The sequence below is a fragment of the Kocuria sp. UBA5001 genome, assembly GCF_002398425.1.
Taxonomy (GTDB): domain Bacteria; phylum Actinomycetota; class Actinomycetes; order Actinomycetales; family Micrococcaceae; genus Kocuria; species Kocuria salsicia.
Map to the genome: position 1 here is coordinate 305 of NZ_DGYR01000010.1, position 57671 is coordinate 57975.

Below are 57671 nucleotides of genomic sequence, written 5' to 3' on the forward strand. Positions count from 1 at the left end.
CCCCCCCCCCCCCCCCCCGAAAGGACCCTCGTGGTCTCACGTCGCCCTTACCCGCGTGGTTTTCTGATCACACGCGTAACAGACATGCCCAAGGTCCCGGAGGCATGGTCCACTCTGACACTTCCCTATGCTGCGTGGCACTTTTCGTACGACGAGCACTACGCACCAGATATTGCTTATGACCAGGGCAGCCCCAGATGGGTTCTCGTCCATGGGCTATGCCTCTACGCGGGAGACAAGGTGCTGAAGGGCACTGTCGCGGAGCACCTTCTGAAGCAGTGGAACAGCAGTAACGAGCAGTTTCTGTCCGCGCTCGACGAGCTGGGCGGAAGACACATCATCCTCCGGGGAGCAGAGGATGCGGTGGAGGTCTATCACGATGCGGCGGGCATGCGCTCCGTGTACAGCTCCAGAGAATTCAACACCGTTAGTTCTCATGCCCACCTCATCAACGTTCTCCACCCGCACCGGGAACGCAAGGAGAGCGAGGGGGCCCGGGCCCTCACCCACAGCTGGGATCACACAAAGTATGTCGGTATCGAGCCGTTGTTACCGAACCATCGCTTGAGGCTGCCTGACTGGACCGTAGATCGCTATTTCCCGCGCACCACGAACGCCTACGCAGGGTGGGGCCTCGAGGCGAAGCTGGATAGATTCCAGCGGCTCTGGTCGAACCAACTGGCCCGGCTCAGCGAACTCGACAGCAGCCTGGTGATGTCCATCACTGGTGGGGCCGACAGCAGGACCTCGCTTGCACTGTCAGCGGACTACTTGGAGGAAATAGAGTTCTTCACCTATACGGCCAGGAAGATTCCCGGCTCGAAGTGGAGCGAGTCCATGGCACTGGACCGCGAGCTCGTGGAGCAGCTCAAGAGGTTCGTGTCATTCAAACACCGCTACTTCGAGTCGGAGAATCGAGACACGGACACAATTCGCGAACTCGAACCGCTCTTGAAGGCAAACTCCACGCAGCAGCATTCACGCTGGCTGGTCGCCTTCTACGCAGCGGCATTCCCCGGGGAGGGACATATCCACCTCCGAGGAAACGGGTACGAGATCGGCCGGGCCTACTGGGGGCTCACGGAGGACAACGACACCCTCGCCAGCCTCAAGAACCTGTACATGCAGATCACCAAGGGTGACCAGGGTTACGTCTCACCGGAGGACAGGCGCGCGTACTACGACCAGGGGGTTCGCAAGTGGGGCTACGACGGCGAACGCCACGGCTACCATGTTCGTGATCTCGCGTACTGGGAGATCCGGTGCGGTCGTTGGCTCTCCGAGATTCTTAACGAGACCGATCTCGCCTTCCAGACCCTTGTCCCAATAAACGTCAGAGCTTTGCTGGACATCTCACTGTCCATGACGCTTCAGGAACGCCAGGAGTCATTCATCTTCTGGGAACTCATCAACCGTTCCATGCCCGTGCTGAACTTCCCTGGCAAGAACGACGTTCGAAACCTGTATGAGCAAATGAGGGACGAGAGGCTTTCCCACGAAGGCAGGCACACCGCGGCTGACACGGCCAAGCTGAGCGCCACGCTCGAGGTCAGGGGGCCAGTTGGACCGGTTCTGGAATTGGATGCCGTCGGAAACGAGCTCTCCCTGCCTTCCTACCGGTTCACGCCACACACCACCGCATCACGGGCTTTCCTCGCCCCGACCTCCATGCTGCCGCAGACCCTGACCTTCGTCGTCGATGCCCCCTACTGCAATCTTCGGGCGGTCGGTCAATTCCAGTTCGAAGTTCACCTCGACGGGCGGCCCGTTGCGTCCTGGGACGGTGCCGCCTTCAAACGTCCCGTTCACGTGACTGTGGACGACCTGACAAGAGAAACTGCGGTGTCAATCGTCATCCGATCACTCTCGAACCAGCAGGGCAAATCGTCGTGGGAGTCGGCATCTCAAGCGTTCATTCGAGCAATCTCCTTCACCACTTCACCACCGTCTGCGCGGGAGCGTCGGCCCGCCGTGTGGACGGATGCGCCCAAGTGATTTCGATGTCTGCAGACCCTCAGCCGGGCCCCCCCGATAGGGACTGTATAGGCAGGTTCAGTCAACAGCGCAGCCAGCAGCAGCGAACGATGCACGACAAGACAAGGCGAGCAGCCCAGATGAAGTTGCGGCGCCATCAACGGGCACAGAAGGTACCTGGATTGAAAATAGTGTTCAGTGAAATCGAGTTTGCCAACGGTGTGCTTAGCATTCCATTCCACGAAGAGACCCGCACGGACAGTTTGACGTTCACCCTCCCCCAGGACTGGGTGCTCGATACAGATCTGGTGGCCCTGGCGCTCACAACGCTGCTCGGGACGAAGTACTCGACCGTGGTTTTCTCGGACGCCATCTCCCCGGAGACCCGCGGGGCGGTCGAATCCGTGACGCAGGCTGAGTGGGTCACAGGTGCTGCGCGCAGCCCCGTAAGCGATTCTCCCCCGCAACGCAACGACTTGGCCCTCAACTTCAGCGGCGGGTTCGATTCGCTGGCGGCACAGGCCCTGCTACCCAGGGACGCCCACCTAATCTCGTTGGACTTCGGCGGGCCATTCGCTCGCGAACGCGAGTTCTTCAAGGACTTTCCGACGCACACCATCTCCACCAACTTCCGCGAGTTGGGATTCAGCCTCAACACGTGGTCGTTCATGGGTGTCGGATCCATCCTGCTTCGTGACTACCTCAATCTTCAAACCTACTCCTTCGGTGCCATTTTGGAGGCCTCTCCCTGGCACTTCAATGCCGGGATGACGTCGGGGAACCTGAGGCAGGCGTGGTTCAACCAGGCGGGGCTCACCATCTTCAACCCGGTGATCGGCCTGACCGAGGTCGGAACAGCCATGATCATCCTGAGCCACAGGCCGGAACTCGCACTACGGAGTCTCGCATCCGTCGCGGGAGCAGGAAGCCTCAAGCACACCAGGAAGCTTCTGCTTCTCCATGCCGCCGCTCGCCACGCTCCAGGCCCCATCAGTCTGGACCCGGTGAACGTGGAACAACCTCCGCTCGGTGTCTTCGGAACGAATCTGGCCAATGATTTCCTGAGCTTCTACCTGTACAGGGTCCTAGGACCCGAGTACACCACGCTCCTGGTCGGAGACATTCCGGCTGACGTTTTGAACAGGATCCGGCCACTGTCGTTGGATTTCTACGAAAAAATCAACACCAATTTCTATTCGGGGGTCTCCCCTTCGCTCGCCGCGCACGCCCTCCACGAGGCCGCGGTCTCGCAGTGCGTGCCCTACACCTACACGGATTGGCAGGAGTTCCTGGAGGTCAAAAACATCCTGGCGCAGTTCCACGAATTTCCGGCGTGAGTCCGGGCCCCCCACCATCGATCGCTACTTGTGAACTGGAGCACCCATGAACATTCCGACAAAGGACGCGGACCTCGTTGACGTGACAGTCATCATCCCCTTCCGCAACAGGGGGGTCTCCCGGCTCAGGCGCGCCATCGAGTCGCTTGCTGCGGCGGCGCCGGGCCTGTCTGTGCAGGTCATCGTCTCGGACCTTGGAAGTGATGACCCAGGGACAGCGCGGTCAGTCTGCGAGCGGTCGGGGGCTGAATGGTTGCGTCTGGAGTCGGACCACTGGAACAGGTCCGTGTGCATCAATCGGGCGTTGGCCGTTAGTCGTGGCGAATACGTGCAGGTGCACGACGTGGACATGATCTGGACCCCCGGGAGCCTGGCGGCGCACCTGGATCAAATTAAAGCTCACCCGAAATCCTTCATCAACTCACAAGTGTGGGATCTACCGGAGGACCTGACGGAATACGCACTCACCACTGCAGAACCTGACTGGGCTTTGTTCCGCGAGAAATCCGTATCCCATTCTCGGTGGGGGCACGGTCTCGTTCTGGCCCCTCGATCCGCTCTCCTGCGCATCGGTGGACTGGATGAGCGAATGCACACCTATGGGGGCGAGGACCTCGATCTCACCAAAAGGCTCAAGCGAACAGGTTTGCGTCAAGAATGGGTGGGACACCGTGGGGACGAGCTCTTCCATATCTGGCACGACCGTATCCCCAGTATGGCTGCTAAAGATTCGCGGGTTGCTGCCGCCATTAAGAAGAACCGCGATCTCTACTACAGCGATGACTCTGTGATTCGTAATGTTCCCACCTCCGGACAAACGGATGAACCGTTGGTCTCGGTTGTCATCGCCACGAGGAATCGCAGTGCTTACCTCGCGGAATCCATTTACTCCGCGCTCTATCAGACGGTTCGTAGCCTCGAAGTGCTGGTTATCGATGATGGATCCACCGATGACACCGAAGCCGTCGTGCGGCAGATCGAGGATCCCCGCGTCCGGTACGTCCATCAGGATGCCACCGGGGTCGCCGCCGCACGCAACCGCGGGACCAAGGAGGCGCGGGGTTTTTACATCGCGGTGCTGGACGATGACGACCTCATGCGACCGGACCGACTGGAGATCCAGCTCGGTTGTCTCGATGGCGCGGCCCAGGGTTGCGTGGGAAACCTGCTGCACTTCTACGATTCCGATGGGCAGATGTACTACTTCTCTGACGCCCGGCCGACGACGGCCGGCGCCTTGCCGACAGGGGGGTTCGCTGGGCATCCGGGCTGGCTCGTCGAGAAGTCGCTCCTCGAGCAGATCCCCTACGACGAGAGCCTCTCCTCGGCGATCGACACTAATGTGGCTCTTCGCGCATTGCGCAGTGGGTTCCGTTTCCGTCATTGCAACCAGTTCGTGACCCTGCGGCGGATTCATGAGAAGCAAGTGACCATGGTGGACGGCCAGCAGCAGAAGCTGGGTGCGCGGCTGACTCACGTGTGGTTCCAAGGCGGGGTGGATCCACAAACCATGAAGCACGCCCAGAACAATTACTCCAAGACCACAGAACGCCCCGTCGACGCGGTAAAAACCACCCCCACCATGCGCCCCTGGCTACCCGATCACTTGGTGACGCGCACAGTTCAACTGCGACCCAGTGACATGCTGAAGACTATTGATCTGCCGCTCCCACATCGTGCCGGATCAGCCGTTTCCATCATCTCCGGCACGGGTGAACAGGTCGGCTCACCGCTGCAGGTCTCGGGTGTGACGTGGCCGCAACTGGCGGCCTTGCGCCGTAAGAACGTGCCTCATCACGTCATCGAAAGTGACGAGGAGTCCTCAGGGATCAAGAGAGGGCTCACCGTGCTACCTCCGACCGGCGAGGACGAGGTCGAGACCGGCGGCGAGCCGCTCGTCGCTCTCAGCGACGCAGTTGAAAACCTCATCCAGGCAGAACGAGACAAGCTGCAACCGGACGAGTTCCTCGTTTGTTGGGAACCCGCGGATCCGCAGGACGTTGTCGACGAACCCGAGCTCTCGAGTTCCCACCGTCCTGCCGTGAGTTTCTCCTTGTCGAACAGCGCAGGCACACGCCGAATCATCCTTCAGCGGTCTGCCGATTTCGCCGACCTCGTGGAAACAGTGGGACGAGCGAGCGGCCTGATAAAGGCGTATTCACCCACGGCCAAGTTGCACCTGCCCTACATTCATCGCAAGGCAATCGAGATGGGACTGACGGCGTGAAAATCAACCGAGACCAGGACGAGCTGCAGCGACAGACTCTGTCCTATGAGCTGGGAGAATATGACGCGCAGCCTTCTGCCCCGGTCCTCATCGTGGATCGGGTGCTCAGCCAGGCCATCGAACCGAGGCTGGGGTTGGCCGAGGCACTCGCATACTGGTCGTCAGCCAGCGGACCCGTGGACACCCAGGATCACCTTGCCCCGGCTACACTCGAGGTCCTTCGAGAACTTCCGGGTTCCGGATCACGCGTGATCACCAACGTGCACTGGAAGTACGCGGATGTGCGACGCGGTTCGCTCGAGATCCGTGTTGACGACTGCCTGCCCGGTTATGACCCCGGGAGCCATATGGGAGGCACTTCTGCCCAGTTCGCACTGCATCTGCCCGACACCGGTCGTGCGGCTGGGTCGATGACCTTGCTCCGTGACGGGTGGATTCCGACAAACGCCGCAATGGTGGGGTCTTCCCCCTCGCCCGGTCTCGATCGGATGCATCGGCGGCTGGCCGTGCTGCTCATGGTGAGCGGTGATTTGGACGCGTCAGGATTCACGATTCCCTTGTCATGGGTCCACGACCTCGACACGTGGAGTTCTTATCAGTTGCTGTTCAAGACAGTAGGCCTGGACCTGGGCTATTCCAAGACCTCGAAGGATCCCCATCATGTCTGAAATGCTGTCCGACGCGCGTTGTATTGCCACGCAAAACGGTTACCGAATCACCGTCACCCCGCCCAAGCCGTTCACCAAAGTGTCCCTGCAGTTCCTCGACGGGTCTGACGGGGCCGCCGAGGTAGTTCTGGAATCCCCGGCCCCGGACAAGGGCCGGTGTAATTGGCTGGAGAGAGACGCTGAGGGACGACCGATCGAGCAGATTCAACCGCCGGACGAGATCGGAATGCGCAAGCTCAAGATCTATGCGGCACTGGATCCAGTGACCGAGTGCTCCTTTTTGGTCCGCCATTCCGAGTCCGACGAGGGATTGAAATACCTCAGCTACGTTAGTATCACGGTCACGGAATCCGATGGGTTCCAGCGCCGGTTGGGATTTCTAAGGATCAGGTGACGGCGTCCAGTCGTTGCGGCGGTTAACGTGCTGCTGCAACGACCGGGCATTGAGGCAGGGCGGCGGTTCTCCTCTCCGCATTAGACCGCTGGCGATCTGCTAATCCAAAGTGACGGTGACACCGTCTGCTGCGAAACGGAGCTCTAAACCGTACGTCCCGCAGAGTGATCTCAACAGCTCGAAGGCTTCTTCCCTGTCGTCAAGGGATACGGCCTTGTTGAACTTCGGCAGGAACCACACGGTCACGTAGCGCCGCATGCGCCGACGAACGTATTCATCGAACAAGTCATGCTCGCGTAACCATCGACTCCGCGCTTCCTCCAAGGGGATGTACTTTCGGAAGAATGTGGGAGTGACGGTATTCACCATTGATCCAGCAACTTCGCCGTAATACGTGTGAATCGGTTTGTCCACCAGGGCGACGGTCCGAGCCCCGTGAAGCATTTGCTGGAAGAACAGCGAATCCTGCCCGAGTGCCCCTACCGGTTGCTCGAGGTGGAGAGACTTTAGCCATTGGGTGTCGGCTACTAGTGCCTGGATACTCATAGGCTGGAAATCGATACGGGTCAGAGCGTCGTGCGGCACCTCCCCCACACCGTGCTCGTTCGTCCGGATCGCGGATCGCAGAGTTCCCACGTTCCTGGTGAGGGTGCGGGTCTTGGCATAACGGAGCATGTCACCTATGGCGAAATCCACCCCGGTTTCCTGACAGATACGCAAGAGGGCCGCATACCCATCTCCGACTCCCTCATTGTCGGGATCCAAATAGGTGACCCAGGGGGTCGAGGCCATCTCGAGGCCCTTGTTGCGAGGCCGAGATGCGCTACCGGAGCCACCCGGCGGGAAGAGGTAAGTGCGTACGTTATCCCACAAGCCGGCCATTTCCCGGACGATGGCGCGAGTTTCGGGCGAGGTCGACCCGTCGTCGACCAGGATGATTTCCATATCCGGGAACGCCGTGGAACGGCGTAGCGATTCCAGACATTTCCGAACCAGGTACGGCCCGTTGTTGTACACGGGCACGATGACTGACAGGAGTTTGGGACGCCCCAATCCGGCCGGTGCGTAGCTACACCCCCCAGGCTGAATCGCCGACGGGTCCATGACGAAGGTCCCGTCGAACTGCGCCTCGTCCGCTCCGATCCATGACGCCACGACGTCAACTTCCTTGCATTCGTGGTCTGACACGATCTCGAAAACCCTGGATTCAGGCGCATCGACGCTCATGCACACGGTTGACACGGAAGCCATTCGGAAGGCGTTGATCAGGTCCTGAGCCAAGTAGTAGTGGCCCGTCGTTTGACGCCCCACGCGGATGTCGATGACTGCATCACCCGGTGCCGGCTCGTACATCCCGACACGGCGGAGGTCGACGTCAGGCGTCACGACCTGGCTTGCGAACAGCTCACTGTCCGAATCGTCCTCATTGGCCCGCCAGAGCACCACGGTCTTCCGTGGGGTGTCTTCCAGCCCAGTCTGTCGCAGGATCTCGGACATCAAGCGGTCCGCCGTCTGCCGGGCGAAGGCGCGGCGCACACCTTCCATCTGGAGTCGCCTGAGATGCGGCCGATCATGGCCCAGCAATGCGACTTCCAGCTCGGCGTCGTCCGATCCGTCCGGTAGCAAGACGTGCGGGTAGTCGTTGTTCATGGCCACTGAATACGTGGACATGCACACTCCCCCGGAGGCGAGTGCCTCCAGCGTCTCGAGGGGATGGGCGTGCCCCGCGCCCGGCTGCAGGTGCGCCAGGACGTGGAGGTCGAAGAGTCGCAGGACCCTGGACCTCAGTTCATCATCCGGTTGGTAAGTCAGGAAGTTGAGGTACTCCGAGGGGAAAAGCCCGCGTGACTTTTCTGGAACTCCGTTCATCACGGCAGAGCTGGCCAGGGTCAGTTTCGTGTCGTGCCGTCGTAGACCTGAGAGAATACTCCGCCACGCCCGTAGTCGGTCCGGCTGGGCGGTACTGGGCAGTCGTCCGGAGAACAGGGCTCCACCGGCCCGGTGCCGTTCCCTCCCCACCGGCGAGAACCGCAGGGGATTGAAATGGGAATCAACAACCATGACGCGCCCTGACGTCGTCATGTGTTTGTCGTACCGGTTGGGGCCCTCCGGGTCCGTGGTCAAGAGCCAATCGACGGTCCCCGCAATTTTGCGGGTTGCGTCCACACGCCACGGATCGGACAATGTCATGCCCACGGTGGGGATACCGAACTCTCGCGCGGCGGGAATGATACGCCGCGCCAGAACATCGAGTTCGTCCGCGGTCAAGGGTGGTTCGCGCCCCACAACAGGCAAAGCGACCAAGAGGACGTCGAGTTCTTTCACGTGCTCGGAATTACTGTCCATCCCCAGCCGGCGGATGTCCGCCGTGCCCTCCACCAGGTCCGTGATTTCCCGGCCACCGACGACGCCCACTCGGCGCTGCGTTACCCGCAGCATGCGACTCCCGAACGATGCGGGAAGTTCTCGCGCAACAGATTCCAAATCGGTCATGCGGGAGGAGTCGGCCACCTCCGAAACCTGCTTGACGAAGTCGGGCGCGGCGGGATCCAGGTACGGAACAACTCGGCCCCGAGCGGATTCTCGCTGGAAGCCCTCCGTGGCATAGTGCTCGACGGCGCGGCGGCTGCGTTCGGCGATCCATTCGGCGGTGGCTCGACCGTGTTCCGTGCGTGTGGCTTCCTGTGCCATGTTGAGGTGCTTCATGAGCTGGTCCCGCTCCCTGCCGCTTTGGAGCGGAGAATTTGGATGGTTTCGATGTATTCTCTGATCAGTGCATCGCGCTCGCGGATCGCTTCCAGGTACCGCGCGTTGTCCGATCGGGCCTGACGCAGTTCTTCGGCCGCGGTTCTCGCAAGGTCCACTTCGTGTTGGATCACATGGATCAGGTCGTTGATGTTGTCCATCTGATTGCCCGGTCCTTTCAGTGCGAACAAGCTCGGACGTTCGGTACTAGACATTGATGTGGGCAATGGGATCTCCGAATCCCTCGACCCGTCCTGTGGCCAGGAACGCCTCGTCATGCACGTTCCAGGTGTGCTTCTGCCGGCCTCGTAATTGGCAGAAGTTGAAGCGATCGGCCGAGTAGATCACGCCACCTGCGGCCCGAACGTCTTTCAGGAAGGTAGAATCCTCCCCGCGAGTGCGATCGCCGAACGGGTGATCGAGGAACACTTGCCGGTCTGCCGTGATCGTGGGTCCGATGATGCCGTCCACGAATCGATGCTCCTGGTCCGGCTGGCGACGCAGGATGATGTCGCGGTCCGCAAGGTGCATGTAATGCGCGGCCTTTCCCACAACGTCCGCGCGGCTGTGGAACTTGGCACGTAGCAGGTCCTTCAGGTATTGGGGACCGTAGTAGTCATCGTCGTCCATCTTGGACAACACCGATCCATCGGCGATCGCGGCCCCCTCGTTGAGCATGTATCCGAGGGAGCGGTCTGCGGCCACGGTGTGCTGCACCACCTCAACACCCGCGACGTCACGCATCAGCGCCATGTCGTCGGTGGAAGGGTCGAACCCGTGCGTCAGGAGGATCAACTGGATTTCGACGCCCTTTTGTTGTCCCACCATCTGCGCGATGTGCTTGAGTTGCTGGGGACGCACCGTGGGCACCAGGACACTCACCCGGGGCGTGGTGAGAGGGCGGTGCTTGTCCGGGACGAGCTGCTCGAGAATGGCCTCCGCGCGGTGCGCATACGTGTGGCGGTCCCAGATCTTGCGCTGGGCGCGGTGAACCATGCGGTCTCGCAACTCGGGTGACTGCACGAGTGAGCGCAGGTGATTCTCCGCTTGTTTGCGCGAACTGGCCACGAGGATCTCGTCTTCCGCGAAATACTCGCGGACCGCCGCGGACGGTGTGGTGACCACGGAGGTGCCACACGCGGTGATCTCGAAGAGTCGCCGGGCGCACATGGTTGGTGAGTTGGTGACCGTGTTGACGTTGAGGAATACCTCGTATGCCCTGTACGCGCGGAGCATCCGGTCGTAGGACAGCGATCCTACGACGTGCTCCCCCAGCTCTCCGGGGAATTGGTACTTCTCGATCTCGCCCAGGTACCGGGAGAAGATCTCCAGTCGGTCACCGGTCTTCTTCTCCGCGTCTATGGCCCCTCCGAGCAGAAGCTTCATTTGATCTCGCCGCTGCGGGAACTTGTGGGCGAAGTACATTCCGCCGAAGGCCACACCCCGCACGTCGCGCTCCACGCCGTTCCTGGCCGGGCTGTGGATCTCGGTCTGCGCCGCGAAAGGCATCACGGCCACCGCATCATGGCCGAGATCCTCGCGGTATTTGGGGATCTTGTTGGAATCGGTGGTGAGAACCAGATCGAAGAGCCCCGCAGAACCCACGAAGTCGGCGTAATGGGGCGGGTCCTCCTTGTTCCAGAACACCGTGGGTATCCCGGATGCCCGACACCACACGACCAGGTCGCGAAGTTCAGGACTGTAGGAGCGTTGTTTACCGATCAGCCGTGCCCATTGGTCGCCGTTGCCGTGCCATGCGGATTCGACGAAGAGCACATCGATTTTCTGACCCTTCATCTGCGAGACCCAGTCATCCCGCCGCAGCCGAATGATGTTCCACTCGTGGGAAAAGGCATCTGCGGTGAAATCATCGAGTATCACCGCGGCGGTGATGTCCGGACGTCGGGGGCTGACATCTCGAGGTTCGTAGGGCTCGAAGTCGACACGATGGGCTAGTTCGGGAGCCTTCGGTTTGGGGGGTTCCACCGCGGGAGTCACCTTGGTACGACGCATCTGCCACGAGAGGAGTTCGCGGGGGCCTCCCTGTCGGAAATGCCAGAGTGCGGTCCGCACCTCGGTAAGAGATTCCTGGCGACGCTGCCATTCCACCAGACCGGGTAGGCCCTTCGTGCGGAGGTGCCAGAGGCCTGCGCGTGCGGACTGAAACGGGGATGGGGGGTTCATGCGACGGATCCTTAGAACGCTACGGGGGGCTAGTGATCGCTGGTGTGAAGATTGATGTCGGTCAGAAAAACCTGTGCCGGGGAGCCTCTCCTCCACTGGCAGAGGCGGACAGCCACAATGGTCACGTCCGGTGGCGGAGTGAACTCCTGGATATATCGGGTATGACCCTCGCGAAGAGGCAGATAGACGAATTGATGCACCAAGGGATCCGCGGACCATACCGCGGGTCCGATGGGCTGGGTGTAGGTGGTGCCGTCTCGTTCCGCCTCCACGGAGACCAGGAAGGACCGCAGCAAATGGGTGCCGCTCGCTCGCAAACCGGCATTCAAGGTGACGGGTCGTCCCGGCTGGGGATCGCGTAGCGCGAAACGCGCACCGTGGCCGCGTATGTCGATCTCGGTCGCGGCCTGTGGGCCGATGCCCCGCAGATTCGCGATGGCCTCGCTGAGCCCGCGCGCCGTTGGTTGGATGACTACCTCCCCCAGGCCCCGGGCCGACCGCGTCTCCCGCCCCCCACGAAGATCCGCGACGAGCTGATCCAGGAATAGCGACAACTCATGTCGTGGAGCGGGGGTGTGCTGGGGCCCCCACGTGGTACCCAGCACGGCCGTCAGAGGTCTGGGCGTGGCCAGTTCCCCCAGCCACGGGACGACGTGACTGTGAAGGTGCAGATCGTCGTTGACGTTGAGCAACAGGTACGTGTGCCGTGGCGTGTTTCGGCTCGGGGCGTCCCACAGTGTCGCGCGTGATTCCACATCACCGGGCGAAGGCAGGGGTGCGCCCGGATCCCGCCAACCACCCAGCTCAAGCCACTTGCGGTACAGACTCGGCTCGTAGCGCTCGAGGCTGAGCTGCGGATTCGCGGCGACCACCACAGTGTCAGTCAGTAGCTCGCCCTGGGTGAGAGCCGCGAAACCGCCGGCCGAGCTCCCGAAGAGGATGACCGGCCCCCTGCACAATTGATCGAGGATCTTCGTCAGGAGCCGTGTCACTTCACGGGCCAGATCTACCTCGGGGGTACCGAGATACCAACCGATGCGCAGCTCCTCCGATGCGCGCAACAAGGCATCGTGGACGTGTACCCGATTGACGGGCCCACTTCGTGCCTCGATTTCATCCAGGAGGCCCGTTCCCTGGAAGTACGGCCGCGGGGCACCCGCCAAGGCCGCCCCGTTGAAGGTGACGAAGGTGACGTCGGCGCCTCGGTCGGCAACCAGCACGTCGGTGACGAGACCGTGTCCATGTTCCACGGAGTGCAAGCCGTCCGGAATGGATTGCGCCCGTACGAATGCATCCATGTCGCCGTACGAGTAGTGCTGGCGCTGTGCTGTTCTGCGTGACCTTGCGCGTGTCATATCGGGGGCTACGACGTTACGCTGCCGCTCAGCGCCACAGACCTTTCGTGTCCACCACGGCCTTGCCCTTGAGCGCGGTGGCCGGCAGGGTCTTGAACTCGTCGTGGTCCACGAGCAGCAGGACCACGTCCGCGCGCTCGATGGCGTCCTGGTAGTCCGCGAACTCCACATTCGCCAGGCCTTGCAGACCCTTCGGCAGCTCGGAGACATTCGGCTCCACGGCCAGGACCGTCGCGTGGCTCACGTGCTCGGCCAGGTCCTTGGTGATGTTCATGGCCGGGGATTCACGCAGGTCGTCGATGTTGGCCTTGAACGCGAGGCCCAGGGCTGCGATCACCGGGGACTCCACGTGGGAGCAGGCTTCCTCCACCTTGGAGATGACCCACTTCGGCTTCCCGTCGTTGACCTCGCGGGCGGTGCGGATCAGGCGTGAGTTCTCCCGGTCCGCGGCCACGATGAACCACGGGTCCACCGCGATGCAGTGCCCGCCCACGCCGGGGCCCGGCTGCAAGATGTTCACGCGCGGGTGGTGGTTGGCCAGCTCGATGAGCTCCCACACGTCGATCCCCAGGTTGTCCGCGATCAGGGAGAGCTCGTTGGCGAACGCGATGTTCACGTCACGGAAGCTGTTCTCCGTGAGCTTGGACATCTCCGCCGTGACATCGTCTGTCTCGAGCAGCGCGCCCTCGCAGAAGGACGCGTAGACCTCGCGGGCACGGCGGGCGGCCTCGGGGGTGCGGCCGCCGATGATGCGGTCGTTGGTGATCAGCTCCTCGAGTGCCTTGCCGGGCAGGATGCGCTCGGGGCAGTAGGCGAAGTGCACGATCGGCTTGCCGTCCGCACCGTCCTGGGAGAGGTCCGGGCGCAGCTCCATGATCTTGGCCGCAAGCTTCTCGGTGGTGCGCGGCGGGGAGGTCGATTCCAGGATCACGGTCTCGTCACCGCGCAGCTGCGGGGCGATCGACTCCGCGGCGGACATGATGTAGGTCAGGTCCCCCTCGTAATTCTCCTTGAAGGGAGTGGGCACGGCGATCACGAACGCGTCACCGTGCTGCATCTCGGTGGTGGCCGTGAGTCGACCGCTGTCCACGGCCTGCTTCAGCTGCTCCTCCAGACCGGGCTCCACGATGGTGACCTCACCGCGCTGGATCCGCTCGACCGCCGAGGCGTTGACGTCCACACCGTGGACCCGCACCCCGTGGTTCGCCATCACCACGGCGGTGGGCAGGCCGATGTAGCCCAGCCCCACGAAGACGACTTCCAGCGGTTCACTCATTGACACACCTCATCTGGTCGGCGCGCAGCCCCGTGCGGGCGCACGCGTGGTTCTCGTTCGAGACAACGGGAATTCGAAAAATCATATCGTCACGTGCTTTTTATTGTCCCCGAAAAGTACGACGTCGCCTGTAGCCAGCGCTGCGGCGTCGGACACCTGCCACGTGTGACTGTGCGCGCCGCGGAACTGCACGAAGTTGAAGCGGTCCGCGGAGTAGATCGTGTAGCCGGCCTCGCGCACCGCCGCGAGGAAGGAGGTGTCCTCCCCCGTGCTGCGCCGTTGGAACGGGATCTGGCGGAAGACCTCGCGTCGACCGGTGATGGTGGGGCCCATGACGAAGTCCGTGTACCGGTGCTCGCGGCGCGGAAAGCGCAGCAGCGTGGCGTCCTGGGACTGCACGTGCATGTAGTGCGCCTGCTTGCCCACCACGTCCGCATTCGCGAAGGACAGGGCGTCCAGCAGGTCGGCGAGGTAGCGCGGGGCGTAGAAGTCGTCGTCGTCCATCTTGGAGAGCACGTCCCCGGTGGCGTGTTCCACGGCCAGGTTGAGGCACTCCCCCAGGGTCAGCGAGGCGTCCGCGGCCACGGTGGTGACCCGCAGGCCTGAGTCGTGAACGGCGTCGGCCACGGCCGTCGTCGAGGGCGCGAAACCGTGGGCCACGAGGACGACGTCCAGCGTCACATCCCGCTGCGCAGCGATCCCCGCCAGGGCGGTGGCCACGCGGTCGGGCCGGTTGGTGCACAGCAGCGCGGTCACGGTGGGGCGCACTCGGGCGACCGCGAGCTGCGGGGCCGCGCCCTCGAGCACCGTCTCCACGCGGTGCGTGTAGGTGTGCTTGGCCCAGATCTCGCGCTGGGCGCGGTGCACCATCCGGTCCGCGAGCTCCGGGCTGCGCACGAGGGCGCGGATCACGTGAGCGGCGTGCTCACGGTCTGCAACCACGGAGAGCTGGTCCTGCGTGAAGTACCGTCGCACGGCTTCGGACGGGGTGGACACCACCGCGGTGCCGCACGCGGTGATCTCGAAAATCCGCCGAGCGCACATGGACGGCGAGTCCACCACGGAGTTCACATTGAGGAAGACCTTGTACGCGCGGTAGGCGGTGAGCATCTGGTCGTAGCCCAGGGTACCGACGACGTGGCGGTCCAGGGGCGCGGGAAACTGGTAGCGCCCGTCGTGTCCGAGATAGCGGGAGAAGATCTCCAGTCCGGTCTCGAGCGTTGGCGAGACGTCGTGGGCGCCACCGAGCAGCAGGTCCATCTGCTCGCGCCGCTCGGGGAACTTGTGGGCGAAGTACATGCCGCCGAAGGCGACGTCCCGGACGTGGAAGCCCGTGCGGGGCCGCGCGGGGTTGTGGACAGCCGGCTGGGCTGCGAAGGGCAGCACGCCCACGCGCTCGTGGCCGAGGTCCCTGTGGTAGTCGGGGACCTTGTTGACGTCGGTGGTGAACACAACGTCGAACAGGCGCGCGCACTCCAGGAAGTCCTCGTAGTGCGGCGGGTCCTCCTTGTTCCAGAACACGGTGGGGATCCCCTGCGCACGGCAGTGGCCCACAAGCTCGCGCACGGGTTCCTTCACGCCGGAGGACCCCGTGAACTGGTACTGCCACTCGTCGTGGTTGCCGTGCCACGCGGACTCCACGAACAGCAGGTCCACGGGCTGGGCGGCCAGTTCGGCGCGCCAGTTCCCGCGGGTCAGCTCCACCTGGTTCCACTCGTACTGGAACGCGCGCAGCGAGAAGTCGTCAAGGACCACGGCGGCGGTGACGTCCGCGCGCACGGGCGAACGCTCAGGCCATGCCTGCGGGGCAAAGGAGACCTCCCGCGGCGCCTCCTGGGCCCCGTGCCGGTCACCCTGTCCGGCTCCCGTGCCGGTGACGACGGCGCTCGCGGAGGGCCCCTGGGGCAGGTTCGCCCGCCGCCGGTGGGTCCGCCACTGCGCGAACCCACCGTGGCGCAGGTGCCACAGCTGCGTGCGCAGGTCGCTGCCGCTGCCCCGGGAGCTCATGCGTGCACCTCACGCAACTCGGTGCGTACCACCTGGGACATCAGACGCTGCTTCTCCCGTTCTGCTGCGTGGTTGTTCCCGGCCGCGAGCTGCTTCATGAACGCCTCGTACTCTCGTGTGACGTTGTCCGGGTCCCCGTCCATCAGCAGGTCCCCCTGGTCCAGCCACACCACCCGTGTGCACATCTCGCGCACCTCGGCCATCGTGTGGGACACGAACAGCACGCAGCCGGCCTGCTCCCGGATCTGGGCCATGCGGGCCTGCCCGCGCTCGCGGAACTGGGCGTCCCCGGTGGACAGCGCCTCGTCCAGGATCAGGATGTGCGGGTCCGTCGCCGTGGCCACCGCGAAGCGCAGCCGGGCGGCCATGCCGGAAGAGTACGCCTTCATGGGCCAGTGGATGGCGTTGCCCAGGGCAGCGATCTCCACCAGCTCCGGGAGGATTTCCTGCACGTGACGCGGATCCATCCCCTGGGCCAGGCAGCCCAGGCGAATGTTCTTCTCCCCGGACAGCGCGGGAACCAGCGAGACGTTGACGCCGAGCTTCACGGGGGTGTCCACCGCGTAGACGCGGCCGGAGGTGGGGTTCATCTGACCGGCCACGATGTTCATCAGGGTGGACTTCCCGGACCCGTTGCGTCCGATGAAGCCGACGAACTCGCCCTGGTGCACGGCGAGCGTGAGGTCGTTGACGGCCCGGTTGCGCACCACAGGCGGGCGCCCCAGGGCCTTGCGAGCCCAGCGCACGGGTGCTGGGACGGCCACCTCGTCTCCCCCGCCCGTGGAGGTCACGTTGTAGACCATGCTCACGTGGTCGATCACCACGGCGGGTCCCGTTGCCGCACCCCGCTCCTCCTCGTCGAGGAAGGAGAGGTCTCCGTCCGCGCCGAAGAGCGAGCCCAGTGCCCCGTCGTCCCTGAAGTCCTCCACCGGGCCGTCCTCACCGTTCGTCCGCATAGCTCTCCTCGTTGCGCCAGAACGCCAGGAAGCCGACGACGAACACGAGCAGGGAGGCGCAGCTCAGCACGCCCCACGAGGACCACGCGGGCAGCTGCGCACGAAGCACGAGATCCCGGCTCATCGCGAGCACCTGGTAGAGCGGGTTGAAGTGGAACAGGGCCAGGATCCGCTCGTCGCTCACGAACCGGGACGGGTCGTAGAAGATCCCGGAGGAGTACATCCACAGCCGCATCAGGAACGAGAGCATGTTCGCGAGGTCCGGGATCTTGTGCACCGCCGGGGCCAGCAGCATGCCGAAGCCCCAGTTGAAGACGGTCTGCAGCGCGAACACGGGGATCAGCAGCAGCCACGTCCAGGAGATGGGCTCCAGCGGCGGCACGATCAGCAGGAACACGAGGATCGACCCGAGGGCGTACGCCTGGGTGAGGGCGTCACGCATCACGATGGACAGTGTCAGGGCCGCACGGGGGAACATGAACCCGCGCACGAGGGCCTTCCCAGACGCCATGGAGCGCGAGACGGCCACGACCGAACGGGAACTGTACATGAACATGGTCAGCCCGAGCACGATGAACGCCACGAAGTTCTCGATGCCCCGGCCCGTGTGCAGCAGCAGCCCGAAGATCACGTAGAACGTGAGCCCCAGCAGCACCGGGTTCAGCACGATCCACGCCTTGCCCAGAAAAGTGTGGTCCTGGCTCACCGCGAGCCGCACGCGGGCGTCGTAGGCAATGAAGTGCCGCGAGCCCCACAGCTCGCGGACGTACTCGCGCAGGGGCGGCCGGGCGCCCACCGCGGTCATCGCAGCAGGGTCGAAGTGCTCCACGCGGGTGGCCGGAGCGGCCCCGGTGGACCCGTCCCCCGCACCGGGACCCCCGGCCGTGCCCGGGCCAGGGACCTGGTCGGCAGTGGTGCTCATGCGTCGATCTCCTGCGGTTCGTGGGCCGTCGTGGGGATGTTTTCAGTCAATTCACAGTACCGCGTGGAGGCCTGCTGGGCGATTGCGGCCCACGTGCGGTGCTCGCGGACCCACGCACGTGCGGTCAGGGCGAGGTCTGTGGCCTCCCCGGGATCCCGGGCGAGTCGCTCGATGGTCTCTGCGAGCGCACGCGGGTCCTCGGGGGGTGTGAGCAGTCCGGTCTCGCCGTCGCGGACGGTCTCGCGCAGGGCGGGCAGGTCGCTGGCGATCACGGGGGTTGCCGCGGCCATGGCCTCGACGGGTTTCAGGGGGGTCACGGCCCGGGTGACGGAGCGGTCCTTGCGGGGGATGACGAAGGTGTCGAGGGCGGCCGTCCATGTGGCGGCGTGCTCGCGGGGTACTCGGCCGGTGAAGGTGACGATGTCCTCGATGCCGAGGTCCTGGGCGAGGTGCTCGAGGGCGGGTCGGGCCACGCCGTCTCCCACGACGAGCACTCGGAGCTGGGGGATGCGGGATCGGAGCAGGGCTGCGGCGCCGAGGAGGTCGTCGATGCCCTCGTAGTCGACCACAGAGGTCACGGTGCCCACGAGGAAGCGGTCGGCGGGCAGCCCGAGCGTGACGCGGGCGGTGTCGCGGCTCGGGGCGTCCAGGAGGGCGCCGCCCACGGCGTTGGGAGCGAGGTCCACGCGCAGGGGCGCCCCGGAAACGCCGTGCGCGGCGGTTCCGCGCCCGCGGGGGGTGTCGACGGCGTCGTCCGTGGCGTAATCGGCGGCGAGGTCGATGAGGCGTCCGGCCATGGCGGTGCCGAGTGTCACCGTGCGGTCGGCGGACGTGGCTGCCCAGGCCTCCCGGCGCTGGAAGCGCTCGTAGTACGGGGAGGACACGGCCTGTTCGCCGCGGGTGGCGGCCCAGGTGTCCGCGAGCAGGCCGCGGACCTCGTAGACCCACGGGATGCCGAGCGTCCGCGCCACGGCGGCCACAGCGAGCGCGTTGACGTAGTGGCTGGTGGTGTGCAGCACGGCGGGGCGCAGCTCGAGGGCGAGTGCGAACAGGGCGTCCGCGTGCTGCTGGACGCGTCCCGTGGCGGTGCTGGCGAGTCCAGCGGGGAGGATGCGGTGGTACGGGATGCCGTCCACCACGTCGGTGTGGCGGGCGAGGATCTTGCCCACCTGCACGGGGTAGCCGGGGCGGGTCACCGCGTGCACGTGCCATCCCTCCTCCTGCAGAGCGGTGAGGTACGAGTGGGAGCGCTGCGCGTAGCCGCTCGCGGTGTGGGGCAGCGAGTTGGTCACCGCGTAGAGCACGGTCCGCTCGCGCGGGGTGTAGCCGGTGACGGGGTCGAGGCGCGGTAGGAAGTCGCCGAGCAGGTCGCGTTCCGCGGCGAGCCGGCAGTGCAGGGAGCGCTCGCCGCGGGTAGCGGTCCCCCGTGAGCGGGCCGCGTCCAGCAGTGCGACGGCGTGGTCCACCTCGCCGCGGTGCCAGGCCAGTCGGGCGCGGGTTGCCGCAGTCCCCGGGGTTCCCTCCGGCACGGAGTCGAGCAGCCGTGCAGCGAGGTCTGTGTCCCCCAGGGCGAGGGCCACCTCCGCACCGCGCCGGGTCCCCCGCGCGCCCGACGACTCCTCGGCGAGGACGGTGCGTGCGGCGTCGTCGTGGCCCAGCAGGTGCAGCGCGGTGGCCCGCGGCGTGGCCCCCGGGGCGTGGCGCAGGCACCGTGCCGCGGGGGTGACCCACCGGCGGGGCAGACGGCGGGATACCTGCAACCAGAACACCACCGGGTCGTCGGTGACGTGACGGGCCACGGTGCCCGTCGTGAGCCACGCGTTGGCCGCGAGCTCCAGGCACCTCCCGGTGCGCTCGAGGCTCACGCGCCGACCCCTCCCGCCGTGCGCTCCGAGGCAGGGTGGAACCCGGCCACGGGCTGCCCCGTTCCACGGGGACCGGCTGACGGGGATGCGCCTGCCCGTCCCGTCCACGCTGAGGCGGGGGACGGAGCTCGCAGCGAGCAGCGGAGCGAGCGCGCCAGCCGTGCGGCGCGCGGAAGCAACCCCGCACCGCACGCACGTGTGTGCTCGCGCACCGTGTCCCGCAGGTGCTGGTCGTAGTGCACGGCGAGGTCTGCGTAGTCCGCGTTGTGACGCACCCACTCCCGCCCGGAGCCGTGGGTCAGCAGACGGGACCGGTCCGCCGCGAGCGCAAGCCACAGTGCCGCGATCTCCTTGGGGTCGGAGCCCACGATGTCTCCCTCCCCCGCCTCCGCGAGCACGTGGGCGGCCTCTCCACGCACCACGGCAGTGATGTGGCGCCCCACGGCGAGCACCTCGTAGGTCTTGGAGGGGATCGTGTCCTCGAAGGACTTCCAGTCGTCGCGCAGACAGATCACGATCGAGTCGGTGGCCTGGTAGCGGGCGAAGACCAGCTCGCGGTACTCCGGTGGCAGGAACCGCACGTTCACACCGAGCGCACGGGCGAGCTCCTTCAGTGCGGGCTTCTGGCTGCCCTGGCCCACGAGGGTGAGTTCCACCGCGTCCCCGGCGAGGTGGGCGGCACGTACCAGCCGGTCCAGGGACTGGGACTCCCCGTGGTTGCCCAGGTAGAGCACGCGCAGCACGTCCCGCTCGACCGGTGGTGGGGGAAGCTGCGGGGTGCGCTCCAGCAGGATCCCGTTGCGCACCGTGACCAAGTTGCGCACACCGCGCTCGCGCAAGGTCCGGGCGAAGCCCTGGGTGACCGTGACCACGAGGTCGGCCCTGTTCTGCACGGAGACCACCGCCCTGTTCACGAGCGAGCGCGATCCCCCGCGGACCACGGAGGCGTCCTCGGCCAGGTTCGGCCACGCATCGCGCATCTCCACCACGAGGGGGACGCCCTTGACCCGCGCCACCACCAGGGCGGAGGCGAGCAGCGGCAAGGACGGGGCCGTCACCACCACCACGTCCTGCCGCCCCGTGAGGCACCCCCGCACCGCCGAGGCCGCCGCGCTCACGAGCTGGTCCAGCAGCTTGCCCGTCCGGTGGTCACCCACGAACAGGAACGGAACACGGTGGATCTGCTCCCCCAGGAATCCGGTCTGACGCCGCCACGCACGGCCCCGCGTGGTCTCGGAGTAGTCCGGACCCGGACCGTAGTGGGCCACCGGGCACACCACGGACACGCTCCAGGCGCGCTCGCGCAGATGGCTCACCAGGGAGTACCACCGGCGCTGCGGCGGTGAGTGCTCGGGCCAGTACGAGCTGGCGAGCAGCAGCAGTCGAAGGGGCGGCTGGGAACTTGCGGCCTCGGTGCCTGTGGGGGGTGAGGTGGGGGTCATGTCTCTCTCGCGTCACGGTCACGAGCCGGCGGGGAGGGGAAGGAGCTGCCGGGCGGTGGGGGAAAGTGCCGGTGTGACGGCCTCGTGGGGAGGGCGGGGCCGTCGGCAGGGGTCTGCGTTGCGGGGACGGACAGCGCCGGGTCCCGCACCTGCAACGGCGCCCGGGCGGAACGTCCCGCCCGGGCGCCGGAGGTCACTGGCCCTGCTGGTCCAGCGACTGGACGTAGCTGTCCAGGGTGCCGTTCGAGATGGCCTTGCCGATCGCCTTCATGGCGTCCTCGTCGGCGACGATGATCGACTGGCCGTCCGCGGATGTTCCCACGCCCTTGTTGGGCACGGTGAACATGTGGATGTCGCTGCTACTCAGACCCACCAGTTGGGGCGCGCGCTGGGCGATCCACGTGGAGGTCAACCCGTCGCTCACGGTCAGGTACGGGGAGATCTGCTTGACCACCTCGTTGAGCTTCACGGGGTTGGAGACGGTGCCCGTGCTCAGCAGCTTGTTCATCATGGCCTGCAGGTAGGCCCGCTGGTTGCGCACGCGCTGGTAGTCGCCGTCGGAGAACGCGTAGCGCTCCCGCACGAACGCAAGCGCCTGCTCGCCGTTCATCTCCTGGGGGCCGGCCTCGAAGTGCTGCCCGCCCTGGGCGGTGAACGTCTCGGGCACGTTGACAGTCACCCCGCCGAGGGCGTCGGTGAGGCCCTCAAACCCGGCGAAGTCCACCATGGCTACCTCGTCGATGCGGGTGTCGAAGTTCTCCTCCAGTGTCTGGACCATCAGGGGCATCCCGCCCTGGTCCAGTGCCGCGTTGATCTTGGACTCGCCCACGCCGGGGATGTCCACCCACGTGTCGCGCATGATGGACATGACGTACATCTGCCCGCCGTCCTCCGGGATGTGCAGCAGCATGATCGAGTCCGCCCGGGAGCCGGTGACGTCCTTGTCCACGCCCTCGGGGCGCTTGTCCGAGCCGAGCAGCAGCACGGTGGTTCCGCTGTCCTCCGCGGAGCCCTTGGCGGGTCGGGAGGACTCGTCCGGGAACGCGTTGTCCAGGCTGGCCGCCCCGTTGTCGAAGTTGCGGCCCAGGTTCCACATGAACAGGCCCGCGGCCACGGCCAGGACCACCACCAGGGACAGCAGGACCAGGATGATGTTGCGCCCGGTGTGCTTCTTCCTCACCGGGCGGGGCTCGTGGGCGTCTGACTCGTACTGGGGCTGGGACACGTGGCTCTCCGGGGCTGGGGGGTCATCATCACGCGACGCTCACCCGATCCCTGGCTTCGGGATGCGGGCGGCATTCCGAGGCCAGGTGGAGCGGACGCAGTGGTGATTGCGTTTGCACATACTATTACGGCACCCGGTGAATCCACTCCTCGGTGCCGAACTTGTGCTCGATCAACTCCCTGGCCGCGGCGAGCTCGCTGTCTGAGACCTTACCAATCCTCGCCGCGTAGCGATCGGTGAAGGTGCGCGAGAGAGCGGCGATCACGTCCTCGCGCGCCATGCCCGTCTGACGGCGCAGCGGGTCCACACGCTTCTTCGCGGAGCGGATGCCCTTGTCGGAGAGCTTCTCCTTGCCCACGCGCAGCACGTCCGTCATCTTCTCGGCGTCGATGTCGTAGCTCATGGTCACGTGGTGGACCATCCCTCCGTTGGCGAAGCGCTTCTGGGCCGCCCCGCCGATCTTGCCCTGCGGGGTGGCGATGTCGTTCAGGGGCACGTAGAACGCCTCCACCCCCATGTCCTTGAAAGCCTGCATCACCCACGCGTCCAGGAACGGGTAGGAGTCAGCGAAGCTCAGCCCATCCACCAGGGTCTGCGGGAGGTAGAGGGAGTAGGTGATGCAGTTGCCGGCCTCCATGAACATGGCCCCGCCGCCGGAGACCCTGCGCACCACCTGCACTCCGTGGCGTTTCGCGGCCTCCGGGTCCACCTCGTTGGCCACCGACTGGAACGAGCCGATCACCACGGCCGGCTCGTCCCAGTCCCAGAATCGCAGCGTGGGGTTGCGCCGCCCCGCACCCACCTCGCGGGCGAGCACCTCGTCCAGTGCCAGGTTCTCCAGGGTGGGGCGCACCAGCGCGGGGATCACCTCCCACTCGTGGTCCGTCCAGCTCGTGGCCCGTGCCAGCGCACGCCGCACGGCAATCACCACCGCGCGGGCGTCGAAACCGAACAGCACCGCAGACGGCGGCAGCCCCGCTTCGATGCGCTGCACCATATCCTGGGGCGCGGTGTCCTCCGGCAGACCGGTCAGCGCGGCATTGATGTCCGCGAGGGCCTCGTCCGGTTCCAGGAAGAAGTCCCCGTTGATGGACACCCGTGCGAGGCGCCCGTCCTGGACCTCGAAGTCCGCGACCACCAGCTTCCCGCCGGGGACCTTGTACTCTCCGTGGGCGTGCGACGTGTTCATTCACTGTCCTCCGTTGCGTGTTGAGGTTCTTGAACCGCTGGGGTGCATCGTGCCAGACGGCGTACCGGTCGGCTCGGAGGGAACCCCGGTGCCGCTCGGTCCGGTCGATCGGTCGGATGGAGTAATGGTCAGAACGGAAGTCGTTCCCGCAGGGAGGGCGAGCGAAAACGTGCGTTCGCCGGCGTCGACTCCCGCCACGGCAGGTCTGCTAGCCGCGGGGGCGATGGGCAGACCGTAGCCGTCCACGGCGACCGAGCCCGATGCCACGGGGCGCACGGCTTCTTCGACGCTGAGCCCGATGGCGGGGTCCGCAGGATAGTCTGCGCCGTGCGACGTGCTTGCAGGGCTGGCGGTCGCGCCGGTGGACTGCCCCGCGTGGTCAAGGACGGTGTCCACGGGGTACTCGCTCGTCCACTCGGCGGCGCTCAGCTGGGCCTCCGTGACCCTCGCGACCCCGTCGGGCATGGTCACGGTGGTGGTCCGGGTGCCGGCTGTGCCGGGATCGCGGAAGTCGGAGAGGACGAGGGTCGTGGAACCGTCGTCGTGCTCCACCGCGTACCCGGTCAGGTCCGAAGTTCCCGTTGTGGCCGGATGCACCCTTCCGCTCGGAATGCTGGCGACGAGGGCCAGGGCCAGACCGTTGGCTCGAAGCGCGAAGCGTTCTCCTGGGTGGTCGATTGTTCCGTTGGCGCACAAGGGGGACATCGGCGCGCCTCCATGGCACGGAGCGAGCGATGAGTGGACGGCGATCCTCTCCGCTCCCCGGGACAGTGCCCGCACCGAGTACTCGGCTTGGAAGACCGCACTTGCCAGAGTCTCCGTGATCGCGTTGCTGCCCACGCACGCGGAGGCGGAGGTCTCCGTGATCCACAGCGGGGCGTCGTGGGACGCGGCGTCGACAGCGGCCCGCTGGACGAAAGAGTCCACGCGTTCCCGCGTGACGGAGCCCACCGCGTTGGCCACGGTGGGTCTCTGCTGCACGTTGTCCGTCCCGCACTCGGACAACGGGTACTGGTGCACCGCGAGGGCGAGCGGATTTGCGGCGCGCGATGCCGCCGCCGCGTCCCACCAGTCGGCTGAATACGCGCCTGGTGCCACGATTCGCAGACCTGGCACGCGCTCGTGGATGGCCGTCGAGTAGGCCGTGAGCTGGCGCGTGTACTGCAGGGTGTTCCACCCCGGTCCCTTGACGCTCAACCCAGGGGCGTCTTCATCGTGGAATCCGTTGGGTTCGTTGCCCACCATCACACCGATGAGCTGGTCCCCGAAGGCCTCGTGCGCGTGCTCGGCGAAGTCCGCGGCGCGGTCGGGGTCGTCGTGCGCGAGGTCCACGCTCACGATGACCGAAGCACCCGTAGCATCGGCAAATCCGGCGACCCGTTGCAGATCGGACGGCGTCACCCGGGTGATCCTCTCCCCCTCAGTGAGTTTCCAGTCCGTGGGGGCAGGTTCGTCGTCAGAGGTGAAGAACATTCTGCGGTCGGTGGAGTTGCCACCGGACCGAAGCGTAGGTCCGTTCAGCGCGCGAAAGATCGACACGAGGTCGTCGGAATCGCTGCCCAGGCGCTGGTCGGCCAGGTCGGTGGACTCGAAGGACAACCCCACGGCACCCTGCTGGTACTCACTGGCGTCGGACGGGGTTGTTGGCACCCGAACCGATGCGCTGGTGTCACCACGGGTGGGGGCGCTCGCCGGGTAGGCCTCGGGAGCATTTCTTGCCGCCACGACGTCCGCAGGGTCCACGTCGTGCAACGGGGCGTTGCGGGCCACCCCGCTCAAAGGCCCAGTCGGTGCTGGTTCCGGCTGCGCGGCGCATGCGCTCATCAGCAGGATTCCCACGCCCGAGAGCGCAAGGACGACGGAACGCGGCCTGCATCGAGATGAGTGACGCCTCCAGGAGGAACCCCTCAGTGGGAGCACACCACTTTCTGGGCTGACAGGGCAGGGGATTGTGGGCACCGGTCCACCCTACCGGCGGGTCCGAGTCCCCGGTCGACCGCTCGCCCGCGCGGGCGTATGCTGGTGCCTTGGTGCCCGCTTCCGAGCGCACCGCATCCGAGCAACGCCGTGCCTGGCAAAATCCAGGCACCTACAGAAGGTTGACACCATGAAGGCTGACATCCACCCGGACTACCACCCGGTCCTCTTCCGCGACCTCGCCTCCGGCAAGGTCGTGCTGACTCGTTCCACCGCCACCTCCTCCAAGACGGAGACGTGGGAGGACGGCAACGAGTACCCGATCATCGAGGTCGAGATCTCCTCCGAGTCCCACCCGTTCTACACGGGCAAGCAGCGGATCATGGACTCCGCCGGTCGCGTGGAGCGCTTCAACCAGCGCTTCGCGAACTTCGGGAAGTCCTCCAAGTAAGTCGGACTCGCTCCCTCCGGACGCCCGGCCCACCTCACGGTGGTGCCGGGCGTGCGTCATTCCAGGACACAGCGGGTCCCGGTTGCTTCGGGTCGGCGAACGCGCACGACCCCAACCGCCTGGGCGCGGGCGGCGTGGCCGCCCCCGGGTCGCGGACACGTCACGACACCTTCGGCGTGTCCGTCACCAAACTGTGATCTTTTGCATAGGATTGTGCACGGCTCAATCCCCCTCAGGCCCCGACGGTCCCCCCTTCCCTGCGTCGCGGCCAGCGAAAGGTCTCCCCACCGATGAAGACACCCTTCTCCCGCCGCTGCACCATGCCTGCAGCGCGCTACAGCTCCCGCCGTGCCGGTCTCGCTGACGGCTCCTCCCGTGGTGACCACGACGCCGCGGCGTCGTGGTCCTCCCTGACGGGCGTGCTGCGCCGGTCCGTGCTGCCGATCGCGGTGACCGCTGCCCTGGCGTTCTCCGCGCAGCCCGCCGTGGCGGCTCCCGAGAGCGGCCCGGACTCTCCCGCGAGCACCGTGCCGAACGACCCGCCCACCGAGTCCGACCGCGTGATCGTGAAGTTCCACGATCCCGCGGCCGCGGAGACCACCAAGGAAAAGGTGGTCGAAGAGGCCGCTGAGAACGCGCTGAGCGAGGCGAAGGCACCGGAGGTCAGCGAGAAGGTGAAGACCACCGCCGCACAGGCCGATGTGCTCGAGCTGGACCGCGAGCTGGACGAGACCGAGCAGAAGAAGCTCGTGGCCGAGATCCAGGCGGACCCGGCCGTGGAGTATGCGGAGGCGGACCGCCTCGCCTCCTCCTCCTGGATGCCCAACGACACCTACACGAACTACCAGTGGACCCTGTGGCCCCAGCAGGGCGGTGTGAACTTCACCCAGGCGTGGGACCTCTCCCGCGGCAACGGCCAGACCATCGCCGTGCTGGACACCGGGATCACCTCCCACGGGGACCTCAACTCCAAGGTGGTCCCCGGCCGGGACTTCATTAACGACACCGCCCTGTCCCGTGACGGGGACCTGCGCGACGCCAACCCCCAGGACCAGGGCGACTGGAGCGCCGCCGGCGAGTGCTCCCCCGCGGCCCGCAACTCCTCGTGGCACGGCACCCACGTGGCGGGTCTCGCCGCGGGTGTGACCAACAACGGCAACGGCATCGTCGGGGCCGCCCCGGGCGCGAAGATCCAGCCGGTGCGCGTGCTGGGCAAGTGCACCAACGGGTGGGTCTCGGACATCGCCGACGCCGTCGCGTGGTCCGCCGGCGCACCGGTGGCGGGACAGCCCGCCAACCGCACCCCCGCCACGGTCATCAACCTCTCGCTGAACTACCCGGGCGAGTGCGGGACCACCATGCAGAACGCCATCAACGCCGCCGTGAACCGGCGGGTGCCCGTGGTGGCTGCAGCGGGCAACTCCGCGGTCAACGCGGGCGGCACCGCCCCCGCCAACTGCGCGAACACCATCGTGGTGGGCGCCTCGGACAACAATGGCAACACGGCCAGCTACTCGAACACGGGCGCCGTCGTCGACGTGCTGGCACCGGGCGGCACCAGCCAGTACCCGATGCTCTCCACCGTCAACGCGGGCACACGCGGACCCGCCGGGGCCACGTACGGGAACATGTACGGCACGTCCATGGCCACCCCCCTGGTCTCCGGTACCGTGGCGCTGATGAAGCAGCGGGACCCGGCCATCACCCCCGCGCGCGTGGAGCAGATCCTCAAGTCCACCGCCAGCGGGCGCCTGGGGTCCCTGACCCTCAACCCGGCGGCCGCGGTGCGTGCCGTGGCTCCCACCGGCCAGGCTCAGGCCTCCTACACGGTCTCGGGCGGGATCGGCACCACGTGGCGCGCCACCGGGGGCGCGGCCAAGTGGGGCAACCCCGTGATGAACGAGGCCAACGCCGCGAACGGCGGGCGATACCAGGAGTTCGTGAAGAACGGGCGGAAGGTAACCATCTACTGGTCCAGCGGCACGGGCGCGAACGTCGTGGAGAACTCCACGGTGATCGGCAAGAAGTTCATCGCGGCCGGTCGTGAGCGCGGCTACGGTTTCCCGTCCTCCGGCGAGGCTCGTGTGAACGGCGGTTCCTACCAGATGTACCGCAAGGGCAGTTCGGTGACCAAGACCCTGTGGAGCGCCCGCTCCGGTGCCCACGCGGTGAAGGAGACCGGGGGGATCGGCGACGCCTGGAAGCGGGCCGGACTCGAGCGCGGCTGGGGCTGGCCCACCACGGACGAGTACACCTCCAACGGGGCGGTCCACCAGCGGTTCTCCCACGGCGTCACGGCCCACTGGACCGCCCAGCGCGGGGTGTGGACCACGCGCTGACGGCCCTCGCGCCACCTCGCCGCTGACACGCCGACGGGCGGTTTCCCACCAGGGGAGCCGCCCGTCGTCGTCTGTGAAACCGTGCCCGGTGGGCGCCCCTCGCACCGCGTGCCCGTCGCCGGGCCCTGGGGAGCTCTCACCGGGCTCGAGCGCGACGACGCCGCCCTGTACGGACCGCGGCTCAGCGGCCTCAGCGCGGCCGCGTCTCCCAGAACGCCACCGCACTCGCCGCCGCCACGTTGAGCGAGTCCACCCCCGTGGCTCATGGGGATGATCACGTGCCGGTCCGCGTGGTGCAGGGTGGCCGCCCCCAGCCCCTGGCCCTCGGTGCCAAGGATCAGTGCGAGCTTCTCCGGTGCCTCGGCCGCCAGGGCGTCCACGGTCACGGCGTCGTCGCTCAGGGCGAGTGCGGCGGTGAGGAACCCGGCGTCCTTGACGCGCTGCAGGTCCGCGGTCCAGTGCTCCAGGCGCACCCACGGAACCTGGAATACCGTGCCCATGGACACCCGCACCGCGCGCCGGTACAGGGGGTCCGCGCAGCGCGGGGTGACAAGCACGGCGTCGACGTCCAGGGCCGCGGCCGAGCGGAAGATGGCGCCCACGTTGGTCGGGTGTTCCAAAATACGCGCTCTGCCGACGGAGAAGGGCCGACTATTCGGAGGTACTCGTGTGACGCGCGAATTTTGACGACTTGTTCACCTGGCATACCACTATCGTCGCAGGCTGCTCGCTCCCGAACCAACCACGAAGCGCACTTCGGAGATCTTCCCTGCCTAGGCCCGGATGAGCATCGATGACCTGCGCCCCGTGTTCCACCCGCTGCGACCGTGCGGAACACTGCGATACGACAAGTCGCCCATGCCGCTGCACGCGCAGATGGACCGCCTCGCCGACTGCGGGTTCGACGCTCCCAACCGAGATCGCACGACATCCCTGTGCGTTTTGAGCGTTTAATGGCGTAGAATGAGGACATGACTGGAGCAATCACACATGACACGGCATCGCAGCTGCGCGATGCCGTGGATGAGGCTCTACGCGCCGCGCCGGAGATTACGGACAGCGCCCGCGCGGCGTTCGCTCGGCTGGTCGACGTACTCGAGTCCAGCGACGACGCGGTCGTGTTCCCGGCCGAGACAACGATCTCCACAAGCCAGGCGGCCGCGCTGCTCGGCGTCAGTCGAATGACCGTGGTGCGACTGGTCGATCGTGGCGAGATACGAGCGGAGACCAGCGTCGTGCACCGGCGGATCCCGGTGTCTGAACTGGCTCGCTACCAGGAGGAGACCCAGACGCGGAGGCGCTCCGCGATGGCCGAGCTCGCCGGCGACGTCACCGAGGGCACTCCCGCCGACCGGGTGATCGAGGTCCGGTGAGCGACGCTGCAGCGAGCATCCGAGTCGCCGTCCTCGACGCGTGCGCGCTGGTGCCGATCAGGCTCGCGACAACGCTGCTGTGGCTCGCCGAGGCAGGGATCTTCGAACTGCTCTGGTCGGACCAGATTCTCGACGAGGTGCAGCGCAACCTCCCAAAGCTCGGCATCAGCGAGGAGAAGGCCGCCCACCGGGTGCGCACGATGCGCGGTGCCTTTGGGGAAGCCGCACTCGTCGACGACTTTGACCATCTGATCGCGGACATGAGCTGTCACCCGAAGGACCGCCACGTGCTCGCGGCCGCAGTGCGTGCTGAAGCCGACACGCTCGTGACGTTCAACCTCAAGGACTTCCCGCCGGATTCGACGAGCGGCTGGCAGGTCGATGCACTCCACCCGGACACGTTCCTGACCGGCCTGCTCGCCGACAACCCCATCGAGGTCGTCGAGGCTCTGCACAAGGGCAGCACCGACCTGAGAAATCCGGCTCAGACTGCCTCAGATTTCCTCGTCTCGCTGACCGCGACGGTGCCGATCTTCGCCAACCTTGCCGCCGACCAAATCCGCTCCCGCGCTGAGAGCCCCGACGGGCCCGCCTCACCGATCACAGCGCTTGTCAGTGCCGACCAGGACGAGGCCCTGGCAGCGTTCGGCGAGGTCGGAGACCTGACCGACCCCGCGCAGGTCGCTCTCCAGTGGTGGACCGCACTCGATGCAGAACCCGAGGTGGCGCGCGGGCTCACGTTCGCACCCCGCGCGTGGGGCGACTACCAGTGGGCCGTGGACATGCTCGCCGACAAGTCACTCGCGTCAAGAGTGATCCGAGCCGTCGACGAACCAGACCTTATCGCGTTCATGCGCTTCATTCCTGAGGTCGCCACCGCCGCGCAGGCGTTCGCCGCCTACGCGACGACTGTCACTTTTCTCACCCTGGTCAGGCTCGACGACTGTACGTGGCGGGTGTGGGGTCTGGGCCCGGCGCTCCTGGCCGCAAGGGACATTGTTGACGACGCATAGGGCAGGGAAGTCGCTGCCGCCGAGCCTCTTCACGCGACGCTGATCGTTAACTGCCGGACGGCTCTTGATCTTCCGCAGTCCTGAAGTTGATCTCCTGCTCTGCCCGCGAGCCCCATTTTCGACATCAGTGGTGGCCACCGTGAGCTAGACCCTCTTCGTTACGACTTCAGCGCCATGCTTACTCTTAGGGGCGGTGACCCGGTGCACGGTGAAAGATCTGGTCATGCATGAGGCTGTGATGCTATCTGCAGCGACAAGGGGAAACGCGGCGGTCACCACATGTGCATGAGATCCAGGTTTGGCGGTCGGGGCCAGCGGAATCGAGAAGATCCAGGAGCAGGAAAGGCTCTGCTCGACCGCCCTTCGGCATCATCAAGTGTCTCGTCATATCGATCCCAGACGACGCATCCCGGGGACACGGTTTCGAACCTCGATCTCCAGCCAAGAGCCGGAACCAAGTTCCGTCTCGTTCGGAAGATGTTCACGAGACCCCGCTCGTCAATCAGCGCCGCCGACCGGGGATGAGCCGCGCCGAGTTCAGGATGAACGCGGTCTCGCTACCGACGTGGATGAACGCCGCCAGCACCGGGGAGAGCAGACCGACCGCCGCGAGGACCATGCCGACGAGGTCGACGGCGATGGTGCCGACGAAGTTGAACATCACGATCCGCCGGGCGCGGCGGGCCACATGCACGGTGCGCACGAGGTCGTGGATGTCGGAGCTTATCAGCACGATGTCCGAGCTCTCCCGGGCGATGTCGGTGCCCGACCCCATGGCGATGCCGACCTGAGCGCGGGCCAACGCGGGCGCGTCGTTCACGCCGTCGCCGACCATCGCGAGGCGGTGGCCCAAGGCGCGCTCGGCGTCGATCGCAGCGAGCTTCTCGTCGGGCAGCAGCCCGGCCCGCACGTCGTCGATGCCAAGCTCGGCTGCGATTGCGCGTGCAGTGGCCTCCTGGTCGCCGGTGATGATCATCGTCCGCAGCCCGCGCCGGTGCAGCTCGGCCACGGCCGCTCCCGCCCCCTCGCGGAGGGTGTCGGCCAGCAGGATCGTACCTGCGTACTCGCCGTCGACGCCGACGTGCACTGCTGTGGCGGTGCCCTGACCGTCGATGGTCTCCGGGGCGTCGGGGACGAGCGCCAGGTTTCCCGCGGCGACCGCCTTGCCGGCCACCTTCGCGGTGACTCCCCTGCCGGGCAGGTAGGAGAAGTCGTCGCACGGGCCGATCGAAAGTCCCTGCGCGCGGGCGTGGTCGACGACGCCCTGCCCGAGCGGGTGCTCGGAGTAGGACTCCGCCGCGGCAGCCAGCACCAGCAGGCCATCATCAGTGATCCCTTCGACGACCCTGACGTCGACGACGTCCGGAGCACCGGTGGTCAGAGTGCCCGTCTTGTCGAAGACGACCGTGTCGACCGTCGAGAGCGCCTCGAGGTGCGCGCCGGACTTGACGAACGCCCCGGACCGGGCGATCCGGGCGATCGCCGCCAACACGGCCAGGGGCGTGCCCGCGGCGATGCCGCAGGCACCGGCGACCACGACGACCGAGATCGTCGAGGTCAGGTCGCGGGTGACCAAGAAGGTGATCGCCGCGCCGAACAGGGCGAGGTAGACCAGCCAGGCGGCGAGTCGGTCGGCCAGGCGCTGCACCGGCGGCTCGCTCGACTGCGCCTCCTTGACCGCGGCGATGATCCGGCCGTAGGAGGAGTCGGTGCCGACCCGCTCGGCGCGTACCTCGACCGCGCCGACCTGGTTGACTGACCCGGCGAACACCTCGTTGCCGACCGCGATGTCGACCGGCAGCGGCTCGCCGGTGATGCGCGACTGGTCTGCTGTGGACTCGCCAACGACCACAGTGCCGTCGACCGGGATCCGACCGCCGGGGACGACCACGACGACGTCGCCCTCGACCACCTCGGTCAGAGGCACCTCGGTCAGAGGCACCTCGGTGACGCCGTTGTTCCGGTGGACCCGTACGGCCTCGGGCAGGAACGACATGAGGTCGGTCAGCGCGTCGCGCCCCCGGTCCATGGAGAGATCCTCGAGGATCTCGGCGGCGAGGACGAAAGCGGTGATCACCAGCGAGGTGGCCCACTCCCCGATCGCGGCCGCGGCGACGATCGCGATGAGCATGGATAGCTCCATGCTCATCCGGCGGTGCCGGATGTCTTCAAACGCCTCGGTCGCGATCGGCCAGTAGCCCACCACGAGTCCGACCAACGCCAGCACCGGGACAACCGGCCAGGGCCAGGTCAGCCCGAGGGCGACCCCGGCGGCGCACACGGCGACGAACAGCGTCCGGGTCAGGTCGCCGCGATCGATGCGCCGCCACAGGCTCGTGCCCGATGGCACCGTCACTGCCTCGGCATCGTCTCTGGTCTCGGCGGTCAACGTCCGGATCCATGGGAATCCGCGTCGGCGGTGATGATACCGTCGGTCGTCAGGTGGTGGGCGGGTGCCCCGATGACGACGTGATGGGCCTGGAAGACCGCGTGCGCGACGAGTTCGCGGGCGTGCTCGTCGATGAGGCTGTAAAAGGCTCGATTGCCCTCCTGCCGCGCCGCGACAATTTTGCCCCACCGCAGCTTGGCCAGGTGCTGGGAAATCACGGTCGAGTCAGACGCGATCGTTAGCAGCGAAGGCAGAGTGCAGAGTGGCGACGATGACGCGAGCCGCGTCATCACGGTCGAGTCGACCGGCTGTGACCTCCTCGGCTGCGGCGTTCATCGTGAGGTGGGTGACCGCGAGCAGCCAGCCGACCGGCAGGTCCGCACGGAAGACCCCTTCGCGCTGGCCGCGCTCTAGAAGGCTCCTCAACCGGGCTTCGGCCTTCTCATGCATCTCGCGGATGCGGGCCGGCTGCAGTTCGCGCTGAGCCACCACGAGCACGGCGCGGATGCGCTCCAAGAGCATCCAGCTCGAGGTGATCAGGGCTTCGAACGCCTCGCCTGGATCACCGTCGAGGGGCACGTCGGCCAGGACGGCCTCCGCCCCTTCCAGGCCGTCGACGAGGGTTGCATCGATGAGCTCGGCCCGGGTTTTGAAGTGCCCGTAGAGGGTCATCCGGCCGACGCCCGCCTCGGCGGCGATGTCTGCGACGGAGGCATCGGGATCCTTCCGGAGCGCGTCCGGCGTCGCCGCGAGGATCTTCGCCCGGTTGCGCTGGGCGTCGGCCCGCTGGTTGGCCGTCTTTCCTCGACGCACCGGCTGCTGTCCACCAGCGCCGGTCGCACCCTTACCGTTCGGCATGCTCCACCTCTAACTCGTACGGGAATATACGAGCTAGTATAGCGGTTGGATGTCGTACACCAATGATCGACTTCGGTTAAGGGCACCTCGCCCGTGACACCCCTGTCGAGAACGAAAGGACCAATGCAGCCATGAGAACGACGATGCAGAACAAGGAGGTGCGCCATGTCTGAGACGAATGCACCCGCACCCAGGACCGGGCCGAAGCAGTGGTGGGGGCTCGCGGTCCTCGTGATTCCGTCGACCCTGCTGTTCATGATGCTGACGATCCTGTTCCTGGCGGCCCCGAACATGGCTGCCGACCTGAACCCGACGAGCGCACAACTGCTGTGGATCCTCGACATCTACGGGTTCGTCATGGCCGGATTCTTGGTCGCTATGGGCGTTCTCGGCGATCGGATAGGCAAGCGGCTGCTCATGGTGATCGGCGCGGTTCTCTTCGGGATCGTGTCCATCGCTGCAGCGTTGACGACCAGTCCCGAGCTGATGATCGCCTGGCGCGCCGTCCTCGGCGTGGGAGGAGCCATGATGCTTCCGTCCACGCTGGGACTGATCTTCGTGCTCTTCGCCGACCCGAAGGCTCGGGGTGTCGCGATCGGTGTGTGGGCCGGCGGGATCTCCGCCGGCGTCGCCCTTGGACCGCTTCTGTCCGGGCTGCTGCTCGAAGCCTTCGGCTGGCAGGCGACGTTCCTCGTCGCGGTGCCCGTGATGGCACTGGTGGCCATCGGCGCGCCGCTTCTGCTGCCCGAGCACAAGGATCCGAGTGCGAAGATCGATCTGTTCAGCGCACTGCTCCTGGTCGCGTCGCTGCTGGCCATCATCTACGGTGTCAAACGCCTCGCGACCCAGGAGCCGGCCGGTCCGTCAATCGGCCTGTTGATCGCCGGAGCACTGGTCGGGATGTGGTTCGTGATTCGGCAGCTGCGTGCGCAGCAGCCATTACTGGACGTGCGCCTGTTCGCCAATCGCACCGTCAGCGGGGCACTTGCGGTGTTCCTGCTCTCGGCCGCGGCGCTGGGCGGGGTGTACTCGCTGTTCACCCAGTACCTGCAGCAGGTCCAGGGGCTTTCGCCCATGCAGGCTGGGCTGTCGATTCTGCCCGCCGCGGCGGTCCTCATCGTGGTCTCGACCCTCTCGCCCATGCTCGCCCGCAGATTCCGGCCAGGGAACGTGATCGCCGTCGGGTTGCTCACCCAGGTCGTCGGCTACGTCCTGTTCGCTCAGCTCGATGCCGGTACCGGTCTTGCGCTGGTGATCGCGAGCTTCGTCGTCACCTACCCCGGGGTCGCGCCGTCCCTGGCGCTGACCACGGACCTGGTGGTGAGTTCGGTCCCGCCGGAGAAGGCCGGCGGTGCGTCCGGGCTCGCGACGACCGTCAACGATCTGGGCATCTCCCTGGGTGTCGCGGTCATCGGCAGCGTCGGGATCGCAGCCTACCGCAGCCAGCTCAGCGACTCCTTGCCGAATGGACTGCCACCGGAGGCGGCGGCCGCGGCCGAGACTGGTATCGACGGTGCCATCGCTGCCGCCGGACAACTGCCCGGCGACCTCGGCGAGGCACTGACGACTGCGGCCGAGCAGGCGTTCACCGGCGGACTCAACGCCGCCGGGATCACCTCCGCGGCCATCGCCGCCGTCGCCACCGTCATCGCCGCCGTCAGGCTGCGCCACATCCGCCCCACCGGGCAGGCCCACGACGACGCCGAGAAGGAGCCCGCTCAGGAGCCCTGATGCACCCCTGCGCTTCGTGTCCGGTGGGGCGAACGTCTCTGCCGGACACGAAGCGCCTACAACCGCCACCCGTACACCGAGGATACGGCAGGTCCGTCCCGCGAAATGGAGTGCCTGAACCACGCCGAAAAAGTGTGATGACGATGATCAATACTTCTATCGACACCGTCGGACACTCACCGACGATCCGGCGCGTGCTGCACTTTCTGCTCCCATGCGCCGCGCCGGAGGCATCGGATCGTTTCTCCCGAGCAGCGCAGACGCCATGTCCGCACAACTGAGTCGCCGGCCACGCACCCGAAGAGGTGCGCGGCCCCGATGTCTCAGTTCACCTGGTAGGCGATCGTCGTCATCATCCCGGCTTCCCCGTGGTAGACGTTGTGGCAATGCGAGAGCCACCGCCCGGGATTGTCAGCATCGAACTCGACCCGCAACGTCGTGCCAGGCACAACGATCGAGGTGTCCTTGCGCGGCCCTCCCCCGGAATGCTGGTAGGTGTGTCCGTGCAGGTGCATCGGATGCCACATCTCAGTCGAGTTCTTGAACTCGAGAGCGACCCGCTCCCCTTCGACGATACCGAGGGCATCGCGCATCGGCTTGTCCATGTTCATGCGCTTGCCATTGATCGCCCAGTCATACTTCTCCATGCCACCGGTCAGCTCAAGCGAGAGGGTGCGGTCGACAGCGCGCTTCGGCAGGGCGACAGAGCTCGCGGCTTTGAGGCTGTCCGCGGTCGCCGGGCTCTTCTGCTGGGGCAGCTTCACATCCTTCGCGGGCGCGGATCCCGACCCGGTGCGCAGAACGGCAAGGGCCTGGTCCTGCTTCCCTAGGGCTTCGGCGATGACTGCGAATGTGCCGTCGCCGGCACTGACGACTGCATCGTACCGCTCCCCCATCCCGAGCACGATGCTTTCTGCTTTGAAGGGTTTGACGGGGAATCCGTCGGAGTGCGTGATCGTCAACTCGTGTTCAGTGACACCGAAGCGGAAAGCGGTGTCGCCACCGGCATTGATGATCCTCAGCCTGATCCGCTCACCAGGCTTGGCGGCAAAGGTCTGTGGGTCGTTGGCGGGCTTACCGTTGATCAGGTAGAGCGGGTAGTAGACGTCGCCTGCGTCGCCGCCGAGAAGAGGTGAGGTCGCGCCCATGAGGGTGTTGCCCATTCGCATCGGGCCCATGTCCATGTCCCCGTGTCCCCCGCTATCGTGGTCCATCATTCCCTGGCCGAGCTCCTTCATCACTTCGTCCGGTGTCGCGGTGATGCCGTCGAGCCAGTCGTCGAGGACGATGACCCATTCCTTGTCGTAGTCGCCCTTCTCGTTCGGGTCATCGATGATCAGCGGCGCGTACAGGCCACGGTCTTGCTGCGTGCCGACGTGGGGATGGAACCAGAACGTGCCTGATTCGGGCAGTGTGAACTCGTAATCAAACGACCCGCCAGGCTTCACGGCATCCTGGGTGAGGCTCGGCACGCCGTCCATGTCGTTGCGTAGTGCCAGCCCGTGCCAGTGGACGCTGGTCGGCTCAGAGAGATCGTTGGTGAAGGCGACTTTCAGGGTGTCGCCGACGTTGCCGCGCAGCGGTTTGGTCGCCGAGGCTCCCCTGTAGGCCCAGGTCTTCGCGGTCTTCCCGCCGAGGTCGAGGGTAACCGGCTCGGCGGTCATCGCCCGCTGCACGATCACTCCGGTGCTGCGGCGCTTCGCCTCGGCACCGCTGACCGCGGCGCTGCTGGGTCTCACGAACGAGGGGGTCTTGTTGCCAGCGGTACTGCATCCGGCGAGGCCGGCGGCGGTGAGGGTCAATGCGCTGACGGAGAGGAACTGGCGACGGTTCAGGGTGGAATGCATGGATGATGTCCTTGTGTGTCGGTGGTGAGCGGAGCCACGGCATCGCGCTTGCGCGCTCGACGATCACGGATGGTCGGAGACGCAGGGCAGCGTGGGCCCAGAAGCGGGGCCATCGTTGTGGGACACGGTGTCGTGGCAGGCGCGGCAGAGTCGTGGACCCGCCGAGGTGGCTGACTGAGGAGCGCACAGTCGGCGCTCCTCTGCTCACGTTCGGTGTATCGACAGCTCCAAATGCGTCAGCGCAAACCTGCGAGGCGTCTCGGACGGCGGCATCGGCAGGGGCGCAGAGACAGGCGCGAGGACATTCGCGGCGGACGGAACGGGAAGGGCCGGAATGCTCTCGGCCGTAGGTGCGGAGACACAGGTAGAGTCGCCGCCGTTCATGGCGTCTGCACACCCGCCGGAACCGTGCACCGCGCGCTGCGCCCCGGACGCGCTCGACATGGAGGCGGTAGTCGTCGTTCCGGCCGACTGCGAGGATGCATGAGCCGACGACGCCATGGAAGTCGTCGACGCTGCCGACCCGCCGATAAACGCGTGCATGCCGAGGAGACCCATGATCAGCAGTGCAGTGAGTACGACGAGCCGCAGCCAGTGCTGGCCGCGGCAGGGTTCAGGAGACGCGCTCTTCACAGCCACAGCATACCCCGGTGGCGTATCACCTCGAAACGTTGGGTCCATTCAAGAGCGAGCCCGACTCACCTTGCAGGAATACCCTATATGGGTATACGGTTCACAAAATGGTACCCGCCGGGGGTACCCGAATAGAGAGGGTTATCCGATGACTGCCAACGAGTACCAAGTGACGGGCATGACTTGCGGGCACTGCGAGGCGTCAGTCCGCGAGGAGGTCGGCGAGATCGCCGGTGTCACCGGCATCGAGGTCAGCGCCGAGACGGGAAGGCTCGTGGTCACCACCTCCGGCGAGATCGACGACGCACAGGTCCTGGCTGCCGTCGAAGAGGCCGGCTATTCGGCCGTGCGCGCCTGATGAAGGCCCCGGCCAGCCTCGCGGCCCACGGCACTGCATGGCCGCGGCAGAGCAGAGAGAAGGAAGTGACATGAGCGCACCAGCGCCACTGAGTGCGGACAGCGGCATCGAGCTGGAGGTCGGTGGGATGACCTGCGCCTCCTGCGCGAACAGGATCGAGCGCAAGCTCAACAAGCTCGACGGCGTCACCGCGAGCGTCAACTACGCCACCGAAAAGGCCAAGGTCACCGTGCCCGCCGGCTATGACCCGGCCCTTCTGGTCGCGGAGGTCGAAAAGACCGGCTACACCGCCGCCCTGCCCCGGCCCGAAGCTGCGACGACGGACTCCGAAGGCAACGATCAGGACCCAGCCGATGACCCCGAACTGACCTCGCTGAAGCAGAGGCTGATCGGGTCGATCGTGCTCACCGTCCCGGTAATCGCGATGGCCATGGTTCCGGTCCTGCAGTTCACCTACTGGCAGTGGGCTTCGCTGGCTCTGGCCGCGCCGGTGATCGTCTGGGCGGGGTGGCCGTTCCACAAGGCCGCATGGACCAACCTCAAGCACGGCACAGCCACGATGGACACCCTCGTCTCGATGGGCACGAGCGCGGCGTTCCTGTGGTCGCTCTATGCATTGTTCCTCGGCCACGCCGGCATGCCGGGGATGACGCATCCCTTCGAGTTCACCATCGCGCCGTCCGACGGCGCGGGCAACATCTACCTCGAGGCCGCCGCGGGTGTGACGATGTTCATCCTCGCCGGCCGCTACTTCGAGAAGCGCTCCAAGCGACAGGCCGGTGCCGCACTGCGCGCCCTGCTCGACCTCGGGGCGAAAGAGGTCTCCGTCCTGCGCGACGGCGTCGAGACTAAGATCCCGACCGGAGAGTTGGCCGTCGGTGACGAGTTCGTCGTCCGCCCCGGCGAGAAGATCGCCACCGACGGCACTGTCATGACCGGCACCTCGGCCGTGGACGCATCCATGCTCACCGGCGAGTCCGTTCCCGTCGAGGTCGTCGCCGGCGACGCGGTGGCTGGGGCCACGGTCAACGCTGGCGGGCGTCTTGTCGTGCGGGCGACCCGGGTCGGTTCGGATACGCAGCTGGCACAGATGGCCAAGCTGGTGGAGGATGCCCAGTCCGGCAAGGCCGCCGCCCAGCGCCTGGCCGACCGGATCTCCGGCATCTTCGTACCGATCGTCATCGCCATCGCCCTCGTCACGCTCGGCGCATGGCTGATCTTCGGACCCGGCATCTCCGCCGCCTTCACCGCAGCCGTGGCAGTCCTCGTCATCGCCTGCCCCTGCGCCCTCGGCCTGGCCACCCCGACAGCACTGCTGGTCGGGACCGGCCGCGGCGCACAGATGGGCGTCCTCATCAAGGGCCCCGAAGTCCTCGAATCCACGCGCAAGGTCGACACCGTCGTCCTCGACAAGACCGGCACCGTCACCACCGGCAAGATGACCCTGGTCGACGCAATCACCGAGCCGGACACTGACCGCACCGAGCTGCTTCGCCTCGCCGGCGCTTTGGAAGACGCCTCCGAGCACCCGATCGCCCAGGCCATCGCCAAGGGCGCGGCCGTGGAGGTCGGGCAGCTGCCGACACCGGAGGACTTCGCCAACATCGAGGGCAAAGGCGTCCAGGGCGTCGTCGACGGCCGCGGCGCGCTCGTCGGCCGAGAGTCCCTGCTGGCCGAATGGTCACAGCACCTCTCCTCCGATGTCGCAGCCGCCAAGGCCGCGGCCGAGGACGAAGGTAAGACCGTCGTCGCCGTCGGCTGGGACGGACAGGCCCGCGGGATCCTCGTCGTCGCCGACACTGTCAAGCCCACCAGCGCCGAGGCGATCCAAGGCCTGAAGGACCTGGGTCTCACTCCGGTCCTGCTCACCGGCGACAACGAGGCCGTGGCCCGTCGGATCGCCGCCGAGGTCGGCATCGAGAAGGTCATCGCCGAGGTCCTGCCCAAGGACAAGGTCGACGTCGTCACCGGACTCCAGGGCGAGGGCAAGGTCGTCGCGATGGTCGGCGACGGCGTCAACGACGCCCCAGCACTGTCCCAGGCCGACCTGGGCCTGGCGATGGGCACCGGCACCGACGTCGCCATCGAGGCCTCCGACATCACCCTCGTGCGCGGGGACCTGCGGGCCGCGGTGGACGCGATCCGGCTCTCCCGCAAAACACTGGGCACAATCAAGTCCAACCTGTTCTGGGCCTTCGCCTACAACGTCGCGGCCATCCCTGTCGCAGCGCTGGGCATGCTCAATCCCATGCTCGCAGGCGCGGCGATGGCGTTCTCATCCGTCTTCGTCGTTGGCAACAGCCTCCGCCTGCGCGGGTTCCGCAGTGTCGCCAAACAGTGACGCCGCAGAACCCATCTCAGCCACACGAACACACGAACACACGAAAGGCATTGACCGAGAATGAGCAACGAACACCAGACACCCACCAGCTGCTGCAGCACCTCCCCTGCACCCGCAGCATCCGCCGACGAGGCAGCTGTCAGCACCGACTCCAGCTGCTGCGGCACGGCCAGCCAGGGAAGCCCCGAGGTCGAGGCCGGCCATCGCGAGAACCTAATCGTCGAAGGCGGCGACGACATGACCACCTGCCCCGTCATGGTCGGCAACCCTGTCAGTAAAAAAGCAGCAGAAGAAAAGGGCCTCTTCCGCGACTACGACGGGCAGCGCTACTGGCTCTGCTGCCCCGGCTGCGGACCGACCTTCGACTCCGACCCCGCCAAGTACGCCGCCAACATGGCTTGATCCACAGGCGCACCGGGACTGCAGCATCACCACTGCCGCCCTGGGTCTCGAGATCGAAGCTAATCGGTTCCACGCCCGTCGATCGACCTCTTGACTTATACCCCTTAGGGGTATGTTCTCGATGGGGTCAGACTAATGAATTGGAGATTTTATGCGTAAACGCCTCATGACCACCGTCGCCGCAGGAGTCCTCGGCGGAGCACTCGTGCTCACCGGCTGCAGCACTGGCGGAGACCAGGAACAGGCGACGCCCTCGTCGACCAGTCAGCACGAGGGCCACGGAAGCAGTGGCAGCAGCGACGGCGGCGGGATGGAGCACCCGATGGACGGTGGTCCCGCCCCCGCCGGCATCGAGAAGGCCGCGTCGCCGAAGTACCCGGTCGGCACCGAGGTCACGCTCACCGCCGACCACATGGAGGGCATGGGCGGCGCAAACGCCACGATCGTCGGCGCGTTCGACACCTACACCTACGCGGTGAACTTCACGCCCACCACTGGCGGGGATCCGATCAAGGACCACAAGTGGGTCGTGCAGGAGGAGATCAAGGACGCTGGTGATCAGCGTCTGGCCGACGGCACTGAGGCCACCTTGGAGGCCGAGCACATGGAAGGCATGAAGGGCGCGAAGGCGACCATCGCCTCCTCCACCGACGAGACCGTCTACATGGTCGACTACGAGTCCGACGGCATGACCATGACGAACCACAAGTGGGTCGTCGAGAGCGAGATCCAGCCGGCCTCCTGAGCCGGCCGCACGAGGGGAGCAAGACGATGACAGATCCGAACGAACATCAGCACCACCGCGTCGACACTGCCGAGAAGGCGCATGGCGACCACCACGCCGCCGCGACGCCGGACCATGCCCACGCGGCCGGTGCACACGCAGAGCATGAGGGACACGGCATGGACCACCGCGATCACGGTGAACATGCTGGTCACGGTGGTCATGCCGGGCATGGGGACCATGTGGGCCAGTTCCGGCGGCTGTTCTGGATCAACCTCGTCATCGCCATCCCGGTGGTCGCGTTCTCTCCCATGTTCGCCATGCTGCTGGGCTACTCGGTGCCCGGCTGGGCGGGCTGGGTCGCCGCAGTGCTCGGCACCGTCATGTACGCCTGGGGCGGCACTCCATTCCTCACAGGTGCCGTCAGCGAGCTGAAGAGCCGCCAGCCCGGGATGATGCTGCTCATCGCGCTCGGGATCACCGTCGCTTTCCTCGCCTCCTGGGCCGCCACTCTCGGGCTCGTCCATCACGAGCTCGAGTTCTGGTGGGAGCTGGCGTTGCTGATCGTCATCATGCTGCTGGGCCATTGGATCGAGATGCGCTCCCTGGCCCAGACCACTTCGGCGCTCGACTCCCTGGCCGCGCTGCTGCCCGATGAGGCCGAGCGGGTCGAGGGCGACGATGTCGTCAAGGTCGACCCGGCCGACCTGCGTGTCGGCGACGTCGTGATCGTCCGCCCCGGTGGCAGCGTCCCCGCCGACGGCATCGTCGTCGACGGCCGCGCCGACATGGACGAGTCCATGATCACCGGCGAGTCACGCCCCGTCGCCCGCGGCGAGGGCGAGAACGTCACCGCCGGCACCGTCGCCACCGACTCCGGCCTGCGCGTGGAGATCACCGCCACGGGCGACGACACGGCGCTTGCGGGCATCAACAGGCTCGTCGCTGAGGCGCAGGGGTCTTCGTCCCGCGCCCAGCGCATCGCCGACAAGGCGGCTGCCTTGCTGTTCTGGTTCGCCCTCGGGGCCGCTCTGATCACTGCCGTCGCCTGGACCCTCTTCGGGCTGCCCGACGATGCCGTCATCCGCACCATCACCGTGCTCGTCATCGCCTGCCCGCACGCGCTCGGTCTGGCGATCCCTCTGGTCGTGTCCATCGCCACCGAGCGCGCCGCCCGCGGCGGCGTCCTGGTCAAGGACCGCCTCGCGCTGGAGTCCATGCGCCAGGTCGACGCAGTGCTCTTCGACAAGACAGGCACCCTGACCAAGGGCGAGCCCACCGTCACCGGCGTCGAACCGACCGGCGACCTGGACGCCGACCAGGTACTCGCCCTAGCCGCTGCCGCCGAGGCCGACAGCGAGCACCCGCTCGCCCAGGCCATCGTCGCTGCCGCCAAAGACAAGAGCCTGACCGTCGAACCAGCCAGTGGATTCTCGTCCTCGCCGGCAGTGGGGGTCACCGCGACCGTGGCCGGCCAGGAGATCCGCGTCGGAGGCCCCCGACTGCTCGAGGAGACCGGGCAGTCCGAGGTCGATGCCGCCGACGGCTGGCGGGCCGAGGGCGCGATCATCCTGCACGTCCTCCGCGACAATACTGTGATCGGCGGGCTCAAGCTTGCCGACGAGGTCCGGCCAGAGTCCCGCGACGCCGTCGACGCGCTTCATGAGCTCGGCGTCGAGGTCGTCATGATCACCGGCGACGCCGAGGCCGTGGCGAACGAGGTGGGAAGAGAGCTCGGCATCGACCGCGTCTTCGCCGGCGTCCGCCCCGAGGACAAGTCCGCCAAGGTCGACCAGCTGCAGAAGGAAGGCAAGAAGGTCGCCATGGTTGGTGACGGCGTCAACGACGCTCCGGCGCTGGCGCAGTCCGACATCGGCATCGCCATCGGCGCGGGCACCGACGTCGCCATCGCCTCAGCAGGGGTCATCCTCGCCAGTTCCGACCCGCGCAGCGTGCTCTCGGTTATCCAACTCTCCCGTGCCGCATACCGTAAAATGAAGCAGAACCTGTGGTGGGCTGCCGGGTACAACCTGCTCTCTGTGCCGCTCGCGGCCGGTGTTCTCGCACCCGTCGGCTTTGTCATGCCGATGTCGGTTGGCGCGATCCTGATGTCGATCTCCACCGTCGTCGTCGCCCTCAACGCCCAGTTGCTGCGTCGCATCGACCTCACCCCAGATGCAAGCACTCGTTCCGTCCTGGAGCGTCAGAAATGAAGGACACCTTCATGACCACCGACACGGCCACCAATGACACCGGCGGCGACACCGAGACCCACCAGCACGGCTACATCAGCGACAAGGCCCGCTACCGCAGCCGCATGAAGCGCATCGAAGGCCAGGCGCGCGGCATCGCGAAGATGATCGATGACGAGAAGTACTGCATCGACATCCTCACTCAGGTCTCCGCGCTCACCCGGGCACTGCAGGGGGTCGCGACCGGCCTGCTCGATGACCACCTCAAGCACTGCGTGCTCGACGCCGCCAAGCAAGGCGATGAGGACGCGGCCATCGCCAAGATCCAGGAAGCCTCCGATGCCATCAACCGACTCGTGCGCTCCTGACACCATCTGATTTCGGTTGACACCAGACGCCTCCCAGGCTGTTGCACCCCAGACCAAGACTATGCTTTCGACGTCTCCGGGCTGGCGTGGGCTGCCCCTCGTCTGGCCCTCGGCCCCCGACGAAATCGGGCCGCCTGAGGTCGAATCGGTCGATATGAACATTTTCACCTGAGAAAAGAGTTGGGCATGCCCCTTGCCATTGTTACTCCGATCCACCCCTCCAGGAGCCGCCTGAGACTCTGCGCGACCATAACCGCGCTGGCGACCAGCGCCGTCCTCCTGCTCAGCGGCTGTGCTGATGCGGAACCGTCCGTCGACGCAGGGTCCGATCACTCATTGGTGGCCGAGCACGATCTGGACGGCCTGAATGCACGGGACATCATCAAGCGCCTCGACACAACGAAGGTGTCAGATCGCTCGTCTGAACTCATCGCTTCGATTGAACCCGAACAGTTGGTCCTGACCGACGATCAGAACAAGCAGACCACTCTGCCGATGCCAAAGGACGAATTTTACGTCTCTATCGCTCCCTATCGCGGGCAGACTCACGAATGCTACTTCCACAGCCTCACAACTTGTCGCGGCGAGCTCGCCAATACTGACGTCGACGTTACCGTGGTCGAGGCGACGTCTGGGGGGACCATCCTCGATGAAACGCTGACGACTTACGACAACGGATTCGTGGGGATCTGGCTGCCACGCGGAATTGACGCGTCGCTCACAGTCTCAGCCGAAGGCCGCACCGCAAAGCAGGATATATCGACCCGCGCAGATGACCCCACTTGCTTGACCGGATTTCAATTGACTTGATGCTCGGACTCCAAGCTCACCACCAGAGTGCCGGCTTCAGTACAGTCGGTCGGCAGCAGTGCACCAGGGCAAAGGCCCTAGTGGCGCAGGTCACACTCGCCACCACGATACTCGCGCCGGTGAAAACGGACTGACTCGACCACCTCTGGACAGTGACGCTACCTCTTGTGGCGCAACCTCGTCGCATAGAGCGCGAGTGCCGAGGCCGCCGCGACGTTTAACGAGTCAACTCCGCCCATCATCGGGATCGTGACTCTTCTGTCGAGCCGCTGCTCAGTCGCTTGAGTCAGCCCAGGACCCTCGGAGCCGAAGACGAGAGCGAGCTTCTCATAATCTTCAGCGACCAGCTCGTCCAAAGTGATCGCGCCCTCGCCTAGAGTCATGCCCGCAACGACGAACCCTGCATCCTGGAGGGTGTCGATGCTCTCTGGCCAAGGATCGATTCTTGTCCACGGCACTTGGAAGACCGTACCCATCGACACTCGGATCGCTCGCCGGTACAAGGGGTCAGCGCAACGAGGGGTCACGAGGACCGCATCGACGCCCATCGCTGCGGCAGAACGAATTAGAGCACCAACGTTCGTGTGGTCCACGATGTCCTCCAGGATGGCCACGCGCCGCGCCGAGGCCAGCACCGACTCCAGGGGCAGCGGCTCGGGCCGGTGCATGGCCGCCATGGCGCCCCGGTGCAGGTGGAAGCCGGTGATCTGCTCCAGCACCTCGTCCGCGCCCACGTACACGGGCACGTCGTGGGCCTCGAGCACGTCACGGAGGCCGTCCAGCCACTTCTCGGCCATGAAGAAGGACCGAGGCCGGTGCCCGGCGTCGAGCGCGCGGCGCAGCACCTTGGAGGACTCCGCGAGGTACAGCCCGCGCTCGGGCTCCAGCTTCCGGCGCAGGGACACGTCCGTGAGGCTCGTGTAGTCGGCCACGCGGGGATCGGCGGGATCGCTCAGTTCCACGATGCGCTCGGACAGGGGTGCAGGTGAGGTCACGGGACTTCCTGGGTCGTCGGGGTCGGGGTTCGTTCCGGTGCGTGCCCTGCATGCGCCCGGGCGGTGCGCGGTGTCCGGGAGGGCCACGGACGGGCCAGCGCGGCGCGTTCGGGCGCGCGCACGTGCGCGTGTGCTCGCGTCAGAGCAGCCTGGACACCATGTTCGCCAGTGCCACCAGCCCCAGGACCACGATCACGCTGCGCAGCACCACCGGGGACATCCGCTTGCCGATCTTCGCCCCCAGCCACGAGCCCACGGTGGAGCTCACGGCGATGAGCAGCACGACCCACCAGTTGATGCGCTCGAACGCGAGCAGCACGTAGGACACGGCGGCCACGATGTTCACCGCGGCCACGAGCGCGTTCTTCACGGCGTTCGCGGACTGCAGCGGCGCCAGCAGGAACACCCCCAGGATGCCCACGAGCAGCACGCCCTGCGCCGCCACGAAGTACCCGCCGTAGATCCCGGCCAGGAACACGAGCACGTACAGGATCGCGGGCTGCCGCGCGCCGTCGGGCTGCGCGGACGACGACGCCGTGCCCCCCTCGGCGGGGACAGCGGCGTCGTGCCCCGATGCGCCCGGAGCGGCACCCGGGGTGCTCGCCTGGCGCTCCTTGCGGGCACGCACCACTGCCTGCAGCCGCGGCTGGAACACCACGAACAGCAGGGCCACCACGATCAGCGCGGGCGCGACGACCTCGAAGACCTCTTCGGGCAGGTGCAGCAGCAGCACGGCGCCGATCACCCCGCCGGCCACCGAGCACGGCAGCAGTTTGAGCAGGGTGCGCCTGAGCCCGCGCAGCTCGCTGCGGTAGCTCCAGGCGCCGGTCAGGTTGCCCGCGATCAGGCCCATCGCGTTGGACATGGACGCCGTGACCGGGGGAACCCCCATGGTCACGAGCACGGGGAACGTCACGAGGGTTCCCGAGCCCACGATGGTGTTGATGGTCCCGGCCCACAGCCCGGCCACCAGGATAAGCAGCACCTGCCACCACTCGAAGCCCACGGCGCCCCCGGCGCCGAGCAGCTGGGTGGGAAGGGCTGCGCTGAGGTGCATCATGCGGGCGGCTCAGCGCGCGAACGCGGCGTAGCGGTGGCCCACCCTGACGAGCTTCAGGGCCATGTCGAACGTCTCGGAGAGGTTCTTCTGCGTCATGACCTTCCCCACGGGGCCTGCGGCCACGATCTTCCCGTCACGCAGCAGCAGCGCGTGCGAGAAGCCGTCCGGGACCTCCTCCAGGTGGTGGGTGACCATCACCATGGCCGGTGCGGCGTCGTCCCTCGCGAGCTCGTCCAGACGCTGCACGAGCTTCTCGCGCCCGCCCACGTCCAGCCCGGCGGCCGGCTCGTCCAGCAGCAGCAGCTCCGGGTCCGTCATCAGCGCACGGGCGATCAGCACCCGCTTGCGCTCACCGTCCGAAAGCGTCCCGTACCGGCGGTCGTGCAGCTCCTCGAGCCCCCACGCCCGCAGCAGCTCCTCGCTGCGCGCCGCGTCGGCTTCGTCGTACTCCTCGCGCCACCGCCCGGTCACGCCGTAGGCGGCGGTCAGCACCACGTTCGCCACGGTCTCCGCGTGCGGGATCTGCCCCGCCAGCGGGGCGGAGCTCACGCCGATGCGCGGGCGAAGCTCGAACACGTCCACCGCGCCGAGGATCTCGTCGAGGATGTCCACCATGCCGCTGGTGGGGTGCAACCTGGCCGCCGCGATCGACAGCAGCGTGGACTTGCCCGCCCCGTTGGGGCCCAGGATGACCCAGCGCTCGCCCTCGCGCACGGTCCAGTTCACCGCGTCCAGCAGGGTCTTCTCACCGCGGACCACCGTGACGTCCACCAATTCCAGAACTGAACTCATGACGGCAACTCTAGTGCCCACGGCCCGTCGGTTCGCGGTCCGGCGCACTGTGCTCCCTAGCGCTCAGGTCTGGGCACCCTGGTTTCGTGCCCTCTTGTCTGCCGCACTGTGACGCGGGGACGACAGCGCGACGCCCGCGGACCCGCACGTCGGGTCTCGGCCAGGGTGCGGGGCGGAGCTCAGAGGTCCATGAAGAAGCGCAGGGCGTCCAGGTTGGGGATGTTCAGCTGGGTGTCCGCGACCTCTCGAAGTGCTGGCTTGGCGCGGTAGGCGACCGAGAGTCCCGCCAGGCGCGCCATGTCGATGTCGTTGGCACCGTCCCCCACGACCATGACGTCCTCGGGGTCCACCCCCAGTTCGCGCGCCCACTGCTCGGTGAGCTCCGCCTTCGCGGTGCGGTCGACCACGCGCCCGGTGACCCGGCCGGTCAGCAAACCGTCCTCGACCTCCAGGGTGTTGGCCGCCGAGCGGGTCAGCTCCAGCTTGGCGGCGAGCGGTTCGAGCACCTGCACGAAGCCCCCGGACACTGCGGCGACGGCGTGACCCTCGCGCAGCAGCGTCTGCACGAGCACCTGGGCACCGGGCGAGAGCCGGACGCTGCGTGCAACGTCGCGGACCACGTCGGCGGGCAGCCCCGCGAGCACCGCGACGCGATCGCGCAGGGACTCGACGAAGTCGATCTCACCGCGCATCGCACGTTCCGTGACGGCGGCGACTTCCGCCTCACGCCCGGCGTGGGCCGCGAGCAGCTCGATGACCTCCTGACGGATCAGGGTGGAATCCACGTCGAGGACCACGAGCTTGCGCCTCGAGTGGTCCATCCAGTGGGCGTCCAGGGCATTGAGGTCGATGCCGGGCAGCAGCTGCGACTGCGGATCGGGGCGCAGCGCGGCCCGCAGCCGGGGCAGGTCCTCGGTCTGCACGTGCACCGTGAGCGCGTTGTAGCCCTCCACGTCCGCGGCCTGCTCGTCCGAGGCGCTGCCCGTCACCCGCACCCAGTTGTGGGAGTCCACCGTGGCACCGGTGCCCTCCACGAGCTCCAGGATCGCGGGGGTGGATTCCTCTTCCGGCGTGGCGGTGAGGGCGACGACGGCGCAGTGATGGGACATGGCGGCAGTGTATCGGCCCGCACGAACGGGGCACAAAGAAGGCCCCGGGTGGGCGTCCGTGTGACGACGCCGCCCGGGGCCCCCTGCGGGCTCAGTCCGTAGGTGCTGGGACGGCCCGGTGCCGTCCGGGCGTGCCCGCACGGGAGGGCCACCAGGAGCGGGGGCCGATGTCCAGCGCGAGGGCCGGGACCAGAAGCGACCGCACGATGATCGTGTCCATGAGCACACCGATGGTCACGATGATCGCCAGCTGCACCAGGAACAGGATGGGCAGCACCGCCAGCGCCGCGAAGGTGGCGGCCAGCACGATGCCCGCGGACGTGATGACACCACCCGTGGTGATGAGCCCGGCCAGCACGCCCGCCCGGTGACCCACCGTGACCACTTCCTCGCGCACGCGGCTCATGAGGAAGATGTTGTAGTCGATGCCCAGCGCCACCAGGAACACGAAGCTGAACAGCGGCACTGTGGGGTCCGCCTGGTTGATGCCCATGATGCTGAACACCCCCGTGGCGACTCCTAGTGCAGCGAGGAACGAGAGCACCGTGGTGGCGATGAGCAGCACCGGCATCAGCACGCTGCGCAGCAGGACCATGAGGATCACCAGGATCACGGCCAGAATGATGGGGATGATCAGTGCGCGGTCGTGCTCCGAGGCGGCAATGGTGTCCGCCTGCACGGCCGTGGTCCCGCCGATCTTGGCCTCCGGCACGTCAGTGGCGAGCGCGTCCCGCAGCCGTGCAACGGTGGCCTGTGCCGCCTCGGAGTCGGAGGCGTCGGTCAGAGTGGCCTGGATGAGCACGTCCCCCTTGCTCTGAGTGGGTTCCACCCCGGCGAACGGCCCGGCCTGCGGCGTGGGATACGGCAGCGTGCCGCTCGGCGAGTCCTTGGCGGTGAAGGCGACGGAGGAGACGCCGTCGTCCCCGTCCAGGGCCTTGACCACGGTCTCCGCCTCCCCCTCGGGGGCGAGCACGTACATCGGATCTCCGGTGCCGCCCGGGAAGTGGCGGTCGATGATGGCCAGCCCGTCACGGGCCTCGGACTCCCCCAGCACGAACTCGGACTCGGGGACGCCTCCCGCGTCGAGCTGCGTGGCACCGGCGGCCGCGGCGGTGAGCACGATCGTGCACACGATCCACACCGCGCGGGACTTGCGGTCCACCAGTCGAGCCACGGCCGCCCACAGGCCCTTGTGCTCGTACGGGTTCATGGCCTCGTCGTGCGCCTCGGGGTTCTCGTCCACGCGCGGCGCCTTGGGCCACAGGGCCGCGCGCCCGAAGATCGCGAGCAGTGCGGGCAGCAGGGTCAGCCCGGCGAGGATGGCGAAGACCACGCCGATCGCCGTCGCCGGGCCCACACCGCGGTTGGAGGTCAGCGCGGAGAACAGCAGGCACAGCAGCCCGGCGATCACGGTGGTCCCGGAGGCCAGCACCGCCGGCACGGTGCCCTTCCACGCCACGCGCGTGGCCACCCAGCGCGATGGCGTGTGGTGCAGGGCCTCGCGGAAGCGGGCCGTGTAGAGCAGGCCGTAGTCCGTGGCCGCGCCGATCACGATGATGGAGAGAATGCCCTGGGTCTGACCGCTGAGGTCGATCACCCCGGCCTTGGCCAGGGCGTACACCGTGAGGATGGCCCCGCACAGGGCGGCGACGCTCGTGAGCAGCACCAGGAAGGGCACGATCGGCGAGCGGTAGACGACCACCAGGATCACGAGCACGGCGACGAGCGCCACGAGCAGCAGCAGCCCGTCGATGCCGGAGAACGCCTCGGAGAGGTCCGCCACGAGACCCGCGGGACCGGAGACCGCCACGGTCAGCCCGCCGGGCATGTCCTCGTCCACGCGGTCGCGGATCGCCTTCACGACGTCCCCGGTCTCGGCGTCCGAGTCCACCAGGGCGATGACCTCCGCCGCCTCGCCGTCCTCGGAGGCGATGGGCGGGGAGACCTCCAGGACCTCCGGGATGTCCCCGAGGGAACCGGTGACGTTCTTGATCTCTTCCAGCTGCGCGTCCGAGAGCTTCTCTCCCGATTCGACGACGATGATGGCGGGCAGCCCGTCCGTGTCCTGGAACTCTCCCAGCCTGTCCTGGACCTGTGTGGCCTGCGAGTCCACCGGCAGGAAGGCCGCCTGCGAGTTGGAGACCACGTCAGAGACCTTGCCGAACGTGGGCCCGCCCACGCCCATCACACCGAACCAGGCGAGCACCAGGGCGATCGCGAGGATCCACCACAGCCCGCGGTGGCGCACAGCGTCACGCCGGCTCGTGCCAGGCGCCCGCGCCCGGCCCGTTCCCGTCGGCTCCCCGGGCGACCCGGTTGCACCGTCGGACTCGACGGCCCGCCGCGCTCGCTCGCCCGCCTGACCGGGGTGCTGCACAACGTGGGGCTCGTTTCCGTGCTCCTGGTCCGGGACAGGGGTGGCTGGTCTGCTCGGCATGTCTCACCTTTGGGAGGTCTCGGCACATGGGACCACGCGCATACGGCACTGGCCAGGGCAACTCCCCTCCATCGTACGGGTGTCCGCGACCGACTCCCTGACCGCCGTGAGTGGAGCCCGACGACGCCGCGTCGCGCAGCCGGGGTGGCCGCCGGGGGGGTCGAACCCCGGGCCCGCCCGCGCGGGGTCGGCCGTTGTGGGGACATCGCGGGGCATGTGAGCCATGCCATTATGTATGAAAGCAAATTTATGCTTGTTCAACATTGTTGGCACCCATCCGGTGCCGCCCGGCGAAAGGCCTCACATGGCTCACTCCCCCGCGCCCGTCCTCGTTGTCACCGGGGGCCTTGCGGCGCTGCTGCTCCTGAGCGGTTGCGCACAGTCCGGCACCTCGGGGGCCTCGGAGGCTTCCCCGGCCCACAGTGTCGCGGCGTCGACGGCGGCACCGCTCGACCAGGAGGCTTCCGCTGCCGTGGGCGCGTCCACCGCGCCGCCGGCCCCGGCGGCAGGAGCCCCTGAGGAGGGGGCGACGGCGTTCCGTGCGGATGACCAGGATGCGGTGGAGGCAGCACCGAGCACAGGGAGCGTGGCCGAGACGGGCGGTGGCTCCGGCGAACCGTCCGAGGAGTCCTCAACTTCGGGCGGCGGGGCGAGGGCCGGAAGCGCGCAGGGAAGGGGAAACACCTCCGTGTCCCAGGACAGCGCGGCCCGCAAGGTGCAGGACTACGTCGCGCTCATGGGCTTCTCGCGGGAAGGCCTGATCGACCAGCTCGGCTACGAGGGGTTCAGCCCCGAGGAGGCGGCCGCGGCCGTGGACCAGGCTGGGATCGACTACAACGCCCAGGCCGCGAAGAAGGCCGAGGACTACGTCTCGCTCATGGGCTTCTCCCGGCAGGGGTTGATCGAGCAGCTGGAGTTCGACGGGTTCACCCCGGAGCAGGCGGCCCACGGCGCCACGGGCAACGGCCTGTGAACTTGGCCTGACATGAGAAGATCCCGCCCGACCGTGATGGTCGAGCGGGATCTTCGCTCTGTGCGCGAGGGGGGACTTGAACCCCCACCCTCTAATACGAGGACTAGCACCTCAAGCTAGCGCGTCTGCCTATTCCGCCACCCGCGCAGGTGTCGCAGGGCGTTTCGGTCTTCTCTCGAAAACCTCCGTGGCCCTGGGCAACGACAAGAAACCTACCACAGTTGCCCGGCCCGTTCGAACCGAGCGCGGGCGACAGCGCCCAGATCCTGCCGAGCGGCGTCGCCCGCGGGTGGGGGCGAAACGCGACAAGCGGCTACTTGCCCGCCTTCGCCAGGAAGTCCTCGGCGCCGCCCACGAGCTCCACGTGCCCGTTCTCGACGTCCGCGGTGACCATCTTCGCGATCTCCTGCGCGAATTCGTTGACCGTGTACAGCTTTCCGGCCGCTTCACGACGCTCGTCCAGGGCTCCGGGGCGGGCGCGGTTGAGCAGGGTGGCGGTGACGGTGCCCTCGATCATGTCCGCGGAGACAACCACGAGGTCCACGCCCTTCTCTGCGAGTTCGGGGACGCGGGCGGTGAGAGTGTCCTCCCCCGCTCGCTTGGAGCGGGCCACGGCGTCGTACTCGGGCATCGTCTCCACCTGGTTGATGAAGTGCGCCTGGTGGCTCGTGACGAACACCACGCGGCCACCGCGCGGCAGCAGTTCGAGGGCGTCCGTGAGGGCGTCGTTCTGCGCGTCCCTGTTGAGCTTCAGCGCGTAGTCCTCGCCGAGGTCCGTCTCCATGCCACCGGAGGCGTTGAGGACCAGCACGTCCAGACCGCCGAACTCGTCCGTGGCCGCCTGGAACAGGTTGGCGCGGGACTCGGGATCGGTGATGTCCGCCTGGACGGCAACGGCCCGGCCGCCGGCCTCCGTGATCTCCTTGACCACCTTGTTGGCGCGCGGCGCCTTCTGCCGGAAGTTGATCACCACGTTGGCGCCCTCGCCCGCGAGGATCTTTGCAGTGTCCGCGCCGACCCCGCGCGAGGATCCGGTGATGATCACGGTCTTGCCTGCCACTGAGCTCATGCGCTTACTCCTTCGAGGGGGAAACTTCTGTGGACCGGGAGGGGCGTCAGTGCCCCACGCCCAGCCCGCCGTCTACGGGGATGATAGCGCCGGACACGTACGCGGCCCCCTCGGACACCAAGTACGTCACGGCCGCGGCGACCTCGGAGGCGTGGCCGAAACGGTTCACGGGGATCATGGAGCGGTAGTTCTCCTTGACCTCCTCCGGCAGCTCCTGCGTCATGGCGGTGTCGATGTAGCCGGGCGCCACCACGTTGGCCGTGACACCGCGGGAGCCGAGCTCCCGGGTGATCGCGCGCGCCATGCCCACCAGCCCGGCCTTGGACGAGGCGTAGTTCACCTGGCCGGGGGCACCGGTGTAGCCCACCACGGAGGAGATGAACACCACGCGGCCGCGCTTCAGACGCATGAACCCCTTGGTGGCTCGCTGCACCACGCGGAACGCGCCGGTGAGGTTGGTGTCGATCACGTCCTGGAAGTCCGCTTCCTTCATGCGCACGAGCAGCGCGTCCTTGGTGACGCCCGCGTTGGCCACGAGGACCTCCACGGGGCCGAACTGCGCCTCGATCTCCTTGAACGCGGCGTCCACCGAGGCGGAGTCGGTGACGTCCGCGCGGACGGTGTGTGCGCCGTCGGGACCGTCGCCTCCCGAACGGGACGTGACCACCACGTTGTCGCCGGCGGCCACGAAGGCCTCGGCGATGGCACGGCCGATGCCGCGGTTGCCTCCCGTGACGAGCACGGTGCGCGCGGTCGAGGTCTGTTCGGTCATGGGGAAGCCTTCCGTGGACGGGTGGTCGCCGTGCTCCCACCGCGACCGTGGATCAGAACCTCCAGCATCCTAACCGCCCTCTCACCTGCGACGCTCTCCCAGGTGGCGCGCACTTGGGGGCGCACCGCAACGGTGAGAGAATGGTCAGCACGCTCCCGGCTGCTCCGGGTGCGCCGGGGCAGGCCCCGCGGACGAACTCGCCGAAGGACGTTCACCATCACACGCTCCCACCCGCAGACGAACGGCTCCACCGAGGTGCACTCCATCACCACGGCGGCGGATCCGCACACCTCGGACATGAGCCAGCGCATGAAGGTGTACTCCATCCAGATGGGCCTGCGGGTGGTGTGCATCATCGGAATGGTGCTCATCGATAACCTGGTGGCGCGCATCGTGCTGCTGCTGGGCGCCGCGCTGCTGCCCTGGTTCGCGGTGATGCTCGCCAACAAGGGCGCGGACCGCTCGCAGCGCGCCGGCTCGGCGTACGCCCCGCCGCAGCGCACCGAGCTGCCCACCGCCGCGGAGGCGAGCGAACGGGCACCGGATCCGGAGAACGTGGTGGTGGACGCGGAGTACACCGTCCACAGCCCCCGCCCGGAGCTGCCCCGCCCGCCCCACACGGCCACGCGCCGCAACTGAGCGCCCCGCACGACCCCCACACCGTCACCTCGGGAGGACACGCACACGGTGGAATTCGATCTCCTCGGTTCACTCGACCCCCAACGCCCCGCGGCGGACGCGGCACGCCCCCGGCCCGCGGAGACCGCCCCGGGTGCGGTGTGCTCGCGCCGCGGCTGCCAGGCCCCCGCCCGGTGGACCCTGCTGTGGAACAACCCGCGGGTGCACACGCCCGAGCGCCGCAAGGCCTGGCTCGCGTGCGACGAGCATCGCGAGCACCTCGCGGACTTCCTGGGGCAGCGCGGCTTCCTCAAGTCCGTGGAGCCGTTCGAGGAAGGCCGTGACGACGCCCCGGCGCTCGGGCCGCGAGAGACGCCCGGGTTGCGCAAAGCACCCGCAGGGCGCGGCGACGTCGGCTCCCCGGGTCCCGGCACCGACCCGACCTCAGCGCAGGGCGGTCGCTGATGCGCAAGTACTCGTTCCTGCGCTCGAGCACGTGGCTCGGCTGGTTCGCCCTCACGTGCGTAGCGGCCGCGCTGTGCCTGTACCTCGCCCAGTGGCAGATGTCCCGCAACGACCACCTGGTGGCCGAGAACGCGAAGATCACTGAGAACTACGACGCCGCCGCGTACAACTCCGGGACGGGCCTGCCCCTGTTCGAGGACTACGACGACTCCCGCACGTGGCACCCCGTGCAGCTGCGCGGCAGCTACCTGGCCCAGGACACCGTGCTGGTGCGCAACCGGCCCCACGACGGTCGGGTGGGCTACGACGTGCTCGTCCCGTTCCGCACCACGGAGGGCACAGTGGTGGCCGTTGACCGGGGCTGGATCCCCACGGACGACTCCGCGAACGGAATGCCCTCGACAGTTCCCGCTCCCCCGAGCGGCACCGTGACGGTCACCGCCAGGCTGCGCCCCTCCGAGGGCGCGCTGGACCGCGGGGCGCCGGACGGTCAGGTGGCCTCGATCGACTTGCCCGAGCTGTCCTCCCGCTGGGGCGGGGACCTCGCCACCGGAGGCTACGGTGAGCTCGTCTCCGAGGAGCCCGCCGCGGCCGCCACCCCGCAGGCGCCCGAGCGCCCGGAAGTCTCCTATGGCCCGCACCTGTCCTACTCGCTACAGTGGTACGCATTCGCGGTGCTCGTGTTCGTGGCCTACGGCTACTCGGCGCGCCAGCACGTGAAGAACGAGGAGTGGGACCGTGCCTACGCGGCCGAGGTCGAGCGCCGGCTCGCCCGCTACTACGACGCCGAGGGCAACTACATCGGCGAGATGGACGAGGACCTGGTGATCCGCCAGCTGCAGATGGCCGACGACATGCCCGCGCACCTGAAGTCCCTGTACCGCCCCAAGCGCACGCGGGCCACCACGGGCATCACGGACGAGTACGAGGAGGACGCCCTGCTGGACGCCCTCGAGACGCAGCACCGCCAGTAACCGGCCCGGAGCGGCACCGCCCGCCCGCGCCGGCCCACCCGTGACGAAGGAGTCGCCGTGAAGATCAGAGCTGCCGTGCTGGACGAGATCGGGGTGCCCCGGCCGTTCGCCGAGTCCCGCCCGCTGTCCGTGCAGGAGCTGGAACTGGACGAGCCGGGACCGGGCGAGCTGCTCGTGCGGATCCGGGCGGCCGGGGTGTGCCACTCGGACCTCTCCGTGGTGGACGGCAACCGGCCCCGCCCCCTGCCCATGGTGCTCGGCCACGAGGCGTCCGGCGTCGTGGAGCAGGTGGGCGAGGGCGTCACGGACGTCTCCCCCGGGGACCAGGTCACCACCGTGTTCCTGCCGCGCTGCGAGGACTGCGCCAACTGCGCCACCAACGGGAAGCTGCCCTGCACCCCGGGCACCGAGACCAACAACGCCGGGCTGCTGCCCGGCTCCACCCTGCGGCTGCACCGCGACGGGCAGGACGTCCACCACCATCTGGGGGTCTCCGGTTTCGCGTCCCACGCCGTGGTGAGCCGCCAGTCGGTGGTACCAGTGGGTGCCGACGTGCCCCCGGAGATCGCTGCCGTGGTGGGGTGCGCCGTGCTCACGGGTGGCGGGGCCGTGCTCAACGCGGGGCGCCCCTCGGACGGGGACACGGTCATCGTCGTGGGGCTCGGCGGAGTGGGCATGGCCGCCCTCCTAACTGCGCTGTCCCTGCAGAAGGGCCCCGTGATCGGCGTGGACGCCAACCCCGAGAAGCTCGCGAGGGCCAGGGAGCTGGGCGCCTCTGCCGTGTACACCCCCGACGAGCTCGCCGACAACGGTGTGCGCGCGGACGTGGTCGTCGAGGCCGCCGGGCACCCCCGCGCCTTCGAGAGCGCCGTGGCGGCCACCGCTCCGGGCGGAA

The 57671-nt window shown here is 67.1% G+C and carries 47 protein-coding genes, 1 tRNA gene and 1 pseudogene (1 of these 49 cut by a window edge); 22 read left to right on the forward strand and 27 right to left on the reverse strand.

Annotated features, from left to right (window positions below; all coding sequences use genetic code 11):
• Window positions 1-240 precede the first annotated feature (240 nt).
• The 5 genes from B3G12_RS06340 (at window position 241) to B3G12_RS06360 (ending at window position 6600) form a co-directional block, all read left to right on the forward strand.
• Window positions 241-1995, forward strand: a complete 1755-nt coding sequence (locus tag B3G12_RS06340; protein WP_290499729.1) for a hypothetical protein — start codon at window positions 241-243, stop codon at window positions 1993-1995.
• A gap of 89 nt (window positions 1996-2084) precedes the next feature.
• Window positions 2085-3311: a hypothetical protein gene (locus tag B3G12_RS06345; RefSeq protein ID WP_290499730.1), complete on the forward strand. Its 1227-nt coding sequence runs from the start codon at window positions 2085-2087 to the stop codon at window positions 3309-3311.
• 46 nt (window positions 3312-3357) lie between these two features.
• Window positions 3358-5538: a glycosyltransferase family A protein gene (locus tag B3G12_RS06350; protein WP_290499731.1), complete on the forward strand. Its 2181-nt coding sequence runs from the start codon at window positions 3358-3360 to the stop codon at window positions 5536-5538.
• Window positions 5535-6206 carry a hypothetical protein gene (locus tag B3G12_RS06355; protein WP_290499732.1) on the forward strand — a complete coding sequence of 224 codons (672 nt, stop codon included), beginning with the start codon at window positions 5535-5537 and terminating at the stop codon, window positions 6204-6206. Before B3G12_RS06350 ends, B3G12_RS06355 begins: the two co-directional genes overlap by 4 nt.
• Entirely contained in the window at window positions 6199-6600 is a 402-nt protein-coding gene (locus B3G12_RS06360) for a hypothetical protein (protein WP_145004647.1), read from the forward strand. The genes B3G12_RS06355 and B3G12_RS06360 overlap by 8 nt, the downstream gene beginning before the upstream one ends.
• Before the next feature lie 99 nt (window positions 6601-6699).
• Here the strand turns inward: B3G12_RS06360 and B3G12_RS06365 are convergent, their stop codons facing one another.
• The 13 genes from B3G12_RS06365 to B3G12_RS06425 form a co-directional block, all read right to left on the reverse strand.
• Complete coding sequence (locus B3G12_RS06365; protein WP_290499733.1) at window positions 6700-9306, reverse strand: glycosyltransferase family 2 protein; 2607 nt, start codon at window positions 9304-9306, stop codon at window positions 6700-6702.
• On the reverse strand, window positions 9303-9506 hold the full coding sequence (locus tag B3G12_RS06370) for a hypothetical protein (protein WP_239321573.1): 204 nt from the start codon (window positions 9504-9506) through the stop codon (window positions 9303-9305). Before B3G12_RS06370 ends, B3G12_RS06365 begins: the two co-directional genes overlap by 4 nt.
• 46 nt (window positions 9507-9552) lie before the next feature.
• On the reverse strand, window positions 9553-11331 hold the full coding sequence (locus tag B3G12_RS06375) for a glycosyltransferase (protein WP_290499735.1): 1779 nt from the start codon (window positions 11329-11331) through the stop codon (window positions 9553-9555).
• A gap of 227 nt (window positions 11332-11558) precedes the next feature.
• Window positions 11559-12827: a hypothetical protein gene (locus tag B3G12_RS06380; RefSeq protein ID WP_290499736.1), complete on the reverse strand. Its 1269-nt coding sequence runs from the start codon at window positions 12825-12827 to the stop codon at window positions 11559-11561.
• A gap of 85 nt (window positions 12828-12912) precedes the next feature.
• Window positions 12913-14160, reverse strand: a complete 1248-nt coding sequence (wecC, locus tag B3G12_RS06385; protein WP_290499738.1) for a UDP-N-acetyl-D-mannosamine dehydrogenase — start codon at window positions 14158-14160, stop codon at window positions 12913-12915.
• 81 nt (window positions 14161-14241) lie between these two features.
• Entirely contained in the window at window positions 14242-16167 is a 1926-nt protein-coding gene (locus B3G12_RS06390) for a glycosyltransferase family protein (RefSeq protein ID WP_290499739.1), read from the reverse strand.
• Window positions 16164-17123, reverse strand: coding sequence for an ABC transporter ATP-binding protein (locus B3G12_RS06395; protein ID WP_290499741.1), 960 nt, complete (start codon window positions 17121-17123; stop codon window positions 16164-16166). The genes B3G12_RS06390 and B3G12_RS06395 overlap by 4 nt, the downstream gene beginning before the upstream one ends.
• Window positions 17107-18045, reverse strand: coding sequence for an ABC transporter permease (locus tag B3G12_RS06400; protein ID WP_244944920.1), 939 nt, complete (start codon window positions 18043-18045; stop codon window positions 17107-17109). The genes B3G12_RS06395 and B3G12_RS06400 overlap by 17 nt, the downstream gene beginning before the upstream one ends.
• Window positions 18042-19910 carry a glycosyltransferase family 4 protein gene (locus B3G12_RS06405; RefSeq protein ID WP_290499744.1) on the reverse strand — a complete coding sequence of 623 codons (1869 nt, stop codon included), beginning with the start codon at window positions 19908-19910 and terminating at the stop codon, window positions 18042-18044. The genes B3G12_RS06400 and B3G12_RS06405 overlap by 4 nt, the downstream gene beginning before the upstream one ends.
• Window positions 19907-21352, reverse strand: a complete 1446-nt coding sequence (locus B3G12_RS06410) for a glycosyltransferase family 4 protein (RefSeq protein WP_290499745.1) — start codon at window positions 21350-21352, stop codon at window positions 19907-19909. Before B3G12_RS06410 ends, B3G12_RS06405 begins: the two co-directional genes overlap by 4 nt.
• A 193-nt stretch (window positions 21353-21545) precedes the next feature.
• Window positions 21546-22577, reverse strand: coding sequence for an LCP family protein (locus B3G12_RS06415; protein ID WP_290499747.1), 1032 nt, complete (start codon window positions 22575-22577; stop codon window positions 21546-21548).
• 124 nt (window positions 22578-22701) lie between these two features.
• Window positions 22702-23766, reverse strand: a complete 1065-nt coding sequence (locus B3G12_RS06420) for a lipoyl protein ligase domain-containing protein (RefSeq protein WP_145012255.1) — start codon at window positions 23764-23766, stop codon at window positions 22702-22704.
• Entirely contained in the window at window positions 23767-25545 is a 1779-nt protein-coding gene (locus B3G12_RS06425) for a hypothetical protein (RefSeq protein WP_290499748.1), read from the reverse strand.
• A 328-nt stretch (window positions 25546-25873) separates the two neighbouring features.
• Here B3G12_RS06425 and B3G12_RS06430 point away from each other — a divergent pair, with 328 nt between their 5' ends.
• A complete protein-coding gene (locus tag B3G12_RS06430; protein WP_055083062.1) occupies window positions 25874-26134 on the forward strand; it encodes a type B 50S ribosomal protein L31 in 261 nt (86 codons plus the stop codon).
• A gap of 290 nt (window positions 26135-26424) precedes the next feature.
• A complete protein-coding gene (locus tag B3G12_RS06435) occupies window positions 26425-28473 on the forward strand; it encodes a S8 family serine peptidase (RefSeq protein ID WP_290499749.1) in 2049 nt (682 codons plus the stop codon).
• Window positions 28474-28663: 190 nt separating this feature from the next.
• Here B3G12_RS06435 and B3G12_RS06440 read toward each other — a convergent pair.
• Window positions 28664-29096 (reverse strand): annotated as a pseudogene (locus tag B3G12_RS06440) (TrmH family RNA methyltransferase); the annotation flags it as partial.
• Between the two features lie 348 nt (window positions 29097-29444).
• Here B3G12_RS06440 and B3G12_RS06445 point away from each other — a divergent pair.
• The gene (locus tag B3G12_RS06445; RefSeq protein ID WP_200570765.1) at window positions 29445-29846 is read left to right on the forward strand and encodes a helix-turn-helix domain-containing protein; all 402 of its coding nucleotides are present in this window, start codon (window positions 29445-29447) and stop codon (window positions 29844-29846) included.
• Window positions 29843-30859, forward strand: a complete 1017-nt coding sequence (locus B3G12_RS06450) for a PIN domain-containing protein (RefSeq protein ID WP_290499750.1) — start codon at window positions 29843-29845, stop codon at window positions 30857-30859. The genes B3G12_RS06445 and B3G12_RS06450 overlap by 4 nt, the downstream gene beginning before the upstream one ends.
• 502 nt (window positions 30860-31361) lie before the next feature.
• On the opposite strand, the gene B3G12_RS06455 is transcribed toward B3G12_RS06450, so the two are convergent.
• Genes B3G12_RS06455 through B3G12_RS06465 form a run of 3 tightly spaced genes read right to left on the reverse strand, consistent with a single transcriptional unit; the run spans window position 31362 to window position 34106 of the window.
• Complete coding sequence (locus B3G12_RS06455) at window positions 31362-33248, reverse strand: heavy metal translocating P-type ATPase (RefSeq protein ID WP_290499751.1); 1887 nt, start codon at window positions 33246-33248, stop codon at window positions 31362-31364.
• Window positions 33245-33466, reverse strand: a complete 222-nt coding sequence (locus B3G12_RS06460) for a hypothetical protein (protein ID WP_349678117.1) — start codon at window positions 33464-33466, stop codon at window positions 33245-33247. Before B3G12_RS06460 ends, B3G12_RS06455 begins: the two co-directional genes overlap by 4 nt.
• Before the next feature lie 7 nt (window positions 33467-33473).
• Window positions 33474-34106 (reverse strand): TetR/AcrR family transcriptional regulator, encoded by a 633-nt coding sequence (locus tag B3G12_RS06465; RefSeq protein ID WP_290499752.1) that lies wholly within the window; start codon window positions 34104-34106, stop codon window positions 33474-33476.
• 165 nt (window positions 34107-34271) lie between these two features.
• Here B3G12_RS06465 and B3G12_RS06470 point away from each other — a divergent pair, with 165 nt between their 5' ends.
• Window positions 34272-35837: an MFS transporter gene (locus tag B3G12_RS06470; protein WP_290499753.1), complete on the forward strand. Its 1566-nt coding sequence runs from the start codon at window positions 34272-34274 to the stop codon at window positions 35835-35837.
• A gap of 323 nt (window positions 35838-36160) precedes the next feature.
• Here B3G12_RS06470 and B3G12_RS06475 read toward each other — a convergent pair whose 3' ends face one another.
• Window positions 36161-37684 carry a multicopper oxidase family protein gene (locus B3G12_RS06475; RefSeq protein ID WP_290499754.1) on the reverse strand — a complete coding sequence of 508 codons (1524 nt, stop codon included), beginning with the start codon at window positions 37682-37684 and terminating at the stop codon, window positions 36161-36163.
• Window positions 37685-37888: 204 nt separating this feature from the next.
• Window positions 37889-38365 carry a DUF6153 family protein gene (locus B3G12_RS12450; RefSeq protein WP_414672729.1) on the reverse strand — a complete coding sequence of 159 codons (477 nt, stop codon included), beginning with the start codon at window positions 38363-38365 and terminating at the stop codon, window positions 37889-37891.
• A 100-nt stretch (window positions 38366-38465) separates the two neighbouring features.
• Between B3G12_RS12450 and B3G12_RS06480 the strand changes: the two genes are divergently transcribed.
• The 7 genes from B3G12_RS06480 (at window position 38466) to B3G12_RS06510 (ending at window position 45512) form a co-directional block, all read left to right on the forward strand.
• On the forward strand, window positions 38466-38675 hold the full coding sequence (locus tag B3G12_RS06480; RefSeq protein WP_005884369.1) for a heavy-metal-associated domain-containing protein: 210 nt from the start codon (window positions 38466-38468) through the stop codon (window positions 38673-38675).
• Window positions 38676-38745: 70 nt separating this feature from the next.
• The gene (locus B3G12_RS06485) at window positions 38746-41016 is read left to right on the forward strand and encodes a heavy metal translocating P-type ATPase (protein WP_290499755.1); all 2271 of its coding nucleotides are present in this window, start codon (window positions 38746-38748) and stop codon (window positions 41014-41016) included.
• A 60-nt stretch (window positions 41017-41076) separates the two neighbouring features.
• Window positions 41077-41418, forward strand: a complete 342-nt coding sequence (locus B3G12_RS12390) for a hypothetical protein (RefSeq protein ID WP_349678118.1) — start codon at window positions 41077-41079, stop codon at window positions 41416-41418.
• Between the two features lie 151 nt (window positions 41419-41569).
• On the forward strand, window positions 41570-42163 hold the full coding sequence (locus B3G12_RS06495; RefSeq protein WP_290499756.1) for a YdhK family protein: 594 nt from the start codon (window positions 41570-41572) through the stop codon (window positions 42161-42163).
• 26 nt (window positions 42164-42189) lie between these two features.
• Window positions 42190-44355, forward strand: a complete 2166-nt coding sequence (locus tag B3G12_RS06500) for a heavy metal translocating P-type ATPase (protein ID WP_414672730.1) — start codon at window positions 42190-42192, stop codon at window positions 44353-44355.
• An 11-nt stretch (window positions 44356-44366) separates the two neighbouring features.
• Window positions 44367-44702: a metal-sensitive transcriptional regulator gene (locus B3G12_RS06505; protein WP_229577523.1), complete on the forward strand. Its 336-nt coding sequence runs from the start codon at window positions 44367-44369 to the stop codon at window positions 44700-44702.
• Window positions 44703-44888: 186 nt separating this feature from the next.
• Window positions 44889-45512 (forward strand): CueP family metal-binding protein, encoded by a 624-nt coding sequence (locus tag B3G12_RS06510; RefSeq protein WP_200570745.1) that lies wholly within the window; start codon window positions 44889-44891, stop codon window positions 45510-45512.
• Between the two features lie 158 nt (window positions 45513-45670).
• On the opposite strand, the gene B3G12_RS06515 is transcribed toward B3G12_RS06510, so the two are convergent.
• The 5 genes from B3G12_RS06515 to B3G12_RS06535 all read right to left on the reverse strand — a co-directional run bounded on the left by B3G12_RS06515 (window position 45671) and on the right by B3G12_RS06535 (window position 51905).
• Entirely contained in the window at window positions 45671-46507 is an 837-nt protein-coding gene (locus tag B3G12_RS06515; protein WP_290499757.1) for a TrmH family RNA methyltransferase, read from the reverse strand.
• A gap of 139 nt (window positions 46508-46646) precedes the next feature.
• Window positions 46647-47567: a sulfite exporter TauE/SafE family protein gene (locus tag B3G12_RS06520; RefSeq protein WP_290499758.1), complete on the reverse strand. Its 921-nt coding sequence runs from the start codon at window positions 47565-47567 to the stop codon at window positions 46647-46649.
• Between the two features lie 9 nt (window positions 47568-47576).
• Complete coding sequence (locus tag B3G12_RS06525) at window positions 47577-48359, reverse strand: ABC transporter ATP-binding protein (protein ID WP_290499759.1); 783 nt, start codon at window positions 48357-48359, stop codon at window positions 47577-47579.
• Window positions 48360-48538: 179 nt separating this feature from the next.
• Window positions 48539-49468 carry a phosphoserine phosphatase SerB gene (gene serB / locus B3G12_RS06530; RefSeq protein WP_290499760.1) on the reverse strand — a complete coding sequence of 310 codons (930 nt, stop codon included), beginning with the start codon at window positions 49466-49468 and terminating at the stop codon, window positions 48539-48541.
• Window positions 49469-49559: 91 nt separating this feature from the next.
• Window positions 49560-51905 carry an MMPL family transporter gene (locus tag B3G12_RS06535; RefSeq protein WP_290499761.1) on the reverse strand — a complete coding sequence of 782 codons (2346 nt, stop codon included), beginning with the start codon at window positions 51903-51905 and terminating at the stop codon, window positions 49560-49562.
• Between the two features lie 304 nt (window positions 51906-52209).
• On the opposite strand from B3G12_RS06535, the gene B3G12_RS06540 reads away from it, so the two are divergent.
• The gene (locus tag B3G12_RS06540; RefSeq protein ID WP_290499762.1) at window positions 52210-52878 is read left to right on the forward strand and encodes an Ltp family lipoprotein; all 669 of its coding nucleotides are present in this window, start codon (window positions 52210-52212) and stop codon (window positions 52876-52878) included.
• Between the two features lie 61 nt (window positions 52879-52939).
• On the opposite strand, the gene B3G12_RS06545 is transcribed toward B3G12_RS06540, so the two are convergent.
• The 3 genes from B3G12_RS06545 to fabG form a co-directional block, all read right to left on the reverse strand.
• Window positions 52940-53025 (reverse strand) — tRNA-Leu (locus tag B3G12_RS06545).
• A 166-nt stretch (window positions 53026-53191) separates the two neighbouring features.
• Window positions 53192-53947: an SDR family oxidoreductase gene (locus tag B3G12_RS06550; RefSeq protein ID WP_144942670.1), complete on the reverse strand. Its 756-nt coding sequence runs from the start codon at window positions 53945-53947 to the stop codon at window positions 53192-53194.
• Between the two features lie 46 nt (window positions 53948-53993).
• Window positions 53994-54719 carry a 3-oxoacyl-ACP reductase FabG gene (gene fabG / locus B3G12_RS06555; protein WP_094393993.1) on the reverse strand — a complete coding sequence of 242 codons (726 nt, stop codon included), beginning with the start codon at window positions 54717-54719 and terminating at the stop codon, window positions 53994-53996.
• 255 nt (window positions 54720-54974) lie between these two features.
• On the opposite strand from fabG, the gene B3G12_RS06560 reads away from it, so the two are divergent.
• The 4 genes in view from B3G12_RS06560 to B3G12_RS06575 are tightly spaced (at most 57 nt apart) and all read left to right on the forward strand, a layout consistent with a single transcriptional unit that may run on beyond the window.
• Window positions 54975-55358, forward strand: coding sequence for a DUF3099 domain-containing protein (locus B3G12_RS06560; protein WP_238693913.1), 384 nt, complete (start codon window positions 54975-54977; stop codon window positions 55356-55358).
• 48 nt (window positions 55359-55406) lie between these two features.
• A complete protein-coding gene (locus B3G12_RS06565) occupies window positions 55407-55802 on the forward strand; it encodes a hypothetical protein (RefSeq protein ID WP_290499795.1) in 396 nt (131 codons plus the stop codon).
• Window positions 55802-56776 carry an SURF1 family protein gene (locus B3G12_RS06570; RefSeq protein ID WP_145009168.1) on the forward strand — a complete coding sequence of 325 codons (975 nt, stop codon included), beginning with the start codon at window positions 55802-55804 and terminating at the stop codon, window positions 56774-56776. The genes B3G12_RS06565 and B3G12_RS06570 overlap by 1 nt, the downstream gene beginning before the upstream one ends.
• A gap of 57 nt (window positions 56777-56833) precedes the next feature.
• On the forward strand, window positions 56834-57671 hold the 5' portion of the coding sequence (locus B3G12_RS06575) for an alcohol dehydrogenase catalytic domain-containing protein (RefSeq protein ID WP_094394000.1). The gene runs 272 nt beyond the window's last position; 838 of the gene's 1110 nt are visible here — the first part of the coding sequence; it begins with the start codon at window positions 56834-56836; the stop codon falls past the right edge of the window.

Coding starts and splice junctions, on each gene's coding strand:
- B3G12_RS06370 (WP_239321573.1), bottom strand. CDS start 9,506: ATGGACAACATCAACGACCTGATCCATGTGATCCAACACGAAGTGGAC.
- B3G12_RS06550 (WP_144942670.1), bottom strand. CDS start 53,947: ATGAGCTCAGTGGCAGGCAAGACCGTGATCATCACCGGATCCTCGCGC.
- wecC (WP_290499738.1), bottom strand. CDS start 14,160: ATGAGTGAACCGCTGGAAGTCGTCTTCGTGGGGCTGGGCTACATCGGC.
- B3G12_RS06525 (WP_290499759.1), bottom strand. CDS start 48,359: ATGAGTTCAGTTCTGGAATTGGTGGACGTCACGGTGGTCCGCGGTGAG.
- B3G12_RS06430 (WP_055083062.1), top strand. CDS start 25,874: ATGAAGGCTGACATCCACCCGGACTACCACCCGGTCCTCTTCCGCGAC.
- B3G12_RS12390 (WP_349678118.1), top strand. CDS start 41,077: ATGAGCAACGAACACCAGACACCCACCAGCTGCTGCAGCACCTCCCCT.
- B3G12_RS06505 (WP_229577523.1), top strand. CDS start 44,367: ATGACCACCGACACGGCCACCAATGACACCGGCGGCGACACCGAGACC.
- B3G12_RS06360 (WP_145004647.1), top strand. CDS start 6,199: ATGTCTGAAATGCTGTCCGACGCGCGTTGTATTGCCACGCAAAACGGT.
- B3G12_RS06350 (WP_290499731.1), top strand. CDS start 3,358: ATGAACATTCCGACAAAGGACGCGGACCTCGTTGACGTGACAGTCATC.
- B3G12_RS06500 (WP_414672730.1), top strand. CDS start 42,190: ATGACAGATCCGAACGAACATCAGCACCACCGCGTCGACACTGCCGAG.
- B3G12_RS06535 (WP_290499761.1), bottom strand. CDS start 51,905: ATGCCGAGCAGACCAGCCACCCCTGTCCCGGACCAGGAGCACGGAAAC.
- serB (WP_290499760.1), bottom strand. CDS start 49,468: ATGTCCCATCACTGCGCCGTCGTCGCCCTCACCGCCACGCCGGAAGAG.
- B3G12_RS06495 (WP_290499756.1), top strand. CDS start 41,570: ATGCGTAAACGCCTCATGACCACCGTCGCCGCAGGAGTCCTCGGCGGA.
- B3G12_RS06520 (WP_290499758.1), bottom strand. CDS start 47,567: ATGATGCACCTCAGCGCAGCCCTTCCCACCCAGCTGCTCGGCGCCGGG.
- B3G12_RS06445 (WP_200570765.1), top strand. CDS start 29,445: ATGACTGGAGCAATCACACATGACACGGCATCGCAGCTGCGCGATGCC.
- B3G12_RS06395 (WP_290499741.1), bottom strand. CDS start 17,123: ATGCGGACGAACGGTGAGGACGGCCCGGTGGAGGACTTCAGGGACGAC.
- fabG (WP_094393993.1), bottom strand. CDS start 54,719: ATGACCGAACAGACCTCGACCGCGCGCACCGTGCTCGTCACGGGAGGC.
- B3G12_RS06365 (WP_290499733.1), bottom strand. CDS start 9,306: ATGAAGCACCTCAACATGGCACAGGAAGCCACACGCACGGAACACGGT.
- B3G12_RS06435 (WP_290499749.1), top strand. CDS start 26,425: ATGAAGACACCCTTCTCCCGCCGCTGCACCATGCCTGCAGCGCGCTAC.
- B3G12_RS12450 (WP_414672729.1), bottom strand. CDS start 38,365: ATGGACCCAACGTTTCGAGGTGATACGCCACCGGGGTATGCTGTGGCT.
- B3G12_RS06485 (WP_290499755.1), top strand. CDS start 38,746: ATGAGCGCACCAGCGCCACTGAGTGCGGACAGCGGCATCGAGCTGGAG.
- B3G12_RS06345 (WP_290499730.1), top strand. CDS start 2,085: ATGCACGACAAGACAAGGCGAGCAGCCCAGATGAAGTTGCGGCGCCAT.
- B3G12_RS06390 (WP_290499739.1), bottom strand. CDS start 16,167: ATGAGCTCCCGGGGCAGCGGCAGCGACCTGCGCACGCAGCTGTGGCAC.
- B3G12_RS06510 (WP_200570745.1), top strand. CDS start 44,889: ATGCCCCTTGCCATTGTTACTCCGATCCACCCCTCCAGGAGCCGCCTG.
- B3G12_RS06400 (WP_244944920.1), bottom strand. CDS start 18,045: ATGAGCACCACTGCCGACCAGGTCCCTGGCCCGGGCACGGCCGGGGGT.
- B3G12_RS06540 (WP_290499762.1), top strand. CDS start 52,210: ATGGCTCACTCCCCCGCGCCCGTCCTCGTTGTCACCGGGGGCCTTGCG.
- B3G12_RS06410 (WP_290499745.1), bottom strand. CDS start 21,352: ATGACCCCCACCTCACCCCCCACAGGCACCGAGGCCGCAAGTTCCCAG.
- B3G12_RS06570 (WP_145009168.1), top strand. CDS start 55,802: ATGCGCAAGTACTCGTTCCTGCGCTCGAGCACGTGGCTCGGCTGGTTC.
- B3G12_RS06420 (WP_145012255.1), bottom strand. CDS start 23,766: ATGAACACGTCGCACGCCCACGGAGAGTACAAGGTCCCCGGCGGGAAG.
- B3G12_RS06480 (WP_005884369.1), top strand. CDS start 38,466: ATGACTGCCAACGAGTACCAAGTGACGGGCATGACTTGCGGGCACTGC.
- B3G12_RS06465 (WP_290499752.1), bottom strand. CDS start 34,106: ATGCCGAACGGTAAGGGTGCGACCGGCGCTGGTGGACAGCAGCCGGTG.
- B3G12_RS06470 (WP_290499753.1), top strand. CDS start 34,272: ATGTCTGAGACGAATGCACCCGCACCCAGGACCGGGCCGAAGCAGTGG.
- B3G12_RS06380 (WP_290499736.1), bottom strand. CDS start 12,827: ATGGATGCATTCGTACGGGCGCAATCCATTCCGGACGGCTTGCACTCC.
- B3G12_RS06475 (WP_290499754.1), bottom strand. CDS start 37,684: ATGCATTCCACCCTGAACCGTCGCCAGTTCCTCTCCGTCAGCGCATTG.